The organism is Paenibacillus tyrphae (assembly GCF_000722545.1).
Taxonomy (GTDB): Bacteria; Bacillota; Bacilli; order Paenibacillales; family NBRC-103111; genus Paenibacillus_G; species Paenibacillus_G tyrfis.
Map to the genome: position 1 here is coordinate 173,015 of NZ_JNVM01000002.1, position 57,671 is coordinate 230,685.

General features: G+C 54.6%; 37 protein-coding genes and 3 pseudogenes (2 of these 40 running past the window's edge). 7 read left to right on the top strand and 33 right to left on the bottom strand.

The features are described from left to right. From ET33_RS01360 to ET33_RS01430, 16 genes and pseudogenes are all read right to left on the bottom strand, one after another. Positions 1 to 510, bottom strand: partial view of a 2-hydroxyacyl-CoA dehydratase subunit D gene (locus ET33_RS01360; protein WP_036675451.1) — the start only. 603 nt of this gene lie to the left of the window's left edge; the window shows 510 of its 1,113 coding nt (coding positions 1-510); the start codon lies at positions 508 to 510; its stop codon lies beyond the left edge, outside the window. A gap of 13 nt (positions 511 to 523) precedes the next feature. Further along, positions 524 to 1,420 carry a thioesterase domain-containing protein gene (locus tag ET33_RS01365; protein WP_036675454.1) on the bottom strand — a complete coding sequence of 299 codons (897 nt, stop codon included), beginning with the start codon at positions 1,418 to 1,420 and terminating at the stop codon, positions 524 to 526. A 90-nt stretch (positions 1,421 to 1,510) separates the two neighbouring features. Next, on the bottom strand, positions 1,511 to 6,340 hold the full coding sequence (locus ET33_RS36130) for a non-ribosomal peptide synthetase (protein WP_051775022.1): 4,830 nt from the start codon (positions 6,338 to 6,340) through the stop codon (positions 1,511 to 1,513). Positions 6,341 to 6,369: 29 nt separating this feature from the next. Then, a complete protein-coding gene (locus ET33_RS36135) occupies positions 6,370 to 9,588 on the bottom strand; it encodes a non-ribosomal peptide synthetase (RefSeq protein ID WP_051775023.1) in 3,219 nt (1,072 codons plus the stop codon). A 27-nt stretch (positions 9,589 to 9,615) separates the two neighbouring features. Beyond that, the gene (locus ET33_RS01375) at positions 9,616 to 10,776 is read right to left on the bottom strand and encodes an acyl-CoA dehydrogenase family protein (protein WP_051775024.1); all 1,161 of its coding nucleotides are present in this window, start codon (positions 10,774 to 10,776) and stop codon (positions 9,616 to 9,618) included. A gap of 4 nt (positions 10,777 to 10,780) precedes the next feature. After that, positions 10,781 to 12,556: an asparagine synthase (glutamine-hydrolyzing) gene (gene asnB / locus ET33_RS01380; RefSeq protein ID WP_036675456.1), complete on the bottom strand. Its 1,776-nt coding sequence runs from the start codon at positions 12,554 to 12,556 to the stop codon at positions 10,781 to 10,783. Positions 12,557 to 12,596: 40 nt separating this feature from the next. After that, the gene (locus ET33_RS01385) at positions 12,597 to 14,423 is read right to left on the bottom strand and encodes a KamA family radical SAM protein (RefSeq protein ID WP_051775025.1); all 1,827 of its coding nucleotides are present in this window, start codon (positions 14,421 to 14,423) and stop codon (positions 12,597 to 12,599) included. 36 nt (positions 14,424 to 14,459) lie between these two features. After that, positions 14,460 to 15,461: an adenine nucleotide alpha hydrolase family protein gene (locus ET33_RS01390; protein ID WP_036675459.1), complete on the bottom strand. Its 1,002-nt coding sequence runs from the start codon at positions 15,459 to 15,461 to the stop codon at positions 14,460 to 14,462. A 21-nt stretch (positions 15,462 to 15,482) separates the two neighbouring features. Beyond that, entirely contained in the window at positions 15,483 to 17,012 is a 1,530-nt protein-coding gene (locus ET33_RS01395; RefSeq protein ID WP_051775026.1) for a class I adenylate-forming enzyme family protein, read from the bottom strand. 10 nt (positions 17,013 to 17,022) lie between these two features. Then, positions 17,023 to 17,256 (bottom strand): phosphopantetheine-binding protein, encoded by a 234-nt coding sequence (locus ET33_RS01400; protein WP_010494739.1) that lies wholly within the window; start codon positions 17,254 to 17,256, stop codon positions 17,023 to 17,025. 51 nt (positions 17,257 to 17,307) lie between these two features. Then, entirely contained in the window at positions 17,308 to 18,582 is a 1,275-nt protein-coding gene (locus tag ET33_RS01405) for an electron transfer flavoprotein subunit alpha (protein WP_036675461.1), read from the bottom strand. After that, complete coding sequence (locus tag ET33_RS01410; RefSeq protein ID WP_051775027.1) at positions 18,579 to 19,397, bottom strand: electron transfer flavoprotein subunit beta/FixA family protein; 819 nt, start codon at positions 19,395 to 19,397, stop codon at positions 18,579 to 18,581. Before ET33_RS01410 ends, ET33_RS01405 begins: the two co-directional genes overlap by 4 nt. Positions 19,398 to 19,740: 343 nt before the next feature. Then, positions 19,741 to 19,986: pseudogene (locus ET33_RS37150) on the bottom strand (hypothetical protein); the annotation flags it as partial. A 123-nt stretch (positions 19,987 to 20,109) separates the two neighbouring features. Then, complete coding sequence (locus tag ET33_RS01420) at positions 20,110 to 22,176, bottom strand: serine hydrolase domain-containing protein (RefSeq protein ID WP_036675469.1); 2,067 nt, start codon at positions 22,174 to 22,176, stop codon at positions 20,110 to 20,112. Positions 22,177 to 22,411: 235 nt separating this feature from the next. Continuing rightward, positions 22,412 to 22,633: pseudogene (locus ET33_RS01425) on the bottom strand (serine hydrolase); the annotation flags it as partial. A gap of 28 nt (positions 22,634 to 22,661) precedes the next feature. Next, positions 22,662 to 23,033, bottom strand: coding sequence for a winged helix-turn-helix transcriptional regulator (locus ET33_RS01430; RefSeq protein WP_036675474.1), 372 nt, complete (start codon positions 23,031 to 23,033; stop codon positions 22,662 to 22,664). Between the two features lie 213 nt (positions 23,034 to 23,246). Between ET33_RS01430 and ET33_RS01435 the strand changes: the two genes are divergently transcribed. Then, positions 23,247 to 23,615 carry a DoxX family protein gene (locus tag ET33_RS01435; protein ID WP_036675477.1) on the top strand — a complete coding sequence of 123 codons (369 nt, stop codon included), beginning with the start codon at positions 23,247 to 23,249 and terminating at the stop codon, positions 23,613 to 23,615. Between the two features lie 426 nt (positions 23,616 to 24,041). Here ET33_RS01435 and ET33_RS01440 read toward each other — a convergent pair whose 3' ends face one another. After that, a complete protein-coding gene (locus ET33_RS01440; protein WP_036675480.1) occupies positions 24,042 to 24,503 on the bottom strand; it encodes a winged helix-turn-helix transcriptional regulator in 462 nt (153 codons plus the stop codon). 123 nt (positions 24,504 to 24,626) lie between these two features. On the opposite strand from ET33_RS01440, the gene ET33_RS01445 reads away from it, so the two are divergent. Then, complete coding sequence (locus tag ET33_RS01445; protein WP_036675483.1) at positions 24,627 to 25,298, top strand: DUF899 domain-containing protein; 672 nt, start codon at positions 24,627 to 24,629, stop codon at positions 25,296 to 25,298. Here the strand turns inward: ET33_RS01445 and ET33_RS40555 are convergent. The 3 genes from ET33_RS40555 to ET33_RS01450 form a co-directional block, all read right to left on the bottom strand. Then, positions 25,195 to 25,689: an IS5 family transposase gene (locus tag ET33_RS40555; protein WP_081890156.1), complete on the bottom strand. Its 495-nt coding sequence runs from the start codon at positions 25,687 to 25,689 to the stop codon at positions 25,195 to 25,197. The two genes, ET33_RS01445 and ET33_RS40555, sit on opposite strands and share 104 nt — an antisense overlap. Further along, a complete protein-coding gene (locus tag ET33_RS38300) occupies positions 25,665 to 25,802 on the bottom strand; it encodes a transporter (RefSeq protein ID WP_152570572.1) in 138 nt (45 codons plus the stop codon). The genes ET33_RS40555 and ET33_RS38300 overlap by 25 nt, the downstream gene beginning before the upstream one ends. Before the next feature lie 181 nt (positions 25,803 to 25,983). Further along, positions 25,984 to 26,352, bottom strand: a complete 369-nt coding sequence (locus ET33_RS01450) for a hypothetical protein (RefSeq protein WP_036675485.1) — start codon at positions 26,350 to 26,352, stop codon at positions 25,984 to 25,986. A 233-nt stretch (positions 26,353 to 26,585) separates the two neighbouring features. On the opposite strand from ET33_RS01450, the pseudogene ET33_RS39580 reads away from it, so the two are divergent. Next, positions 26,586 to 26,687, top strand: a pseudogene (locus ET33_RS39580) (IS5/IS1182 family transposase); the annotation flags it as partial. Positions 26,688 to 27,257: 570 nt separating this feature from the next. Here the strand turns inward: ET33_RS39580 and ET33_RS01460 are convergent. The 6 genes from ET33_RS01460 to ET33_RS01485 form a co-directional block, all read right to left on the bottom strand. Continuing rightward, complete coding sequence (locus ET33_RS01460) at positions 27,258 to 30,287, bottom strand: carbohydrate-binding protein (protein ID WP_051775028.1); 3,030 nt, start codon at positions 30,285 to 30,287, stop codon at positions 27,258 to 27,260. A gap of 345 nt (positions 30,288 to 30,632) precedes the next feature. Then, positions 30,633 to 32,039, bottom strand: a complete 1,407-nt coding sequence (locus ET33_RS01465) for an ABC transporter substrate-binding protein (RefSeq protein ID WP_036675490.1) — start codon at positions 32,037 to 32,039, stop codon at positions 30,633 to 30,635. Between the two features lie 124 nt (positions 32,040 to 32,163). Further along, entirely contained in the window at positions 32,164 to 33,036 is an 873-nt protein-coding gene (locus tag ET33_RS01470; RefSeq protein ID WP_036675492.1) for a carbohydrate ABC transporter permease, read from the bottom strand. A 2-nt stretch (positions 33,037 to 33,038) separates the two neighbouring features. Further along, positions 33,039 to 33,905, bottom strand: coding sequence for a carbohydrate ABC transporter permease (locus ET33_RS01475; protein WP_051775029.1), 867 nt, complete (start codon positions 33,903 to 33,905; stop codon positions 33,039 to 33,041). Positions 33,906 to 34,001: 96 nt separating this feature from the next. Beyond that, on the bottom strand, positions 34,002 to 35,327 hold the full coding sequence (locus ET33_RS01480) for a response regulator transcription factor (protein ID WP_036675495.1): 1,326 nt from the start codon (positions 35,325 to 35,327) through the stop codon (positions 34,002 to 34,004). Between the two features lie 19 nt (positions 35,328 to 35,346). After that, positions 35,347 to 37,116, bottom strand: coding sequence for a sensor histidine kinase (locus ET33_RS01485; protein ID WP_407668069.1), 1,770 nt, complete (start codon positions 37,114 to 37,116; stop codon positions 35,347 to 35,349). A gap of 416 nt (positions 37,117 to 37,532) precedes the next feature. On the opposite strand from ET33_RS01485, the gene ET33_RS01490 reads away from it, so the two are divergent. Continuing rightward, a complete protein-coding gene (locus ET33_RS01490; RefSeq protein ID WP_036675497.1) occupies positions 37,533 to 38,786 on the top strand; it encodes an MDR family MFS transporter in 1,254 nt (417 codons plus the stop codon). Positions 38,787 to 38,872: 86 nt separating this feature from the next. Here the strand turns inward: ET33_RS01490 and ET33_RS01495 are convergent, their stop codons facing one another. The 4 genes from ET33_RS01495 to ET33_RS01510 all read right to left on the bottom strand — a co-directional run bounded on the left by ET33_RS01495 (position 38,873) and on the right by ET33_RS01510 (position 41,509). Continuing rightward, positions 38,873 to 39,355, bottom strand: coding sequence for a DMT family transporter (locus tag ET33_RS01495; protein ID WP_036675499.1), 483 nt, complete (start codon positions 39,353 to 39,355; stop codon positions 38,873 to 38,875). Then, complete coding sequence (locus tag ET33_RS01500; RefSeq protein WP_036675502.1) at positions 39,352 to 40,080, bottom strand: Crp/Fnr family transcriptional regulator; 729 nt, start codon at positions 40,078 to 40,080, stop codon at positions 39,352 to 39,354. The genes ET33_RS01495 and ET33_RS01500 overlap by 4 nt, the downstream gene beginning before the upstream one ends. A 30-nt stretch (positions 40,081 to 40,110) precedes the next feature. Next, the gene (locus ET33_RS01505; RefSeq protein ID WP_010494709.1) at positions 40,111 to 40,536 is read right to left on the bottom strand and encodes a DMT family transporter; all 426 of its coding nucleotides are present in this window, start codon (positions 40,534 to 40,536) and stop codon (positions 40,111 to 40,113) included. A gap of 391 nt (positions 40,537 to 40,927) precedes the next feature. Then, complete coding sequence (locus tag ET33_RS01510) at positions 40,928 to 41,509, bottom strand: hypothetical protein (protein WP_036675504.1); 582 nt, start codon at positions 41,507 to 41,509, stop codon at positions 40,928 to 40,930. Positions 41,510 to 41,954: 445 nt separating this feature from the next. Between ET33_RS01510 and ET33_RS01515 the strand changes: the two genes are divergently transcribed. The 3 genes from ET33_RS01515 to ET33_RS01525 all read left to right on the top strand — a co-directional run bounded on the left by ET33_RS01515 (position 41,955) and on the right by ET33_RS01525 (position 43,979). Beyond that, positions 41,955 to 42,659 carry a MerR family transcriptional regulator gene (locus ET33_RS01515; RefSeq protein ID WP_036675506.1) on the top strand — a complete coding sequence of 235 codons (705 nt, stop codon included), beginning with the start codon at positions 41,955 to 41,957 and terminating at the stop codon, positions 42,657 to 42,659. Positions 42,660 to 42,782: 123 nt separating this feature from the next. Next, on the top strand, positions 42,783 to 43,640 hold the full coding sequence (locus ET33_RS01520) for a phosphotransferase enzyme family protein (RefSeq protein ID WP_036675509.1): 858 nt from the start codon (positions 42,783 to 42,785) through the stop codon (positions 43,638 to 43,640). A 30-nt stretch (positions 43,641 to 43,670) separates the two neighbouring features. Further along, the gene (locus tag ET33_RS01525; protein ID WP_036675511.1) at positions 43,671 to 43,979 is read left to right on the top strand and encodes a hypothetical protein; all 309 of its coding nucleotides are present in this window, start codon (positions 43,671 to 43,673) and stop codon (positions 43,977 to 43,979) included. A gap of 58 nt (positions 43,980 to 44,037) precedes the next feature. On the opposite strand, the gene ET33_RS01530 is transcribed toward ET33_RS01525, so the two are convergent. The 3 genes from ET33_RS01530 to ET33_RS01540 all read right to left on the bottom strand — a co-directional run. Further along, entirely contained in the window at positions 44,038 to 44,508 is a 471-nt protein-coding gene (locus ET33_RS01530; RefSeq protein ID WP_036675514.1) for a DinB family protein, read from the bottom strand. Further along, positions 44,492 to 45,058, bottom strand: coding sequence for a GNAT family N-acetyltransferase (locus ET33_RS01535; protein WP_036675516.1), 567 nt, complete (start codon positions 45,056 to 45,058; stop codon positions 44,492 to 44,494). Before ET33_RS01535 ends, ET33_RS01530 begins: the two co-directional genes overlap by 17 nt. Positions 45,059 to 45,186: 128 nt before the next feature. Continuing rightward, a protein-coding gene (locus ET33_RS01540) for a non-ribosomal peptide synthetase (RefSeq protein WP_036675518.1) crosses the window boundary here: on the bottom strand, positions 45,187 to 57,671 show its 3' portion. 8,944 nt of this gene lie beyond the right edge of the window; 12,485 of the gene's 21,429 nt are visible here — the last part of the coding sequence; the start codon falls outside the window, past its right edge; the stop codon is at positions 45,187 to 45,189.

The window sequence follows — 57,671 nt, forward strand, 5'->3', positions numbered from 1 at the left end:
CAGTAAGCGGCGCGTTTCGTTAAACAAGCGGATCGCCTCCAGCAGCGATTCCTCCGTAATGCGGCAGCCGAAATGCTGCTCCAGCGATTCGATCATGCGGCGGATCTGCATCCGGAAATAGTCCCTGGAGACCGAATTGAGGGCTTTGGGAAGCTCCAGGAAGAAGCTGTATTTCGGTTGAATCTGGTGGCTCCACGTCTCGTACAGCCGTTTCCTCCAATCGCATTCGTCGACGAACACGATCCCGTCCGTAAATTCGTAGACGCCGTTCATGCCTTCTCCCAGGCAATTGAGCAGATAGGAGCAGTAGTTGTTGCCCAGCAGCGCACCCGCCTCCGACGTGTTGCTGGCGGTATTCCCCATAATCCGGAAAGGGATGAAGCCCGCCGCATATAAAATCTCTTCCGGCGTATAGATCGACGTCCATCCGATCTTGGGCTTATCCACAGCTTTCAAGGCGTCCAACCGGCTAACATTCAGTTCGACAATCCGTTCCACCATTTCTTTCATAAGCGCTCTCCTCTTAACCAGATTTCTTTGTGGCGCCGACACCTTTCAGGATGCGGTTGAATTGCCGGGCAAACACCGGCGCATGCTCTGCATCAAACAGCGTGTAATGGCTCCCCTCCGCCGGAATATACACCGGATGCGCGCAATACCGTCCCCATATGTCCATCCCCTCCAGCGGCGACTCGATCGCCTGAAACACATGGACCGGCGAATCGATGCTCCCCCTCGGAACGTAGGCTACCCGCGCCCGGTGCAGCGTGCGGACGATATTCACCGCGCAAAATAGCTGATTCAGCGACAGCCCGCTTCCATCCGGGAAAATGTCGGCCCATTCCTCGCGGACATAGCGAAGAAAGGAAGGCCGATCGAAGTCCGGGGGCTGAAGCGTATCCGCGACGGCGGTCCAGAACGCTTGAGCGCTCCGGCTCCGGCTCCAGCGCTTGAGCGGCTCCTCGTTGCGCAGAAACGGACGGATGTAGTCCGTCTCGGACTCGGCCGAGAACGGCTGCGCGTCTTGCGGCGGATAATAGCCCGGAGGCGGCGCATCTACCAGGACGCAGCAGCCGACCTCCTCCCCATGGGCTTCCAGAATGCGGGCCATCTCGGCCGCAATCGTTCCTCCGATCGACCAACCCGCGATGCAATAGGGCCCCTCGGGCTGGATATGCTTCATTTGTTCGATATAGCTAATGGCCAACTCTTCAATCGAAATATTTTGCGGCGCATACCCGACCCGTTCATCTAGTGTAATTCCGTACACAGAGAACGTACGTTCGACAAACTCCGCCACCTTGAAGTACCCTTCGATCCGGCCCGTTCCGTCATGTACGAAAAACATGGGGCTCGCGCCGGGCGGCTGTCCCCGCTTCAACAAAACGGCCGCTTTTTTGTAGTGGTATTGAATATTCACGGTCTTCCTCTCCTTTCCCGAAAGACTCCTCCTGCGCTCTCCCCGTATGGTAATGCCTCCTTCACACAACTCTCCAAACCAACGGTCGGTTCAGAGCGCTGCTTGCTTCTGCAAGCTTTCCACTTTCCTGGCCCATTCGGAAATGACAGGCGTCTCCCTGATTTCCATGATCGAGGGGACGACGCCGAAAGCAGCCTCCATCTCCGCGACCAAGCGGATGAGCGCCAGCGAATTGCCGCCGCACAGGAAGAAATCGTCGCCCGGCCCGATACCCTCCGTATTCAATAGGTTCTCCACGATTCCTATCAGCTGCGCTTCAATCCTTGCGACGGAGGCGGAAGAGGCCAGATGAGACCATGGATCACGAGGCGATAGGAGACGTCCCCCCTGATTGCACAGTTCCCCTAGTGAAGGCACCGATCCCGGTTCGGAGCCGAGGATGAAGTCCGCGAGCCTCTTATCCGTTCCTTCCGCCGCCACTTGGTGCAGTATCGCCAAGAAATCCTGCAGCAGCCGTTCCGCCGTCTCCTTGCGGTACAAGTCCGTGTTGTATTCCAGCTCCAGCCGCAAGCCTCCATCCCGTTCAATTGCGAACAGCGTGAGATCGAACTTGGCGACCGGGTAATCGATCGGGTACTCGCGAACCTTGAGCTGCTTGAGCTCCGCTTCAAGCGGTTCGAAGTGCTGCAGCACGAACATCGTATCGAATATCGGATTTCGGCCGGCATCACGGACGTAACCGATTCGCTCCGGCAAGTCTTCGAAAGGATAATCCTGATTATCATACGCCTCGAGCGCACGGCGCTTCACTTGATCCGTAAATTCCCGGAACGTCATCTTCCCGGAAGGCTTGTTGCGCATCGCCAGCGTATTGACAAACATGCCGATAAGGTTCTGGGTATCCGCATGGTTTCTTCCGGCGATGGGCGTGCCTACCACAAGATCCTCCTGCCCGGTGCGCCGGAACAGCAGCACATTGTACGCCGCCAGCAAAATCATATACAAGGTTGCGCCCATTTCGGCCTCGATCCGCTTCAAGCCCGCCAGCACCTCGGGTGGCGCCTGGCAGGAGACATGGGTTCCGGCAAACGTCTGGATGGCCGGTCTCGGATAATCGGTCGCAAGCCGCAGCGCGGGAAGCTCGCCTGCCAACACGTCCGCCCAATAGTCGCCCTGCTTGCGGACCTGCTCCGAAGCCAAGAAATCATGCTGCCACACGGCGTAGTCTTTGTATTGAATACGGAGCGGGCTCAAAAACTCGCCTTGGTACAGGGTAATAATCTCCCGGAACAAAATGTCGAGCGAGACGCCGTCCGAAATAATGTGGTGCATATCCAGCAGCAGCAGGTGACGGTCTTCCAGCTGCTGCAGCAGCAGACCCCGGATCAAAGGCGCCCGGCTTAACTCGAAGGGCCGGATAAAGTTCCGAATGATCCGACCCGCTTCCTCCTCTGTCTCCACGGTCAGGCATTCCAGGTCGAGCTTCGCCTCCTCGTCAATGCGCTGCATCAATTCCCTGTTGACGATCGTGAAGCGCGTTCTGAAGGACTCGTGCCTGCGGTTCAGCTGGCGAAACACATATCCCAGCCGTTCCCGGTCCAACCGGCCCTCCAAGCTAAGCACGAGCGGAATGTTGTACCCCGTTCCCCCGTGCGTCAGCATGCTGACGATATACATTCTTTTCTGGGCCGTGGAGACGGGATAGCTCTCCTGCTTCTCTGCTAGAGCGATGGAGGAATAAAAGCCTTCGGCTTTTGCGGACAATCTCAGAGCCAGCTCCCGGATCGTCGGACCCCCGAAAAAATCCGTGAGCGATAGGTCCGCATTAAATTGCATGTTGAGCTGGGATACGATCATCGTCGCCTTCAAGGAATGTCCGCCCAATTCGAAGAACGAATCGTCGATCCCCACTTCCGTTAGACCGAGCGTCTGCATCCATAGGGCGGCCAGCTCCCGCTCCAGCTCGGTTTCGGGCGGTCGCCGGAATTTGGCTTCATACGCCGTTCCGCTTGGCTCGGGGAGCGCCTTCTTGTCGATTTTGCCCGTTTCCTTGAGCGGCATCCTGTCGATCCGCACGAACACGGCAGGGATCATGTACTCTGGCAGCGCCTTGGCGAGATAGGCTCGCCATTCGGAGGCCGGGATGTTCCGGTCTGCAACGAAATAGGCGCATAACGCTTTCTCCCCGGGGAGCTTCTCCCTTACCGTCACGACGACTTCTTTCGCGTGCGGGTGCTCCGCCAGCTTCGCCTCAATCTCCCCGAGCTCGATGCGGAAGCCCCGCAGCTTGATCTGGTTATCCATCCGGCCCATGAATTCGATATTGCCGTCGGGAAGCCACCGGGCAAGATCTCCCGTCCTGTACATCTTTGACCCTGGCTCGAACGGATTGTCCACGAACTTCTGCGCCGTCAACTCCGGCTGGTTCAAGTATCCGCGGGCGACGCCGTCTCCCCCGACGCACAATTCGCCGGGCACGCCGACAGGCAGCAGTTCCCCGTAAGCGTCGACAATGTACGCTGTGGAGTGCCGGATCGGCTTGCCGATCGGAACGTTCGTTTTATACGGCCCGGTGATTGGAAAATAAGTGGAAAACGTCGTATTTTCCGTCGGTCCGTACATGTTCTGAATGCGAAGGCCCGGGACGGCCGCCACCACCTTGTTGACATGCCTGACGGACAAGGCGTCACCTCCGATCAGCAGGGCCTTCAGTGGAGCGAACAGCTCCGGCTTCATGTCCGACAACTGGTTGAACAGCGGTGCAGTCAACCAGAGATGGCTTATGCCATGCTTCGTTATAAAGCGGCCGAGATGGTCCGCATTGAGCAGCACGTTATCGCTTGTCACATACAGCTTGATTCCGTTCAAGAGCGCCCCCCATATTTCGAACGTCGTCGCGTCAAACGCCGGGGCTCCCGTCTGCAAAATCGTATCGCTGTCCTCGAAACGGACATAATCGGTATTTTGGACAAGCCTTACGACGTTCCGGTGCTCCACCATGACACCTTTCGGCCGTCCAGTCGAGCCGGACGTGTACATCACGTAGGCTAGACTGCGCGCATGGGTATCGCTTTTCAAATGATCGGGGCTATGTAGGGATCGTTCTTCCTCCCCGATTTCAATGGCGGTGATCTCCGCTTCCAGCTTGCTTGCGTCCAGCTTCCCTTGTTGAACGAGCAGGACCTTGGCTCCGCTATCCTGCAACATATACTTGATCCGGTCCTCGGGATAACCGGGATCGATGGGCATATACGCGCCGCCCGCTTTCAATACCGCGAGCATCCCGACCACCATTTCGAGAGACCGTTCGGCCGCAATGCCGACGATCTGCTCCGAACCGCTTCCCTTGCTGCGGATCATTCCGGCGAGCTTATTCGCCCGCTCGTTCAGCTCCCGGTAGTTCAGCTCCTTGCCTTCATGCCATAGCGCGACCCGTTCCGGCGTCTTCCACGCCTGCGCCTCGAACAGCTCGTGGATGCATGCCTCGCGCGGATACTCCGCCCCCGTGCGGTTCCAGTCCCCAAGCAGCCGGTTCCGCTCCGTCGGGTCAAGCATCCGCAGCTCCTTCACCCGGGCGTCGGGCCGTTCAATCGCCGCTTGAAGCAAGTTCACGTAGAAGCCGATGAACCGCCGGATCGTTTCTTGGCGGAACAAGTCCGTATTGTACTCCACCCGGATTTCCATCTCTTCATCCTCTTGATGGATATCGAACAGCAGATCGACTTGGGTTGCATCCATATCCGGCTCGATCCAGGTTTCCTTCGCCCCGGCGAACGCCGCTTCTTCCTTCCCGGCGACGACCATATTGAACATGGCCCGAAACAGCGGATTCCGGCTGCTGCTGCGCTCCGGATTCAGCTTTTGAATAAGCCGTTCAAACGGGTAATCCTGCATATCGTAAGCTTCGTCCACTTGCTCGTGCACCCGGCGGAGCAGCTCGTCGAAGGCGGTCTCCCCGTCTACCTCCATCCGGATAGCGACGGTGTTTACGAAAAAGCCGACCGCTTGCTGCAGCTCCGGGCTGTAATGCCTTCCCGCAAATACCGTGCCCACGACCACATCGCGCTGGCGCGAGCATTTGTGCAGCAGCACATAGTATGCGCAAAGCAGCGCGGAAAACGGGATCACCCGCTTCTGCATGCAAAGCGTCCGCAGCCCTTGAACCACTTCCCGGGGGATCGGCTGAATTTCAAGCGCCCCTGCGAAGCTGAGCCCGGGTCGGGCAGGAAAGTCCGTCGGCAGCTCAAGCACAGGCAGCTCTCCCTGGAACTGCTTCTGCCAATACGCTTCCTGCTCCCGGGTATGCGCCTCCTCGAACGTTTCCCGCTGCCACAGCACATAGTCCGCATACCGGACTCCCGACGCAGGCAGCTCCTCGCCGTTCGGTACACCCGCATGCGCGTTATAGAACCATTTGAAGTCGTACCAGATGCGCTGGAAGGTCGTGGCATCGGAGATGATATGATGCAGCTTCAGGATCAGCATCCCCTCCGCCTCACCCATACGTATCCAAATGATCTGAAACAGCGGTCCCCTGCGCAGGTCGACCGGCTTCAGGCTTGCTTCGGACAGCAGACGCCGGGCCTTCGCTTCCCGCTCCTCCTCCGGCTCCGCCGACAAGTCGACGCAGCGGTAAATGCGGTCCATCGTTTCGTCGAACGATTGAACGGGCGCACCGCCCGCATAGCTTACTTTCGTCCGCAGCGCGGGATGCCGCTCGATCAAATCGCCGGCCGCCCACAATAAGGCGTCCGAATCGACGGGACCCGTCAGCCGTTTGCAGGAAATCAAATTCCAGACGGCGCTATCCGGCAGCAGCTCGGACAAGTACAGCACTCGTTCCTGCTGGAACGAAAGCGGATAATGCGGTCTTGCCCTTTGGCAGGGGATGTCCGGATATTTTCGTATGCGTTTGCCCATAGCAACCAACCTTTCGGGCTTCCCTGTCGTTAAGCTTGCGGTACGGCCTTGGGAAGCATAGGCTCGATGATTTTGGCAATGTCCTTAATCACCGGCAAATCGATAAAATCCATCAAGGTCAAGCTAATCTGGAACGCGCTCTCGATTTCGGTAACGAACCGGATCGTTAATAAGGAATTGCCGCCCAACCGGAAGAAATTGTCGTTCACGCCGATGCCTTGCATGTTCAGAATGTTTTCCGTAATGTCGATCAGCTTTCTCTCGATTTCCGTCACAGGTGCCTCTTCCGCCGGTTGGGATGACAAGGCGGCTTCCGGCGACGGCAGCGCTTTGCGGTCCACTTTACCGCTCGTGCTCAAAGGCAGCTTTTCCAGTCTCATGAAGCGGGTCGGAACCATATAGGCAGGCAGCCAACGACCGAGATGCCCGGTCCACTCCTCATCCGGCTTCTCCTCGTCGGTCACGACATAAGCGACGAGACTTTCGAGGCCGGACGAATCTTCTCTCACCGCAACGGCAGCGCTCCGTACCGACGGATGCTGCAGCAGCGTCTTCTCGATTTCCTCCAGCTCGATCCGGAAGCCCCGCAGCTTGACCTGCTGGTCGATCCGCCCCCGGAAGACGATAGTTCCATCCTCCTGCCAGCGGGCCAAATCCCCTGTCCGGTACAGCTTCTCGCCCGGGCAGAACGGATGGTCTATGAATTTGTGCGCAGTCAGCTCCGGCTGGTTCAAATAGCCTCTCGCCAGCCCTTTCCCGGCAAGACAAAGCTCGCCGTCCACCCCGACCGGCTGCAGGTTCATATGCTCGTCGACAATGTACGACCGCATGTTGCCGATCGGCTTCCCGATGGGCACCCGGTGCAGCTCTTCGCCGTCCGTGAAAGCGAAGCCTGTTGCATAGATGGTCGCTTCCGTCGGACCGTACAGATTGACCAGGCTCGCCCGCAGCCCCAAGGAATAAAATTTCTGGACCGTATGCACTCCCAGCGCTTCACCGGCCGCAAACACATAGTTCAGGCTTTGCAGCGCAGGGGCAGCTTCCTTGCTCTCGACCACATCCATAAACGATTGCAGCATGGACGGCGCGAAATTCATATGCGTCACTTGATGACGCCTAATCGTCTCGATGATTCTCGCCGGTTCCTTCTCGGCTCCCGACTCCAGAATGACGAGCTTGCCGCCCGTAAAGAAGCAGCCGAACAATTCGCTCATGGACACGTCGAAGGTAAACGACGTTTTGAGCAGATACGCGTCTTCTTGCTCCAAAGGAAACGATCTCTGCAAATGGGCCAGCGTATTGACGAGCGAGCCGTGCTCCACCATGACCCCTTTGGGCTTGCCGGTCGAGCCCGACGTATACAGGATATACGCCAGATCGCTCGGGGCGCTCACACGGCTGAGATTCGAGCTGTCCCCTTCGGCCTTCTCGTCGATCGCGAGCGTCGGAACGGGCAGGCCTTCCGCCGTTTCGCCTTCGTCGGACGGAACAAGCAGGACACGGGCTCCGCTGTCCTCCAGCATGAACCGCTTGCGCTCCTCCGGGAACCCGGGATCGATGGGAAGATACGCTCCCCCGGCTTTGAGCACCGCGAGGATGCCGATCACCATGGCAAACGACCGCTCCGCCATGACCCCGACAACGCTTTCGGCAGCGACTCCGTGGTCCCGCAGCGTGCGAGCCAGCCGGTTCGCTTGGGCGTTCAGCTCCCCGTAGGTCATCGTCAGCTCTCCGAAAGCCAGCGCGATGCGTTCCGGGGTCCTCTCCGCCTGCGCTTCGAACAGCTCGTGAACGCAGACATCGCGGGGATAGTCCGCCTCGGTCCGGGTCCACTCGCTCAGCAGCTTCTTGCGCTCCTGCGGGTCCAGCATATCCAGCTCTTTCACTTGAACCTCGGGATGCTCCACCAGTTTCCTCAGCAGGTTCACGTATAACTCCATCAAGTGCCGGACCGTTTCCCGGCGGAACAGGTCCGTATTATATTCCAACCGCATTTCCATCGCGTTATCCTGCTGATGGATGTTTAGCAGCAGGTCCACCTGGGTCGCATCCAGCACCGGCTCCTCCCAAGCCTCCTCCGCACCGGCGAACGTTTCTTTTTCCTTGGCGGAGCTGACGAGGTTGAACATAGCGCGATACAACGGATTGCGCACGCTTCGCCGCTCCGGGTTCAGCTTCTGGATCAGCCGTTCGAACGGATAATCCTGCATGTAGTACGCTTCGTCGACTTTGTCGTGCACGCGCTTCAACAGCTCGTCAAAGGCCGCTTCCCCGTCCACCTCCATCCGAATCGCCACGGTGTTGACGAAGAAGCCGGCGGCCTGGGCCAGACTGGAGCTGTATTGCCTTCCCGAAAATACCGTCCCGACGACGACGTCCTGCTGGCGGGAGCACTTCTGCAACAGCACGTAATAAGCGCACAGCAACGCCGAGAAAGGGATCACCTTATACCGTACGCAGAGCGACCGCAGCTTTTTCACCAGATCGCTTGGCAGCGCCCGGATTTCAAGCGCTCCCCGGAAGCTGAGCTGCGCCGGCTCTTGGAAATCCGCCGGCAGGTCGAGCACCGGCAGCTCTCCTTGAAACTGCTTGAGCCAATAAGCCTCCTGCTCCTGCGTATGCGCCTCGTCGAAATTCGCCCGCTGCCAGTGCACGTAATCCGCGTAATCGACCGCGAGCGGCTTGAGCTCTTCTCCGCCGGTCACGCCCATGCGCGCGTTGTAGAATGCTTTTAAATCGCGCCAAAGGAGCTGGAACGTCGTCTCGTCGGAAATAATATGGTGCAGCTTCAAAATGATGAGGCATTCGGCTGCCCCCGCGCCTCCCATCGGCACGATGATCACTTGGAACAGCGGGTCGCCACTCACGTCAATCGGCTCCCGGCACACTTCCGCCAGCTTCCGCAACGCCGCTTCATCCTGCAGCTCCGCCTCCTCCGACGAACCGTCGATCCGTTGGAAAATCGCTTCCAGCGTCTGATCGAACGTTTGAACCGGAGTGCCGTTTTCATAGCTCACTTTCGTCCGCAGCGCCATATGACGGCCGATCAAGTCGCCAACCGCTTGGCACAAGGCCTCCGAATCGATGTCCCCCGTCACGCGCTTGCAGGAAATTTTGTTCCACAGCGTGCTGTCCGGCAGCAGCTCGGAGAGGTACAGCACCCGCTCCTGCTGGAAGGAAAGCGGATAGCTCGGCTGCTCGCTTTGACGCGATATCGCCGGGTACTTGCGTTTTGCCCGTTTCGTCATGAGATTCATCCTTTCGTCCTGGTTTCCTTAAGAGCTTCGGCTTCCTCGCTTGATGAGTTCGTCCGCAATGATCAACCGCTGAATTTCCGATGTTCCGTCTCCGATCTCCGTCAGCTTCGCATCCCGGAAAAATCGCTCTAGCGGGAGGTCTCTGGAGTAGCCGTACCCGCCAAACAGTTGGATCGCATCCTTCGTCACTTGGGTCGCTACCTCCGAGGCGAACAGTTTAGCCTCCGACGCCTCCTTCGCATATTTCTCTCCGTTGTCCTTCATCCGGGCCGCCTTTTGCAACAATAGATCGGCGGCATTGATATTCATCTCCATATCGGCCAACATATTTTTCACCGTCTGAAAATGGTAAAGATATTGATCGAACTGCTTTCTTTGCTTGACGTAGCTGATACAGTACTGCTTGGCTTCCTCAGCGATGCCGACGGCAATCGCCGCCATCCCCAGCCTGGCGCTGACGAGCGTCTGGTGCAGGATGTCCAGACCGAAATTTTTACGCCCGATGAGGCAGGTCTTCGGAACCTTGACGCCGTCCAGAATCAGCTCGCCCGTATCGGAGCTTCGCATCCCGAGCTTCCGCTCTTTTTTGCCGGACGTGGACAGGCCTTCCATCCCTTTTTCCAGCAAAAATACGCTGATGCCGAGCAGCTTCTTTTCCGGCGCCGTCTTGGCGGGCACGATGTAGTAATCCGCATAGTTGCCATTCGTCACAAAAACTTTCGTGCCGTCGAGAACATAATGATCGTCCACTTCAACCGCCTTCGTCAGCATCGACGACATATCCGATCCGCTTCCGGGCTCCGTGAGCGCGAAGGCGCCGATTTTTTCCCCGGAGAGCATGGGCTGCAAATAGCGCGCTTTCTGCTCTTTTGTGCCGAAGGCACTGACCGGGTTGCAGGTTAAGCTGGTGTGCGCGACGACGGTCATGGCGGTGGAGGCGCATGCCTTGGCCAGCTCCTTCACGAAGCCGGTATACGTCGCATAGTCCAGCTCCAAGCCTCCGTATTCTTTCGGATACGGAATGCCCAGCAGACCGAGGCGTCCCAGCTCCCGGACATTGTCCAGCGGAAATTGCTCGCGCTCATCCGTTTCGCTGGCGATGGGCCGAACCTTCCGCTTAATGAAGGTCTCGGCCGTGTCGAAAACCGCCTTCCGCACTTCCCCGTATTCCAGTTCCATATCCTCACACTCCAAACGTTTTGTGCCAGCATTCCAGCGCGATCAAAGCGTGCGACGTTCTGAAAATCGCCAGATTGTCCATGTGCTCATACCCGTTCTTTTTGTTGAAAAAATCGTTCGCCGCCCGTTTGTCGAAGTAAGCGGAAATTTTGGAATTGCCCGATTGAATCAGCTCGTTGGCGATGTTTCTCTGGACGACAACCGATTTCGGATCGACCGGGAACGGGAACGGCCGCTTCTTCCGCTCGACGATCTCCTTCGGCAGCAGCTCTCTGGCGATTTCTTTCAGGATGATTTTTTCCTTGCCGTCCTTGAGCTTGTAGGCCGAAGGAATATTCGCCACATAGTCGACGATACGATAATCGAGAAACGGAACTCTCGACTCGATGCCCCAAGCCATGCTCGTTTTATCCTGCCTTTCCAGCATTTCCAGCAAATAGAGCTTGATGAACAAGTACAGTACTTTGTTCAGCTCGTCGCCCGTCTCGAACCGGGAGGTCATGTCGCGCAAGGCTGTGGACACGTTTTCCCTGAACCGGGTTTGTCGGGCGACATCGGGATTCAGCAGGCCGGACACCTCTTGGAGATACGGCGCCCAAGGAAATTCCGTGAGCTCGCTTGCCGGCTTGTGGTTCAAGAAGAAGAAATATCCGCCGAACAGCTCATCCGACCCTTCGCCCGACAGGACGACCGTGACGTCGCTTTTTAACCTCTGATACAGCAGGTACACGGAAGGGGTCGTCAGATCGACCGGCTTTTCCACGTGCCAGGTCGTCTTTTCCAGCATGTCGTGGTAGTCCTCCGGCCGGAAAATAAACTCCTTATGATCGGTTTGCAAGGCGTCCGCCATCAGCCGGGCATAGATCGTATCCGAGTTGGCCCCTGCAACCTCGCTGTTCTTGCCGTATTCCATCGAAAATGTTTTTAGCCGGTGGGTCGCATGCCCAGCAGCAATGGCGGTAATTAAGCTGGAGTCCAGCCCTCCGCTGAGCAGGGAGCCGAACGGCACGTCGCTCATCAGCCGCATGCGTACCGACTCTTGAAGAAGCGCGAGCGTTTGCTCCTTGTAATCGCCGAACGACTGAGGCTCTTCCGCCGACTGCCGCAAAGCGATATCCCAGTACGGAATAAGCCGCTTCGTCTTGTTGCGGAACAGCAGCGTATGGCCCGGCGGAACGGACTGAATGTGCTTGAACATCGTGTGCCCGTTCAAGAGCGCCGTGCAGAATAAATATTCGGGAATGGCCGCCGGTTCCGCCTCCGCCCGGATATCCGGGTGCTGCAGGATCGCTTTGACCTCCGACGCGAACAGCAGCGCTTTGTCGGACAAGCTGTAGTAAAGCGGCTTTACCCCCAGCCGGTCACGGGCCAGAAAGAGCGTCTCCGTCTTCTCGTCCCAGATCGCAAAAGCAAACATGCCGTTGAACCTGCGCACGCAGTCCGGCCCGTACTCCTCATAGCTGTGTACGATGACCTCGGTGTCGCAATCCGTCACGAAGCGGTGTCCTTTGTTCTCCAGGTCGCGCTTCAGCTCGCGGAAATTGTAAATTTCGCCGTTGTAGGTGACCCAGACGGTATGATCCTCGTTCGTCATCGGCTGCTTGCCGTTCTGGAGATCGATGACCGACAGCCGCCGGTGCCCGAGCCCGATGAACGTATCGACGAACACGCCCTCGCCGTCCGGACCGCGATGCGCCAGCGCCTCGTTCATCCGGTTCAGCACCGCTTCCGAAACGGGCGATTCCTTCCCATAGTGGTACGCTCCGCAAATGCCGCACATTGGGGTTCCCTCCTTTCGGTTCCGTGTGGCGGATCAGAAGTCAGAAATAATACCAGATCGTCTTGTAATCGTCCGGATTTTCCCCCAAGGCTTCCAATCGGCGCAGAAAATCGTAAATCGGCGTATCCTTGTACACATACGTATTGACCGGGGCCATATATTTTTCCCAAGGATAAAATTCGTAAATCCGGCTCCCGTCGTTCAAAATCATAATGATCTCATGATCCTGCCAAGCGTTCAGCTCGTTCTTCCCGAGCGTAGGCACGTTAAACACCGGTTTGTCGGTCCGCACCAGCCCCGGCATTAAGCGCGCCTCCTCCTTCTGCTCCTGAAGCAGCCGGGCTACGGGCACCTTGAAGTCCGCCGTCTCCTCTTTCCCCTTCAGATTGAACAAATAGTAGGGCGAAATGCCGATCCCCTTCAGCGATTCCCGCAAAAAGCAGGTCTCGAACTTCCGGCAATTTTGCATGGTGAACACCTGCTGGTTATACACGTCGATGCCGAGCGACTTGATGTTCCGCATCGCGTCCGCCATTTCTTGCGAAATTTCATACGGATGCTGCACATGGGTGACAAGCGTAATCGTCTGCTCCGGAGGCCGGTGATACGTCCGCAAAATCGCCAGCAGCTCTTCGTCGAAGCGCATAGGCGCCGTGACGAGCGTCCGCGTGCCGATGCGGATGCGCTTGATGTGCTTCATTTCCGCGAACGTCTGCAAAATAGACGCGATCTTGTCGTTGCTGACGGCCAGCGGGTCCCCGCCCGTAATCAGCACCTCGCTAATGCCCGGGTTCGCCCGGAACCACTCGTACGCTTCCGCCAAATTATGAATCCCCGGATCGGCTTTACCGCAGGAATCCTCCGCCAGTTCCCAGTTTCTTTGGCAGTAGATGCAGATTTGCGGGCACCATAAGTAAGGCTTGACGATCGCGATCTGCGAATATCTTCGGGTCACAAAGTCGGTAGGCGAGGTGTCCATTTCGTGCATAAAATCCAGCTCTTCCTTCGGAAGCAGCCTGGCTTCCAGCATTTTGTCCAGATAGATCCGGTTCGGAATGACCTGTGCCCGCAGACTCCTGTCGTGCCGATGCCCATCCGCCTTGGGGTCGGGGTCCATCAAAGACAAGTAAAACGGTGTGATCTCGCAAGGAATCCCCTGCGCCATCGCCGCATCGATGCACGCCTTCTCTTCGGCGGACAGCTCGATGATCTCGCCGATTTTGTCGGCATCGCGGAAACGGTGCTTGAACTGCCAGCGGTAATTCGTCCAGTCCTGCTCCGTCGCTCCCAGCGCCTGTAAAATCCGCTGCCGATGCTCCTGTCTGCGCCGGACGACCTCGTCGTCCAGCCCGGTTCTATAACCGTTCTTGTGGATAAAACCGGCATACTGGTCTGCCTTCACGTTGAGCAGCTCGGACCGGACGACCGCCGCCTCGCGCCCTTCCAGTTGCATGAAAGCAGGAACCTCGCGCTTGCAAATGCCCGATTTCGAATAAATCCCCGAAAGACCGATCACCCCCTTGAACAAATGCTTCATTTCCACAAGAAACGCATCCGTCACCTCGGGCCATTCCTGCCGCCGCCAATGCTCGGCAGCCAGCTTCCATAAGGTGTCCAGGCAGCTGTGCTTCGTCTTGTGCTCGTTGCTTTCCGAAATAATGCTTTTGAAAACCGTGATGCAGTCGCGGGTATTTTTCTTCTCCAGCGGATGCAGCAGGCAGTCGGCGCGCCGCACTTTGTCCTCGCATTCATTCAAGTAGCCGAACATCCGGCTGCGGGCGTCGGATAACGTCTCGCTGTCGACGAGCAATCGCAAAATATCCGGATTGGCGTCCAGCAGCTCGGAAATTTTCTCATGAGTAGCCATAAGCAGCCTCCGCCCCATAACGTGAATTGGCCACACTCAACTCAGCAATTGCTCCTCCACCTGCTCGGCGAGCCGCAGCGCTTTTTCCTCCGGGTCCTCGACGCGCTTCAACGCCTCTTCCCGGGTAATGATGCCCTGCCGCACCAGCAAGCTCATTTCAAAATCGTATGGATGAAAACGATGAACCTGCTTGTGCTTGACGATCCCCAGCGAATTCAACCGGCAATTCGTCGAATTCGGATCGACGTCCTCCGGCTTGGTCCACCCAAGCTCCCGGATCGTACGGTAAATTTCGTCCTCCTGGTACCCGATGATCGGGAAGGCGTTGATCGTATAAGGAAACGGATTCGTTCTGTACTCGTCCTTATCCAGCATGAGATACGTATACACGTCGTCCCCCACGCGCTCCGCAAGCGGCTTGAACAAATTTTTGCGCAGCTCGTATGGAATTTTGTTGTCCTGAAATAGTATTTCGTTCTCGGATTGGATCAATTGCCCCGGACTGTTGCCCAGCATGACCATCGGAATTCCTTTTTCGATAGCAACCCGCAAACACATGTTCGTGACGATGCGGATGCATGAAATGCAGATACCGCTGCCGAACTGCGTCAGATGGGTCGGGTAAACCTCGGGCGCCGAGCTCTGCAAAAAAATTTGCTTCATCAAGTCGTATCGTGGCCGAACAATCGTATGATCCACATTCAGGCGGTTCAGCACCTTGCGCATGTTTATAAACGAAGCTTCCGACATGAAGCCGTTGTCGAGCGTCACAGCCAGCATACGAAGCCCGTACTTTTCCTTGAGCGTATGAATCAGGAACGTACTGTCCTTGCCCCCGCTGTAGGCAACCAGCGCATCGTACTTCCGGTTCTGCGCTTTGCATTCGCGGATGATTTCATCCAGCTTCGCCTGAAGCTTGGAGAGCGACGGAACGAAATTCTTCCCGTTCTGCTTACGGCAGAAGGAGCAGACGCCTTCGGAATCGAACGCGATTCCGGGGTAGGTTTCGGGCATCACGCATAAGGTGCACCGTTTCACGGTTGGGTTCCCCTTTCTGAATTAACTTAATTCGGACCGGTTGATTTTGAGATTGGCGGTCTTGGGCAGCGGCTCGCGAAATTGGACGGTGTCGGGAATCATGTAATAGGGCAGAACCGATTTGCAGTAGCGGATGACCTCCTTCTCCGTCAGCGCGTGCCCCTCTTCCGTGACGACCAGCGCCTTCAAGCTGCCGCCTTTGTCTGGATCGTGCCTGCCGATCACCGCAGCCTCGATCACGCCGGGCATTTGGCACAAGCGCTCCTCTACTTCCTCGGGACTGAACCGGAAGCCTTGCGATTTCAGCATTTTGTCTTTCCGTCCGACAAAATACAGGTAGCCTTCCTCGTCCAGCTTTCCGAGGTCGCCGGTATGCAGCGCTCCGCCCCGGAACACTTCGTTCGTCTTCGCCGGATCGTTCCAGTAGCCCGGAGACACGAACGCGCCTCGGTGCACGATTTCGCCGGTCTCGCCCGGACCGCACAAGCGGCCGTCCTCGTCTTCGACGGTAATGTCCACGCCGGGCAAAGGCTTGCCCACCGACGGGATTTTGTGTTCAAACTCTTCGGGAAGCAGGCACGTGGAACGAAAAGCCTCCGTCATGCCGTACATCATATAAAATTTCGTCTGCCTCAGCAGATCCTTTAATTTCATTAGCTCGTCATGGGGAAAAGGTTCGCCGATAATCGAGATGTATCTGAGGTGAGGGTATTGGTGCTTCGCCAATGGAGAGTGTTTTTGGAGGAGCATCCTCCAAAGCGACGGTACGCCGTGGAAGCCGGTAATCTGCTCGCGAAGCATCGTTTCCACGATATCATGAGGGAAAAGGGATTCTTGCAAAACCAAGGTTCCGCCTACATACAGCATGGTGAACAATTGACTGAGCGCGCCGTCGAACGAAAATGGGGTCACGCTGATCAGCCGGTCGTTGCGCCGGTTTTCCAAAACCTGGGCGGAGGTGATCGTCGCCTCACTAAAAATCCGATGCGTTACCACAATGCCCTTCGGCTTTCCGGTGGAGCCGGAGGTGTATAGGATCGCCGCCGGATCGTCTGCATGCACGGCCGCCTGAAGGCTGCCCGCGAAATCCGCACACTGTAAAATGTCTTCCATCGCATAATCATGTTCATATTCCGACCGGTCTCTGCGCTGCACCTGCGCCTGGGATAATCTTACAATCAGCTCGATGCTGCTTTCTTCCAGACCGGCTTGGTTCAGAACGCCGATTCTGCTGTCATGAACGAACAGCGCCCGCATCCCGCAATCCATGACGATATGACGCAGCTGCTCGCTTTTGACATGCGGATTGATATGGACGAAGATCGCCCCCATCTTCATTGCCGCCAGGATGACGATGATTTCTTCGAGGCATTTGGCTGAAAAAATGCCCAGTCGGTCGCCTTTGCGAATGCCTTGAGAGAGCAGAAATCGCGCGAGCCGGGTCGAAGCCTCGTCGGCTTCTCGAAAGGTCAACCGCCTGTGCTTCTCGATAAACGCTTCCTTCTGCGGATCGTCTGCCGCAGCCTTGGACAACATGTCGGGAATCAGCATACGGCTACCTTCATGCCCTTAACCGTTCGACCAGCGACACGACACCGTTCATCGTTCCGAGGCTCTCCATGTTCACGTCATCCTCGGAAATGCTCACACGAAACGTTTCTTCTAGAAAAGAAATCAGATCCAGCACATCCAGCGAGGTCAGCAAGCCTGCTTCGAACAGATTCAGCGAAGGATCGGTTACAGGCTCATGGGTCAGTTCGCGAATATAATCGGAAATTTGTTCTCGTACCGTCATCGGTCTGCGCCTCCCGCAATTTTCCATAAAGTTGCAATCCGTTTTACTTGGTCAACTCATTTGCTGCTTCTCCGCTTTCAGCGTCTCCATAAATGCCGGGATCACTTCCAACAGATCGCCTACGATCCCATAAGTAGCGAGATCGAAAATCGGCGCATTCGGATCGGAATTAATCGCAACGATCGTTTCCGCCTCCTCCATCCCTACCGTATGCTGGAGCGCCCCGGAAATCCCGCAGGCAAAATAGACGCGGGGCTTGACAATGCTTCCGGTTTGGCCGATCTGATGGGAAGGATGAATCCAGCCCAGATCCACGGCAGCCCGGGTAGCTCCCACGCTGGCCCCTATCGCTCCGGCAAATTCGTAGATGAGCGGCAGGTTCTCCGCCTTCTTGATCCCCCGCCCCACCGCAACGATCGTATCGGCCTGCAGCAGATTGGCGGGGTCCGCCCGCCCCTTCACGATTTCCAAAATTTCAAGCACCGTCTTGGACACGCGAATCTGCGAGCTCATATCCCTTACGGTGCCGCTGGGCGCGCTTACTTTCGAGGCCGGCCGGAATACGTGCTCCTTGATCGTCGCCATTTGCGGTCTTTGATGCGGAATGACGATTTTCGCGACGATGCTTCCGCCGTAAGCGGGCCTCGTGACAACCAGGTTGCCCGTGTCCTGATCGAGCGACAGGCTGATGCAGTCGGCGCACAATCCGGTATTCAGCCGTGCGGCGACTCTCGGGAAGATCGAACGGCCGCGCCGGGTGCCGCTTCCGAGCACGATGGCCGGCTTCAGCTCGGCCAGCAGCTCGCTCATGCAGCGGGCTTCCGCGTCCTCCGCATAGGGCTGAAGATTCGGGCTGTCGACCAGCCATACCTCATCGACGCCGAGCTCCAGCAGCTCGCCGGTTAAATGGCCGATCTCGCTGCCGAGGAGTACAGCCGATACGGGCAGCCCCGTTCCTTCAGTCAATTGCCTCGCAGCCCCGATCACCTCCGCCACCGAAGGAACAAGCGCTCCGTCGGTATGCTCCGCATAGACGCAAATGCCGCTAAACGTCGACGTTTCGTTCCCCTTAACGATACTCTTAACGTCCGGTTCGTCCGGTATGGACCAGTCGACCATGGAATCTCCGGGCATAACGTCATCCGGCAAGGAATCATCGACGATCGCATCCGCCGGGCATACCGGCACGCAAGAGCCGCATACAACGCACCGGTTGTGGTCGACAAACGCCTGAGCGTCCACCAAGCTCAAAGCTTCAAATGGACAAAGCTGCACACAGGTTCCGCATCCGATGCAATTCGATTGGAGAATGCGAATTTGGCTCATGTGAAAACTCCTGTTCCTTTGTCGTCGCAGGCCCCGATTTTGGACAAAATGCGGGCTGCGCATTGCCGGTTGTCCGCATAGCGGACGATTTCCCCGTTAACCGCCCTCTCCTTTCCGGCCGGGTGGTATACGCCGACGACCCGAGTAGGCGATCCGCTTAGACCGGCCCGGCCCGGCTTAATCCCCAGATCATCCGGGCCCCAAACCGTGATTTGCGCGGTCTTTGCCTTCATGAGGCCCACAACCGATGGAATCCGCGGTTGGTTGATATGCTTGCGGATGCACAGCAGCGCCGGCAAAGGCAGCTTGATCGTGACATCGCGGTCCTCCAGCTCCCGTTTGACCACCATTTCCCGGTCGTCATGCGCGGAGCAGATTTCGCTTACGTTCGCCACATGAACGATGCCGAGCTGCTCTGCCAAGCTCGGGCCGACTTGGCCAGTCTCCCCATCAAGCGATTGCTCGCCGGTCAACACGAGTTGGAAGCCGCCCAATTTGCGAATCCCTGCCGCCAGCGTATACGAAGTGGCCAACGTATCCGCCCCGGCAAAATCACGGCCCGAGAGCAATACGATCCGGTCGACGCCCAAGGCGGCGAAGTCGCGAAGCTGCTCCCGGCATTTTTCCGGTCCCATCGACAGGCATGTCACGGTCCCTCCGTACCGGTCCTTCAATTTCAGCGCTTCTTCCACAGCATAGTAATCGTTCGCGTTGTTGACCAACTGGCTCGCTTCCCGGCTTGCACCGTCCGTTTCTTTGCTTTCGTCCGCCATCTCCTGCAGCATCACTTGTTTGACGCAGACTGCAATGTTCACCGAAAGCCTCCTTCCCGAATACTAAATATCAGGGCCCGTAATTCATATTATTATCTACTTTGGGTAATTTTGGTAGTGATCATTTTCACAATCTTTGTTAACATTCTGCAAACGAAAACGAAATCGCCTGACCGTTCAAGGCGACAAATTTTAGATTGACCCTTAAGAAAAGGGAAAGCGGCAGTTCAGAACACGAAAATAAAGTTCTTGACTACCGCTGCTTTATTCAACTAACGTTACCCGTTAGAGCTTAACCTGATGATCAGATTTCAGCTCAAACTTAAATTCTTCAGCACTATTTGGAAGCAAAACGTTTTGCGAACGTCACGCATAAAACATCGCCAATAAGCGGGAACCCCACTACTACACAAAGTGCCGCTAAGAATAGCGGAAGGATTTCGTTTCGAACAGAACGTTGTTGTCTAAAGATAAACAGCAATCCTCCTGCCAACACTCCAGCAATTGCAGCGCGACATACCGTGAGGAACAAAGGATCGAAATCCATCACAGCTAAACGTGTTGCTGGTAGGGAACCACTGAAAAATAGCTGATTAGCCCAATATGGGACGATTTCGCCAGAATCGATCATGGCCTGCACCCGGTCTATGGATGCTGCATCCTCAGATGTACGGCGGTCTATCATGCCCGTTGGATTCAGTATAGGGTCGAACCTGCCGGCCATGACATGGTTCATATCCACCTTGAATTGAATTTACTTCAATGTGATTCCAAATTCCGCGTTCGGCGCGCCAGCAAATACAACCGTTCCGTTCTTCGGCAGCTGTACTTTGTTGTTGCCGCTCACAAAGCTAAAGTTGATGCGCACTCCTGTTTCATCGTATACTGCGAATGCACTATTCGCGGGCAGCGTCACGGTCAACGTTTTCCCTGCCGCCGCTTGCGGGATCGTAAACCATTTCGCATGCCCATTCGCTTGCAGCGTAACTTTGGACGATTGGCCTGCAGGGAGCGGTTTTACATTTGACTCGTTCACGAATAGCATTCCGGCCTCTTCTATGTATTCATGGCCGCCCTCTGTATAGAAGCGGGCTTCACTTGTATCGCGGCCTGCCAACACGGGGATCTGGATCTGATGCGCCGCTGTGTTCGGACCTGTTATTTTTTTCCCCTCCCAATAGCCAGGAAAATCTTCCTCACGAGTAATCTGATTTGTAGGCATTTGCACGAAATACATCATAGAGTTGAAATTTTCGTTCACAAGATAAAACTTGGCGCCTTCCCGTTTCTTCCAAGCAGAAGCGGTTTCCTTGGACAGCTTGTTATCTTCTAACTTCTCAGCTGCATACTCAGACACCGCATCTTGCCCCAATCCTGGCTCCGTGCGATATGTACTCCTCTTCAAATAGGTGCGTCCATTTTTCTCGGTTACGAAGCTGAGCTTGGAGGTACCCTCCTTGTTGACAAAACTCCCATCCGCGGTATACACATATTTCGCTTCTGGCTCGGGTGCTAAGAACAGTTCCCCATCCTTTGTAATATTAATTTTGAATTGGCTACGGCTATCGCCGTAATATCCTGCTTGCTTCATCACCTCTTGCGGCATCTTGGACTTAACAGGTTTACCAAATGATTTGCCTGGCTTGACGGCCTTGATGACGCCCTTTTCTTTAAGTGCCGCCAGCAGCAATTCATTAGCTAGCATTTGATTTGTGCTGGAGCGGCCGCCGGATGACAACACAGCCGCTGCCATCTTCTGTTCAGGAAGCACGACTAGCGCAGCATGCTGCAATAACGAGTCGCCGGTTTTAGCCAAGCCTTTGATCCCATATTCACTGAATGGATACAACTTCACACTATCCCATCCGAGGCCATAATTGAACTTACTATCTGCATCTCCCGGCCATATTCCCTTTTTGTACTCCTCCTGCTCCATCGCTTTGACTGCCTTGGCTGAGAGAATCCCTTCGGTCTCTCCCATAAATAATTGGGAGAATCGCACCACGTCTTCGGCTGTAGAAGAAATACCTCCCGTGCCAATCCCATTCGACCACTCATTCGGAAGCTGTCCTGTATATGTTGGAAAATAAAGCCCTGCCCGCTTAACGTCTTTCCCTGGGTCTTGCGACGTCTTCGTATGATTTAACTGCAACGGCTTTGTAAAATGGTGATGTAGAAAGGCGGTAAAGCTCATGCCACTCACTCTTTCCACCAGAATCTCAGCCAGCCAAAAGCCGTCGTTGCAATATACTGAGAACGCACCCGGGTCAGCCTTTAAGCTTTGGTGAGACAATTGCTGCAACAAGGTATCATGGGTATAGGAATTATTATCCCCAAATAAAAATGCATTGCTATTAATGGAACCTTGCAGGCCGGAGGAATGGTTCAATAGCATCCGTGGTGTGATCCGTTTGTAGCGTTCATCCTTCATCTTAAAATCAGGGATATATTGGGTGATAGGCGTATCTAACTCGATCTTACCTTCATCCACTAGCTTCATCACTGCAGCCGCCGTATACACTTTGCTAACCGATGCAATGCCGTATACAGTATCTTTGGTCAACGGCTCTTTTCCTTGCATGTCGTTTTTACCGGTCTGACCCGACAAAATAATGTTCCCATTATCAATCAGTGCATACTGCACGCTGTTTGCCCCATGGGACTTCGTCAGGAGTTCCGCTTTCTCCGCAGCAATCTTCTCCAATCCTGGTTGACTTGCTGCTACTGAAGTCTTATGGGTGGGAGCCGCCATCGACCCTGTTGGTTGAATCATGGGGAGTGCCAATGTAACGGCTAGCACCGATGCGAGTTTATTTTTCATGTTATGACTTCCTCTCTCTAACTAGGTGTATGTTCAACAAATCCTAGTTTAGTTTTTTTATGGTCCGGAAGAAATTGTCTCTAGGCTAGTTTTTAGTCTGGACTAACGTCCAGGGCAATCGGTGTAAAAAAAACCAGTAGGACACCTCTTATGTGCCCTACTGGTTCTTATTCATATCCACCTTGAATTGCATTTACTTCAACGTGATTCCAAATTCCGCATTCGGCGCGCCCGCATTCGGGCCTGTAATTTGTCTGCCCTCCCAATAGCCTGACAGACCGTTCTCGCGAGTAATTTTCCTTGTCTGCTGCGTGAGATATTCGAATGTTACTGAACTAAATTTCTCGTTCACGAGATAAAACGTAACACCTTCTCGCTTTGCCCAAGCCGCAGCGGTTTCCTTCGATAGCACGTTGTCTGCTAGCTTCTCGGCTAGATAGTGAGAAACCGCAACTTGCTGAGCTATCGTTCCACGTTAGCCTAATCTATTTTTCCATTGCATCATTTCTGTGCGATTCCACTGAATGATTCGTACCGTATAACTCATTTAAATGCTCGATATGAGCTACTCCCCAATCATTTAACGCCTGCAAAATGGGTTCCATCCCTTTACCGTATTCTGTGATGGAGTATTCCACCTTGGGGGGAATTTGGCGATAGATCTCACGGTGAACAATATCGTGATACTCCAATTCCCGTAATTGTTGGGTCAACATTTTTTTGGTTATATCCGGTATCGCTTTTTGAAGTTCGCTAAATCTCATGGTTCCGTTTGAAAAAAGGCGAAGCAGAATCACTGGCTTCCATTTCCCGACAAGGATCTCCAACGCCGTCTCGAATTTACAAAAGGTAGACATGAATATACCCTCCCCTTCTATGCTGGCCTTAGGTTTCTTTTTGTATACTACGTTTATTTTAAGTAACTACTTCCTAAAGCGATTTCTATAGATTATTATGCACCTAGAGCTCAATAGACACAAGAGGAGGTGATTGAAGAAAAAACAGTATGGATTATCGTTAGTTAGTTTGGGATATCAATAGATGAAAGTGATAAGGAGTTGGCGTAATTCATGAACGTCGTTTTATGGATCGTACAAGGGATATTAGCATTAGGATTTATTTATTCCGGTTGGTTGAAGGCGTTTCAGTATGAAGTAGCAAAAGCGTCCTGGACATGGGTGAGCGATGTTCCAAAAGATCTCGTTTTTTTTATTGGTTTAGCGGAATTGTTTGGAGCAATAGGTTTAATTTTGCCTCAAGCCACAAAAATCGTCCCTGTTTTGACGCCGACTGCCGCGGCCGGACTTGCTGCAATCGTTCTTTTCGGTGCCGTATTCCATATGATGCGCGGCGAATATAGGGAAATTGTCGTGAACATCGTTTTCTTAGCATTTGCCCTATTTGTTGCGATTGGTCGTTTAAAGTGGATGCAGTCGTAATTCGATAAACGCGGACTTATTGGTCTTAAATCAACCGCAGTTTACACCCTTCTATCGATACCGGCTCTCCGTCAACTAACTTCCTTTTTTCGTAGACTGATAAAGCGTCAGGTCTTATCATATAAGTAGTAGAATGACTCGAAAATCGAAAGCAGCGGCAGCCTTGGACCGGAAAATTACGTCCTAGTTTGCCGCTGCTTTATTAAGCTAACTCGTTAGTGCAATGACTAAGCATCACACTGTGATACGCTTCAGCGTGCTGTCTGTAACGGCAAGTTTTAAGGCTATCCTTTGCAGAAGGACACTTTCTTTGTGAACATGCTTGTTTATTTTGGAAATCTGACAAATACAATAACGGAGGAAAGGATTGCTCCAAGCTGAAGGGGTAATTGTTTTAAAGAAATGTAGATGGGAAACGAAGCTTACTTAAGTTAAAGTTAATTTACTGACAACGCTATTTGGACCTGAAAAAATGGAACCGCCGGCTTGAACAGTATCGCGAATTAGACTGATCATCGATTCTCGATCGGCATACACTGCGGCAATCCAACTCTGTGGCGCGTCGGTCTCTGGGTCGTACTGTGCGCCCCAGTTGGCCAACTCAAGCAAGACAGGAATTAAATCTAGGCCTTTCTCAGTAAGTAAATAAACCTCTTTTCGCTTATCTGTGTCATGGGGCTTTTTAACGAGTAAGCCTTTCCGCTCTAAATGAACAAGGCGGCTGGCAAGTATGTTTGAAGAAATGCCTTCTTCAGATTCTAAAAACTCCCCATATGTTTTCTTGCCGAAATATACGATGTCACGGACGATCAGCAATGACCAGCTATCACCAAAAGTCTCCAAAGAAAAATTAATAGGGCAATGTGATTTGTTATCTGAACGTTTCATAAGACCAATATATCATACTTGCATTATAAAAGCGAATTGACTTGCATTATAAAAGTGAAATATGTATACTGTTGCCATATCGAGTGTTTTCAATATTTACAATAATGTTGAAGGAGGAACGAAATGACAACGAATAACAGAGCACTTCCGCAAGTCGTTTCAGAAGACGAGTGGCAGATTGCTCGCGAAAAACTGCTCATTAAAGAGAAGGAACTCACCCGTGCGTTAGACGCACTGGCCGCGGAGCGTCGGAGGCTACCGATGGTCCGGATCGGTAACGATTACGTCTTCGAGGGCCCTAACGGCACAGCAAGCCTGCTTGATCTTTTCGACGGACGCCGCCAGCTCATCGTCTACCACTTCATGATGGAACCAGGCTCCGACCACCGTTGCCGCGGCTGCTCATCCTTCGTTGACAACATTGGCCATCTTGCCCATCTGAATGCCCGTGATACCACCTTAATTCTAGTCTCCCCCGCACCACTATCACAGATCGAACCTTACAAGAAACGCATGGGCTGGACTGTGCCCTGGTTTTCTTCGAACGGCGATAATTTCAACGTCGACTGCGGTGCGGGCAAGGGATTCGGCCTAAGCGTCTTTCTCCGTGATGACGACAGCGTCTTTCGCACCTATTATACGACGGCACGCGGCGTCGATAGGATCAGAGCCGACTTCAATTTCCTTGACCTTACACCCTTCGGCCGCCAGGAAGACTGGGAGGATTCGCCTGAGGGGTGGCCGCAAACCCCGCCATATACTTGGTGGCGCCTACACGACGAATACGAAGTATGACATAAGATGTACTTCTGGCCATAAAGGTACAGGCAAGCTTATCATAGCGAGTAGCAATTCGGCGGTAATGCTTCAGGCGGTTGAACAATAGCTCCACCAAGTGCCGTTCTTTGTACAGCCACCAATCACAGGAACGCTGGACCTTGCGATGCCTGCGGCTTGGAATGACCGCAATAGCTTTCTGATTTTCGATCAGTTCTAGAATCTTATTCATATCGTAGCCTCGGTCGGCAATGACCGTACGGCCTGTGAGTTCAAGGTTTTGGAGCAGTGCGTAACCGGACACGGAGTCATGCTGTTGACCTGCGGTAAGCTCGAAGCGAAGCGGATACCCTAAAGCATCCACCACTACATGAATTTTGGAGGTTAACCCTCCGCGCGACCGTCCGATGGCTCGGAAATGCTGCCCCCTTTTGCCCCGGCTCCATGCTGGTGTACCCGAACAATCGTGGCATCCAGCATGATCTGCTGCAGGTCAGGAGAGCTCGAAACGGCTTTAAGCACGCGCTCCCACACACCTATTTTGGGCTATTGTTCCAGATTGAAGACAGACCCTAGTTTATCAAAGATTTTCCTCTACAGCCAAAAGACAAAAAGCTATGAGTGTAGAACTTAGGCAACCGCTTCTCTTGTTAAAACTAAAAACTAAGCCGCAGGGGCATCCCTGCGGCTTTGTTCAGTCTAATTAAAACCAGCTGATATTAATGGAATATTGCACTTTATTTTCATGATCAATAAGCTCAACAGCCTGCCAAGTTCTATCGATAGCGGTAACTTTCGTTCTTTTGTTTTTGTAATCAGGTTCAAACTTTAACACGGGAAGGCCCGAGAAGGCATAGTTGGTAGTTGGCAGATAAAACGATTCGTCGAGCACGAGGTTCTTTGTGACTTGTTTATAACCAGGAAGAGGCAGCAAACCGGCATGAGATACAGTTTCTGTTGAACTCGACGGAGTTGTAGAAATGTGTAGGTCAGCTTGTGCACTTGCAGCCTGCGCGCCAATCAAGGTAGACAACAGCAAAACCGATGAAGCTACAAACTTGCCTTTATTCACAATAAATCCACTCCTCTAATGGTTTTAATCCTGCTTTTTCGGTAGCCAATAATGAATACTCCCTTGATTTCATTACCTACTTGCGGGATTACGTTTATATTATATCATTATGGTTTATATTTCAATGTTTTTCAAAATTTTACAATAATTATATTTTTATTTTACTTATGACTACAACAACCGAAAACCGGTGATTAATCGGTTTTCGGCTGTTTCGTCATCTTTTATCCGTCCGCCTGAAGCATTACCGCCGAATTGCTGCTCGCTATGATAAGCTTACCTGTACCTTTATGGCCTTTTTATCGCTGGCCTCTATTTTGCTTTGGCTTCATTAGGTTTGAAGACAGGACCTAGTCCATAAAAGTGGTGGGTCTCCCGCGCACGCTCGTACACACTGGCGGACTCTTTACCTATTGGGCATCTACAATAGGCGACATGACGAGGCTCGGGAGCAAGCTTCCGCCAGCGGATCAACGTGTACAGTGATGGAAAAGTAAAAGGCGTATTTGTGAGCGAGTCCGACGTCGCAGTCGTAACAGTCCGCGCACTGAACGATCCGAAGATGGAGGACAAGGCGATATGACCGCCATTTGTGCCGTTCTCGGGACACAGAAATTCCAAGAAACGAACCTTTCCTTCAGAGTCGCTGAAATCAAACCCAAGCAGAACAAGAACGTTTTCACGCCTCTTGCGCGTCGAACCCCAAGAAACTTGCCGTTACTTTCGATACGGTTAACCGTATTATCCTACCAAATAGCGACATTACTGGTGTCGTAGTTGGACTGGAAAGCCAAGTCACATCAAGGACTGGATGAAGGAACTTTATTTTCCCCCGTCAGACTGCACCGTTTGCCAGCGAAAAAACAGACCTCCGCCTACATACGGCAAAGGTCTTGTTTTCAGGTTTACGGGTTGACCGTAACCTTAAAGGTGGAAGTCGTATTTTTGATGTTGGTTGTGCCGGGCCCCATATTGAGGAACTTCAGATTGTTGAACACGGCGGAGCCTACCGCCGGTCCTCCTTCGATTTCGTTGGCCCAGATGCCGAAGCCCGACTTGGCGTCGTACGCATCCCCGCTCTTGCGGACGCCCGAAATCGTCACGTTCGAAAAGACCGTGTCCGTGACGGGATTTTCAGGGGAAGAACCGTTGTACTTCGTCTGGAACATGATCCCGTGATAGGTCGGATCGACGATATCCATATCGCGTATGCGGATGCCCCGGAACTCTTTCGAGGCCGAGAATAACCAGATCGCCGGGAACGTTTGATTTCCCCAGAAGTGCCCGCCTGTGCGGACCAGCGATATGTTTTCGATGGTCGTTTGCGGCGAAGCGCCGAAGCCCCGGAACGGGTAGCCAAAATCGAGGGAGCTGAGCGTCACGCCAGAATAAACGAGCGTGTCCGCGATATAGATATTCCGGAACGTATTGCCGGTGCCTCCGTATACCGCCAGACCTGCTGCGCGCCAGGTGAGCAGCGAGGTTAAATTTTCGAATACGTTGCCCGCATTGTCATCCGGCGCTCCTGCATCGATGGCGTTAAATAAAGCGAAGCTGTCGTCCCCTGTACCGCGGGCCTCGACGTTGCTGACGAGATTGTTCGTGCTACCGTTCGTAAAATTGATGCCATCCGCGAATACGTTGCGGATTCGGGAGTTTTTGATCACCGTATGGTCGACATTTTGCCCCCAGAACATGCAAACCTGGTGCTCTACCCAAACGTTGTCGATCGTCATGTCGGCGACGTTCGTGAAGCCGAATACTTTCCCCGGTCCGTCGATCCGCGCAACATAGTTGCCGAAATACGCAAAGTTCGCAAAGGTAGAGCCGTTGGAGCCGGTGCCTGCATAAAAGCCGATATCGGTGCTCGTCTGATTCGCAGGAGCCACGAACCTCGTATACCATGGACCGGCGCCGATAACCTTTATCGGTTTGCCGTAGACCTGGAATTTGGACCCCGTTTCGTAGGTTCCCGCAGGGAGATATACGCCGACGAGCTTGCCAGTCGGGTCCATACGCACCCGATCCAGCGCATCTTGGACGGCTTGGTGCGACGTGTTGGCCGGCGTGACGTATTTGGCCGGGTCGGGATTGGTAATGGGCGATACTTGCTCCAAGCTGATAAAATCAATCGCGTATGTCGTTGTGTTGGCGGGGTCTTTTTGCAGCTTGATGGTGCTGCCTTTGGGAATCGTTTGATCGAACATGATATTCGCTTCGTCGTAAATATGCCTTGGATCGCCCGCGCCCGGGGAATTGTCCGGCGAGGTTTCGCTGCCGTAAAGCCACATATACTTGGAAGTCAGGTCGATCGATTTGGCATAGTTGCCATTGACATAAATATTGAGCGTGGAATTGATTCCGCCGCCGCCGGGAGCGTCGGGAATGGAAAAGCGCATCACCAGCGTATTCGTGTCGGCTTTCGTCGTGAACTGCACGAAGCTGCCCGTCGTATTCAAGGTCACCGCCTTCCGTCCGGAAGCCTCGCCGGCCAAATCGCCGACATTGCGGTTAGGACCTACGATGGCCGCCCCGCCGCCGATCACGCCGTCCTCCGCTTCATAAATATCGTAAGGCATGTTTGCGCCTCTTGTCGGAATCGGAGTCGTCGGATTGGAGAACTTAAACCAATTCAGATTGAACAGGTTGGAGCCGCCCGTAAACTTGAGATACAGGTCGTGCATTCCGCTGATGGAATTGATTCCGCATGTTTTCGTGATCCATGTCTGCCAACCGCCCGTGCCCGGCAAGACGCACGTACCGGCAAGCGTGCCTGTGAGGCCGTCCAGCCGGACCTCGATCGTTCCTCCCCCGGTATTGCTCGCCGCTCTGGCTTCGAAAATCGATGCTCCGCTTCCAAAGTCGATATTTTTATAGACGACGTAATCCCCTTCATCGATATGACTAAGATTCAGTCCGCCTTCACTGGAGCTTTCGGTCTCCACGCCGGATTGACTGTCGTAGCTTTCAGCCTCGATGGTGGTAAAAGCGGACCTTGGCTCCGAGCCAGTTCCTTCGGCGATCTGAAGCTGATCCAGGTTCACGTTGCCCGAATCGCCGGGATCATACTTGTACGTTATCGTATTGCTGCCGGCGTTTAAATTCACGTTCTCCGACTTGGTTGACCAGGTATCCCAGTTCGCCAAGGAAGGCAGAGCCGTTTGCTTGATTTTCGTTCCATTGACGTACAGGCTGAGCGTGCGGTCTCCTCCCATGGCGTTGGCATATCTCAAAATGGCGTTGTATTTGCCTGCAGAGCTTACGCTTACCGTAAACTGTGCTGCGGCTCCCTGGCTCCAGTAGCCGTCGACAAATCCCGTCCCCGTATAGCCGGCGTGATCGGTGTTGACTTTGGCTCCACCCGATAATTGGGCCGACTCCGCTTCATAGGTGCCCGGCGGTGGCGGTGTCGTTTGGCCGTATACTTCCAGCTCGGATAGTTGCGCCGCCGGCCAGCCGGTATTGGCGGTAAAATTCAGCTTCACGTATCTTATTCCGGCATTTGCGAAGGAGATCGTTACGGTGTTTCCGCCGGCGGGATCGAATGAATAAGCGGAAGAAGCGGCCAACGTGCTATAGTTGACATCGTCCGTACTGCCCGTGACGGATAAGGTTTGGGAGCGCTGCTCCCAAGCAGGCGGCAGACGGAGAACGACTTGATTGATCGTGCTGACGGCGCCGAGATCGACACGCAGCCACTGCGGAAAAGCGTTGTTCGCGCTTTCCCAATAGCTCGACGGATTGCCGTCGTTCGCGTTCGCCGCACGATAGACATCGACGGAGCTGCTCGCGGTAATCGGTTTGCCTGCCGCCAAATTCGTTGCAGCCTGAGCCTTCTCGGGAACCCATCCGACTTGGGTAAGCACCAAACAAAAAACGAGTATCCACATCGGAACATTCGTTCTTCTTCCCTTAAAGCGAAACGGCATATTCATAAGCCTGCCTCCTTGTTCAATAATCCAGAACCAGCTTGCGCGTATTTCGCATCCTCTGCTTCAATGCTCCTTATCGCCTCCCCACAATGGATTTATGCGAAGTTTGGCTTATCGCCCATGCCTCCCCTCCCCTTGAGTACACAGCACGTCAGGCCGTACAAGATGTAAGGAAGATGCGGCTGTGCTGATTACCATTCTAATATTTCGCGCCTTCGTTTCAAGGTTGTATGTTATGAAGATCAGGTGCAATATTACGAACCTCGCGCGCACGGTAGCCGCAGGCTAAAGCAAAAAGGCTGACCGGATATCAATCCCGGTCAACCTCTTCCTATCGAACAACAACTACTATTCCACCTTGATCGAGTTGTAATATTTCTCCTGAACCAGCTTCGCCGCCGCATCCAGCACCGATTTCGGATCGGCGTCTTTGCGCGAAAAGACATCCTGCACGACACTTGTCATGGTCGCGTAGTAATCCTGCGTATTGAACTGCGCTTCCGGTTTCCCGTCGAGGTACTTCGTGATGTCGGGCGAGTACGGATAGACGTTATCGTATTTGTCGTAGACGGCTTTCATCTTTTTGCCGTAAGCGGAGTCGGAAGTGAAATACTCAATCACCGGAGGCACAAAATATTTGTCGTCCTTTTTCCGCTGCTGGATGCTCGCTTCGATGGAAGCCAGCCCTTTGTTCGAGAAATAGTCGAACGTTGCATAACGGAATGCCGCCTCTTGCTCCTCTTGCGTCGCTTTCGGATTGATGACGAGATAGTCGCCGCCGAGCACGCCGGTATGCTTGCCGCCCTTGTCCGCTGACGGCATCGGGTAAAAGAGCACGTCGGCAGGTTTCATGCCGCCCTGATTGAGCGCCTGATCGATCGGACCGTCCGGTCCCGCGATCACCATGGCCGTCCGGCTCTGGGCAAAAGCACCGACAGCGTCGCCCCACCCGAGCGCCCAATCCTTCGGAATCGCTTTCGCCTCCCAGGCCAGGCTTCGGTAAAATTGCAGCGCTTTCACTCCCGCCTCGGAATGAAAGAGCGCCGTGACTTTACCGCCCTCTACCTTCTGAATGTCTCCCCCCGCTTCAAACAAGAAGTTGGTCCAGTTCCATCCGGCTTCATTCCCTTTCCCCATCGGAGCAATGCCGGAGATGCCCTTGGCAGAATCGGCTGCCGCCTCGGCCGTGTTGAGCATATCGTCCCACGTCCAATCGAGTGGCGGTACCGCGATCTTTTTATCCTCCAGCATCTTTTTGTTGACGATGGTGCCGGTCACATAGCCTTGCTGGGCGATCCCGTAAATTTTGCCGCCGATGACGAATTGCTGCTGCAAAATCGGGTTCATCTGATCTTTGAACTCGTAAGCGTTGAACAGGCTCGTAATGTCGGCCGCCCATCCTTTTTCCGCCAAAAACTTCCCTTCCGTAGCAAACGTGTTGAACAGGGTCGGCGCTTCGTTGGCGCCCATCTTGATGCCGATTTGGTTCGGATCGTACTGCCAGTCGCTTTTTACGATTTCCACGTTCGGATACTTCTCCGTGAACCGGCGGATTTTATCGTCCTCCAGCGCTCGCCTTTCCACCAGATCGGGCGTCGGATAGTAGACGCTGATGGTAATTTTTTTCTTGCCGGACGAAGCTGCATTGTTCCCGTCGACGGCGGCGGGGCTGGCGTCCGGGCTGCATGCGGTCAACAAGGAGCCTAGCATAAAGAGTGACATCGTCGATGCGAGTAGTACGTTGCGCTCGCGCATTGGAATTCCCCTTTCCAACTGTTGAATGTAGATCTAATCTCCATCTTAATCGGACCTTTTCTCCGAAACGAGGCGTATTCCTATCCGGATTATGCGCAGGTTTACGATAAAGCCGCTCCGCTCGCTACCCTTTTACGCCACCCAACTGCACGCCGCGCAGAATAAACTTTTGGAAAAGGAGAAACACGACGACCGGCGGAAGCATCACCATGAACAAGATCGCGAACCGCAGGTTTAAATTCATTCTGCGGGCTTGCAGGACATACTTGTAGATGGCCGTAGCCAGAGGATAACCATTGTCGCTGTGCATCACGATCGACGGCCAGAACCAATCGTTCCATACCGCCGAAAAAATAAAGATCGATAACGTCGCAAAAATCGGCACGGACAAAGGAAAGGCAATCCGGAAGAAGCAGGTTCCGTCGGACGCGCCGTCCATTCTCGCCGCTTCGAAGATTTCCGGGTGCAGGCCGCCGAAAAAATTTTTCAGCAGCAGCAAGTAAAAAGCGTTGGCCGCCGCAGGCAGCCAGAACGCCGCAAATTGGTTCAGCAGCCCGAGCTCCTTCAAATTCATAAAATTCGGAATGATATAGGTCGTCGGCGGGATAAAGAGCGTAATCCAGAAAAAGGCGCCGATCTGCTTCCGGTAAGGCACGTTCAAGTGCGTCAAGCTGAACGCCGCCAACCCCAGCACAGCGACCGTGACGATTAAGTTGCCTGCGAAAATAATAAACGTATTGCGAAGGAACAGCAGCAGATGGATATAATTCCACCCTAGTCCGAAATTTTCGAAATGCCACTCCGAAGGGAAGAACCGGGGCGGAAACGAGTTCATCTCCGTATTGGGCCGGACCCCGTTAAAAAACGTAATGAGAATCGGGTAGATCATGGTGCAAGCCATGACGAGGATCGCCGCGACCATGATCGCATAGCCGATCCGGGTGGAGCTGTGCCGCAAATCGTAGCTCGTAAGAATGCCGCGTTCGTGCTTGCTCATGCTCAAGCCCCCTCCCTGCCGGTAAGCTTGGATTGAAGCAGAGCCAATCCGCCCAGCACGAAAAACATCAGCACGCCCAAAGCGGACGCTGCGCCGTAATCCTGGCTCGTAAACGCATACTTGACGATAAGCAGAACATAAGTGAGCGTCGCTTTGTTGGGACCGCCGTCGAGCATGGCATACTGGGATTGATAGCCCTGCGAGGTCGAGATGATTTGCAGAATCAATAAAAGCAGAATCAGGCTTTTGATCGAAGGAAGCGTAATGTAGCGTATCCGCTGCCAGACGCCGGCGCCGTCGATTTCCGCCGCCTCGTACCAATCCCGAGGGATGCTGAGCAAGCCGGCCAAATAAATCAGCAGCGCGCCGCCGAATTGCTGCCAGGTTTCCATAAAGACCAGCGAGGCCATGGACCAGCTCGGGTCGGTCATAAACGAAACGGGCTCGAAGCCCAGCTTGCTCAGCACCGCATTGATCGGGCCGACCGGGTCGAAAATCCATCGCCACAGCCCATACAAGACGACCACGGGAAGCACGTTCGGCAAGTAAGCGGCGATGCGGGCGAACCCTTGGAACCTCCTCAGCTCGGAGATGGCAATCGCAAAGACGATCGGTACCCAGAAGCCGATGACAAGGCCGAGAAACATATAATACAACGTATTTGTCGCCGCTTGCCCGATGTCGGGATCGCGAAGCACTTTGACATAATTGTCGAAGCCGACAAAGGCGGTGCCTTTCATAAAATCAACGTGGTACAGGCTGTAAACGAAGCCCTTGACAATCGGCGTCCATAAAAACAACCCGAAAATAACGGCAGCCGGCAAAATAAACAGATAACCCCATAGATGTCTTTTCACGACTTGATACACAGCGGATTTCCCTCATTTCTCACAGGTCTTGACTCCAATTGTAAAAATGTGAAGGGAAATTGAACATGTGCAATCCTATCGGGATCATTGGCGATTTTACTTTTTCATTTCGCTCGGACTGACGCCGTAATATTTTTTAAATATTTTGCTGAAATGCTCCGGCGATTCATACCCTACTTTATCGGCGATTTCGTAGCGTCGCATATCCGTGCTTGTAATGAGCCTCCGGCTTTCTTCCATTCGCAATTTCACGACATAATCCCAAAGGTTGTAGCCGGTTTTTTTCTTGAACAAATAGCTCAAGTAATTCGGACTCACATGACTTTGCTGAGCGACCTCCTGAAGCGTGAGCCCTTTTTGACCAAAGTGCCGATGGATATATTGCTTGGCCGTATCCACAATTTGATTGTGATGTACGACCAGCTCCTCCTCGCTCGCCTCATGGGAAGCCGGATTCCAGCTAAAATCGCCGTAGTAAAACACGTAATGATCCTGATGCTCCCGGTGAAAGCGGATGGCTTTCCGCGCCTGCTCGTTCAAAGCGCCTAGAAACTCGATTCCTTTCATAATCTGACTTATGCCTACCACGCATGGCAGCGACAAATACTTTCGCACATTCGCATGCAGCGATCTGCCAATCATGTCGAGTTGGTTGATTTTGTTGATGCTCTTATCTCCATAGGCTTCGTCGTCCCATTGCAGAATGATCGAAATCTCATGATCGGGCGAATAAAAGGCCACGGAATTCCACTGCCCGTCAAGCAGCTCGCACGCCACGTTCAATATGGCATACTGCATTAAGTCGAGATCCTTTTCGAGGAACCGGGTCCCTGCCGGGGAGGGTTGGACATCCAGCTTGATTTTAAGCATGGCAAAATAAGGCCCTTTCAAGGAGGCTGCCTGCACAAGCTGCTCAGTTGAATCGCCGGCTGGATCGGGTTCGGCCAACAGCCGGTTCAGCGCCTCCGTTTTCGCCTGGTCGGGCTCCTCCATCCGAAACCGGTCGCTCAGCTCGGCGATAAATTCATCGCGGGCGGCAGCCGCCGCTTTGTCCATTTTAAGCAATACATTGCGCACGGTATCCAGAAAATGGCTGCTGTTCAGCGGCTTGATCAAGTAATCCTTCGCTCCCAATCTCATCGCCAATTGCGCATACCGAAACGTCTCGTAAGCGGACACGACGATCGATTGCACCGACGGCTTGGCCATTTTCGCTTGATGCATCAATTCGATCCCGCTCATTTCCCCCATCTGGATGTCTGTGATCAGCAGGTCAACTTCTTCCATGCGGATATAATCCATCGCTTCATAGCCGCTGTGCGCAATAAAGAGCTGATTGATATTCAATCCCGAAGAGGCCAAAAGCTGGCTTAAGCCTTGACAAATCAGCGGTTCGTCATCCACAAGCAAAATATTGTACATTCCAGGCCACCTCGCCAATTTATTGTTCGGCCGAAACGGCTTCGCGCTTGGGCAAAGTGATCGTGGCGACCGTTCCGTGCGGTTGATTTCTCGTATAGTCGAGCCCGTAAGCAGCGCCGAAATGCAGCCGGACCCGCTGATGAATGTTGCGTATGCCGTACCCCATGGACGGGCCCGGATGCTCTTCGTGCAGCGATCGGTGGATCGCGGCAAGATCTGCCTCCCGGAAGCCGTTATCTTCCACGCGGACCGTCACCTTGTCGTCCTGCAATTCGGCGGTTATGACGATTTCCCCGTCTTCCCCCATATTTTTCACGCCGTGGATAATAGCGTTTTCAATTAACGGCTGGAGCGTGATCTTCGGGATCAGCAGAGAACGCACGTCCTCCATGATCTTCCATTCCACGCGAAACTTATGCTCGTATCTCCGCTGCTGAAGGCTGATATAGGCGGCGGCATGCTCCATCTCTTCGCCGATCGTAATCAGCTCTCTGCCCCTGCTTAACCCGATTCTCATCAGCTTGGATAATTCTTTGATCATCTCGGCGGATTCGCCCTTGCCTTCCAGCGTGCTTTTCCAATAAATGCTTTCCAGCGTGTTATACAGCAAGTGAGGGTTAATTTGCTGGTACAAAATTTGCAGCTGCGCTTCCTTCTGCTTGATTTCGTGCTGATACTTGTCGTTCACGAGATGATTCAGCCGGTCGGCCATGTCGTAGACGGAGGAAATCAGCACGCCGAGCTCGTCGTTTCTCCTGCGCCCAGCCGTTTTCCGCACCGGCTTGCCTGGAACGTAGCTCCTTATAACATGAACCAGCTTCTGCATCGGATTCATTAGCGATCGCCAGAAATACATCACGACGACAAACGCCAGCATCGAATAGACGACGGAAATGAGCTGAATGACCCGTTTCAGCTCGTTTTGCTGCTGAAGCAAGGAGTGGATGGGGATGCGGTAAACCAGCTTTTGCTGGAGCAAATAGCTGTAGTTGACGACGTAAATATAATCCGAGTGCACGGTGTCCAGAATGCCTTCCATGGCAGTCATGTCCTTGGCAGCGGGCGGAAACGGTAGCGTGCTTCCCGCGCCTTTCGTCGTTGAGGCAAGAATTCGGTCGGACCAGTCGGTTAAATAAATTTCTCCGTCCGGCAAATGGACGCTGCGAAAATCGTTTTCGATCATTCGTTCAAGCTTGGTCACCACCAAAACGCCGATCACGCCGTTTCCATGCGAGATATTGTTCACGGCACGGACGTAACTCAGCGTTCCTTGGTCGGACGACGAATCGAAATGATCGATAATTTTGAGCTCGCCCTTGCCTTGCTTTTGAAGCGCTTCCCGAAACCATTCCGGCTGATTCCGATCCGAAACGAAAAAAACGCCTGCTTGCGCGGCCTGTCTGACTTTCGGAGCAAACGAATAATCGTCGTTGGGATCAATGACGTATAAGGAAAAAGCTACGGCTCCGCCGCCGTCTCCCCCGATCGAGTAGCTTTTGAGCAGCTTGTCCAGTGCTTCGTATTTGCCGACCCGCGTCACAACCGAGTCCGTACCGTCCGGAAGCATCTGCTGCGTGAGCGGATTTTGGATAATCGTCATGGTGATTCGATTAATCGAATCCATGTCCCGGTTGAGCAGACTTAGATTCTGCTTGTTTAATTCCAGATAGGCGTTCGTCACGTTCCGCTTCAAAATTTGCTCAGCCTTCATATTTCCGTACCATTGCAGCATAAAAACAGGACTGACCATGAGCAAAAACAGCAAAATCAGCTGGTAATTCACGCTCATTTTGGTCAAAGGATTTGCCGGAATGCTCCGCACGAGCCGGATCACCTCGCTCCATACATGACATAAACAAAAGCAGCGACAGCCCGGAACATAAAAACAAAGTTCCAGACTCCCGCCGTCATTCACGTTCTCCCTTCATGCACGCTCATGTCGAATAAGGATAATTTTAACATATTGTTCCCCTAATGCAACTGCATCAAAAAAGACGCTCCCGATGGAAGCGTCTTTCACATTTCAGAACAAATGTTCGATTTTTGAAGCAGTTAAAATAAAGCTTGGCGTATTCGATTTTCATTATTATTAGTATAAACCATTCACAATTATAAGTCTATACTTTTTCTGGATATCGTTCTATAGTTTGTATACCCGGCCGGGAAACCTAACAAGTTTCGTTGTGGAAAGGATAAGGTTTTGAAGTGCAAATCCGTTTATGGAACCCCAATTTGAAAGTCCGGTTAATCGGCGAAGGGCTGTTTAACCTGCTGTTTTGGATGTACTATCCGTTTATCACCGTCTATTTTGGCGCGGCGTTAGGCAGCCATATCGCCGGCATTTTGATGTCCATCCCTCCTATATTCAGCATCATCGGAAGTCTGCTCGGAGGAACTTTAGCCGACCGGTTAGGACGGCGTCCCGTGATGCTGCTGGGCGCTTCGCTTCAGACGGTAATGTTTGCCTTTTTTGCTATGTCATCGTCCCATTGGATGGATTATATCGCGTTTATCGGCATTGGGCTGGGCGGAGCCATCTACAGGCCTGCAAGCTCCGCTATGGTGGCCGATCTGGTGCCTGCGCAAAACCGGCGCCACATCTTCGCAACGTTCGTGACAGCCAATAACATTGGCGCAGTGCTCGGACCCGCGCTTGGTGCCATCTTCTTCTTCCATTACCGGCAAGAGCTGTTATGGACCTGCGCCTTGGTCCTTCTGCTGTATTTCATCGCAATGTATATCATCGTTCATGAAACGCTGCCGCAGTCGGCGAAAAGCAGTTCGGAAAGCTCCATTCCGATTACCCGCGTATTCACGGAGCAGTTGAAGGGATATGGCATTATTTTTCGGGATAAAGTGTTCCTGGTTTATATTTTAGCAGGCATCTTTGCCCTGGTCCCCATTATGCAATTGGATTTGTACTTGGCGGTATACGTGATCAACGAGGTACCTGCTCAGGCTCTTTTCGCTTGGAACGACGGCTCCCTTGTGCTGTCCAGTACGGAGATTTTTGGATGGGTGCTGGGGTTAAACGGTCTGATGTTTGTCCTGTTTGTGCTTCCTGTGACAAAATGGTTCCGCCACTGGAAAGAGCGCAATGTGTTCATTCTATCGTCGCTGTTGTCCGGAGTAGGCACCTTCTCTCTCGGACTGGGCACCAATATATGGTTTTTGTTTTTCATTACGATCATCTTCACCTTTGGTGAAATTGTACGCTCTCCGGTCACCCAGAGCTTTATTAGCCGCTATGCCCCGGAGCATGCCAGAGGACAGTACATGGGAGCCGATAACTTGCAGTTCACGATCGCGAGATTTTTGGCGCCGATGACGGTTTTCCTGTCCAGTTGGGTGCCGCCTATGGGAATATTCAGTATTATTTTGGTGGTTGCGTGCATCAGTATCGCGCTGTACATTCAGTTATTTCGAATGCATGTAGAGCAGCCGGAAGCGGCGGATTGATACAGCGGGCCATGCAATCCCAAAAAAACAGACCTTCGCCCTCAGGCAAAGGTCTGTTTCCGGCAAGGCACCGCGAGAGCTTCTTGTCAAGAATGGCCCGCAGGCATCTTGGACGGTTCCTGCGGCGCCCCGCGTTTACCGCCCAATTTAAACACAACGATGCCGCCGACAATAACCAGCACTCCGATCAGCTTGCTGAACGTAAAAGGGACCTTGTCCAGACCGAGCCATCCCATCGAGTCCCACAATAAAGCAAACCCGAGCTGCGCCGCCATAACGATCGAGACGGCAAACGTAGGACCAAGCAGCCTTATCCCTTGCACCAGACAGGTGACCACCCCTACGCCGATCAAGCCGCTAAACCAGTACCAGGTCTGCATCGGATGCGGGGCAAATAAATGCGTTCCCTCCACGATCAGACCGAGTGTCAGCGAAGCCAGAAAGCCCAGTCCCAACACCAGTGTCGTCGTAGCCCAAGAGCTCGCGCGCTCGTTCACCTTGCTGTTAAAAATATTTTGCAGCCCGACCAGCGAGCCTGCGATAAGCGACAAGGACAGCCCTACCATCATAATCGCGTTCCCCCTTTTCCCCGATTGTGCTCGTAAATATTATGACCGGCCAGCGCGCTTAATCCATTCCTGTCTTTCACCACGATAACCCCTTTGTCACGCTCAACGAGATCTTTGATGCAGAACTGCCGGATGACCCGGTTCAAATGTCTGTAGCTTGTTCCGATGAAATTCGCCGCGTCCGACAGACTGACCGTGCTTTGCTGCCCTTCCAATCGAGAGTCGGATTCGTCGGAGGTGACGGACAATAGATAGCTGGCCAAACGCACTTCCACCGGATGCATCAGATTGAAGCTGAGCGAATTGGACTTGATGTAAAACTTCTGCGTAATGATTTCCAGCAAAAACTGCAGCAGCGGCGCATGATCTTTTCCGTATTTGTGCAGCCAGCGGTAATGGATGCCGATCGTCCAGACGGACGATACGGCTTCGACCGTATTGAGAATGGGCGTCCCGCGTACGTATTCGACGTCCCCGATCACCTCAAGCGGCGTCTTGAAAGAAAGAACGAGCGTTTTGCCTTCCGACGAGGTGGTATAGATCTTGATCTTCCCGTTCACAAGCACATACAGATACTCCGGCGCTTGGCCCTGGGTGCAGATGAGATCCCCCTGCTCGAAGCTGTACAGCGACAAATGCGGCAGCAACGGCTCGTGAAATACGGATTCGAGCTGAAATGCCCGTAAATAACGATTCAATTGCTCACGATCTTGAATTTCCTTCATGCTCCGGCCTCCAGCCTCAACTTGCAGCGATCAAAATTTTAGGATGACCACACCGGCGATCATCATCGCGATCCCGATGAACTGCGGCAGCCCCATCTTCTGCTTCGCCACGCCGAACCATCCGTTGCAGTCAATGATGAAAGTCAGACCAAGCTGCGCAATCAGCAAAACGGCGATCGTCAAGGTAACGCCGATCTGATGTATCGCCGTGACGTTGCTGAAAATAACGACCGCCCCGAAAGCGCCGCCAGTCAAGTATAGCGGCTTTACTTGCTTGAATCCCTGCAAACTCCCGTCGCGCATAAAGATCAGGATCAGCAGCGCCGCAATGAATCCGGTGAACTGGGTAAGCGTCGCCGCTTGCCATGTGCCGATGTCTTGACTAATCCGGGAGTTGGCTACTCCTTGCAGGGTAATAAAGCCCCCGCCCAAAAACGCGAATAAACTCCCTCGCATGTCTTCCCTCTCCCCAACTATACATTTTTCCATTATTAAATGATAGATCGAAGGATTGGGAAAGGACATATGTCCTGAATTGGCAAGTTGGACAAACGCAAAAGAGACCTTCGAGGACTTGAAGGTCTTTTGCGTTTGTTGAGAAACCCGCTTCGCGTAGAAAATTCTCTGCATACGCCGGTGGGGTATATCCCTCCAGCCGCTCTTGAAACCCGTGAACTTGATTACAATTAGCGGTATTTTCACGGATTTCAAAGGCGGACGTAAACTCTTACGGGATATACCCCACCTCTATTTGTCTGAGTTTTTCTACTCCTAGGGTTTCTCAACACTCTGATCTTCAAGGGCTTGAAGGTCTTAGCGTTATATTAAAAAAATATTGATTCCGGCGTCACATCTTGCCCTCTTCATCGCCCCAATTGATAATTCTAAGCAGAACCTGATCCTGGTCATGAAACCCGTAACCTACGAAAAACGGAGAGGCCATTTTTAGAACGGAAAAATGGTTCTCACGGATCAGCCGGTCAATCACTTTCCAGAAAACAATGGACAGATTGCCTTCCAAGTAATCTTGGTCTTCCGAATATCCTTTCGGATACGCGTCGCTGTCTGCAAATTCCTGCCAGCCCGCAAAGTCGACTTGCGTGTAGCCCTGGTATTTAAAATCGCCCGTATTATTGGTAAATGGCAGCAAATTGGCGCTGGTCATGTATGAATTGGCCATTTGCCAATTCATGCCTTTCTCGATGGATTGAGCAGTAAAGTTAAGCGCCCTCTCGGCAGAACGTTTCGCCTCCATTACAGAATTCTCTGTTGTATCAAAGCATAGGAGCACGTAACCATAGTACGGCTCGGAATCAAAGGCGAAGTAACAGATTTCTTCGTTTGCATGCTCGGCCGAAAACTGCTTTATGGCGGAAACACTCTCCAGGTATAGCCTTTCCTCTGCTTCTTTCCAGTTCGGTTCGTTCATTCGGTATCCGACTCCTTTATGTTGTACTGGCACAGTTTGTCGCGTCCTGCTGCGCTTGTCGCCTTAATTATAGAACGAACGTTCCTGATTTTTCAAATTTTAACAACGCGGTTAACTTAACGTTAAACCATTACCGGATTTCCGGCAAGGTAACTTCGGCCCGATACAGCACGTCATCCCACTGCACCTGGTTGATGATTTCCTGCAATTAAGATTCGCGGTTGACGGCGAAATTCCTGTACCTATTTGGAATAGAAAAATCCCAGCCTCCCAAGAAAAGCTCGTTCATATTGCGAAGGTAGGATCTCTGTATCCTTGCAGACAGGGATATGTAAGACATACAATTTGTTTAAACTTGAATCTTTTAATTCAAGGTTTACTTAAACGAGACGCTTTTGGTATAGTAGAAATCTACTTTCGCTTCGTTCTTGAAGGAGGACCGGAGATGCGGTACTATAAGCCGATCGAGATTGCCAGAGAACTGCACATTAGCACGAGCGCTTTGCGGCATTACGAGTCTTGGGGCGTCGTTCCGGCCCCCGACCGCGCTCCGAACGGGTACCGCCTTTATACCAGTGTGCATTTGGCTTACTTTCGCTGCCTGCGCGCGATGTTCCCTGCCTTTGGCGTCGGGCTCACCTGCCAAGTGCTTCGCCTCGTTCAAAGCGGAGATGTAGACACCGCCTTCTGGCTCGTCAACAAAGAACAAGCGAGCCTACATCACGAAAAGACCGCTGCCGACCAGACGCTGGAGCTTTTGCGAGATCCGGAGCTCCCGCTCGCTGCGAACAAAAAGCCGAAAACCCACATGAGCATAGGCGAAGTCGCCGCTTTCACCGGAGTACAAGATTCGGCGATCCGGCATTGGGAAAAGGAAGGACTCATCTCGCCGGAACGCGATCCCGAGAATGGCTACCGGATTTTTACGCCGATGCATGTACGGCAAATATTACTCATCCGCACGCTGCGCAGGACCGTCTATTTCTTGGAAAATATGAAGGAAATCGTTCAGGCCGTGGAGCATCATAGCATCGAACAAGCGAAAAAGGTCACGGAAAATGCGCTGGTAAGCATCCATCTGCGCAATCGCCAGCAATTCTATGGCGTACATCAATTGGTCGAGCTTTGTGAAGAGCTCGGGCTGCAATAGGATGCTACCAATCGACGAGCTGCCGAATGGTTCCCCGAACCGGTACCCGTTCGAATCGGCAGTCTTAGGATTAATCGGGAGATCCCCGGAACATCGCGTTTAGGATGAGAAAGGAGGTTAGATGTGGAACGCCTAGACGAGGTTATTTGGGTCGAGAAAACGAGCTTCGTTGACGAATTGCTGGGCCAAGAACTAACCGTTAGCTCCATTCCGGCCGGACTGGAAGCCGACGTGATGAAATTTTGTTCCCGTACGGACTGCGCTGTGCTTAAAATATGGAACAAAACTTCGAATCCGGATGTGCATTTTCAACATGGCCTGCTGGCCGCACTTCGGCACAGAGGTATTTCCGTCTCAACGTCTCATGGATGGGGATACACCCCTTCCCGGCATAAAGTATTGTTAACGAGCTACGACGGCTGCCCGCCTTCAACAATCACGACCCAACACGCAAAAGATTTCGCCGACTTGCTGCTGGGACTGCATCAATTATCGGTCCGGGAGCTGGAGCCGGCACTCCTTAAAACATACGACTTCATTCCTTATTTCTATCCGGGAATTGAAGAGCATCAAGACATCCGGGCCGAGCTGCTTCCGTTGGTTAAAATCTCCGAGCTGAAACAAAACAAGCTGATTCACGGCGACTTTAACTTGGGCAACATCCTGGACAACCAAGGAAAGTACACCATCATCGACTGGACGAATGCGCAACTAGGGGACGCCAGGTACGATTTGGCTTGGTCGAGCTTTTTAATCCATATCTACAACGGAGAAATGCTGGCCTCTGCATTCCGTAATGCCTATTTATCGGGCAGCGAATTCGATACGGAAAAAATCCGGAGGTTTGAAGCGATTGCTTGTCTCCGGTGGCTGCTGCTCCTTAGAACCGCCGATGTTCCCAGAACCGAGACTACGATCCAACGAGTCAACGACATCATCATCGGAAATAAATATTTGAATACGACGCTTGTGTTAGTATAAATAACAATTGAACGAAACAGGAGGATTTCCATGAGCAAACGTTATCGGATTACAAGAGAATTTAAAGAAAATGGAACTTCGGGGCAAGGCATCTCTTTGGAAGAGTGCAAACGGTATTTTTCGGCCAAACCCGACTTTGCCTATTCCTCGGTGTTTACGGTGACAGGGGCTACCACCATGTCCATCGAGGGGGATTTTTTCATGTGGAGCTGCGGCGATAGCAAGATCCCCTTCCGTCATTATCAGGGGGATATTTACGTATCCGGCTCCAATGAAGCGGTGATCCCCAAAATGATGGAGATTGCAGGCGAATTGGACGCGGATGTGCTGGAAGGATAATCTGGCGAAAACAATAGCATGAGGCCATGCCCAGCGGTTGGGATGGCCTCCAAAAAGCTTATACCCGGCTCTGCCGGTACGCCTCCTTCACCCCCTCGATCTGCGCAAGGTGTATACGAACATGCTTGACGCGGTATTCCAACATTTGACGAAAGGTGAGCCTCGCCCCGTCTTCATACACCCCCACCCGCTCGCTTTGATCGGCTGTCAGATGGACCAGCACAGGCTGCATATGGGCACGCAGCATTTGAAACAGCAGCAGATGCTGCTCGCGGTCCTGCTTCTCATACCCGAGGTTTTTCACCCATACGTCCTGTTCCCACGACATGAGAAGCGGCTCGTCCTGCGCCAACACTTTTTTCAGCCTCTGTGTCGAGACCAGCTCGGAATCTGCAAGATGAATGAGAATTTCATGAATGCTCCATTTGTCCGGCGCCGGCTTGAAACGAAGCTCCTTTTCCATCAATCCTTTGACGGCTTCCCGCAGCAGCTCATATCCGCGGCCGTATTCCTCAATCAACGCTTCCACTTTTTGAATCCTCCCCATTTAAGGAATTACTCTCGCCAAGGTCCAAGCGCCAGTCGTTGCATCGCATGGTGCTCCCCGGCGGGTATTCGAAGCTGCATTCAGCGACGAACTGGAAGCCCAGCTTCCGACAGATCGCGTTGGATGCAGGGTTATCGACGGACGGGAACGCGTGCATGTACTTGTGCTTGCGCTCGGCCCTGGCGCTGGCTATAGCGGCCGCGGCTGCCATGGTCGCTATGCCTTTGCCTTGGTATGCCGGCAGAACGCCCCATCCGGTCTCGTACACGATCTCTCCTTGCCAGCTTCGCTCCCAGTACCCGATATTGCCGACCGCTTCGAGACTTGGCAGCAGAACGATGCCGAACATGCGGCCGGTCCCCTTCCGCGCGATCTCAACATACCGCTTGTGGCGTGCGAGAAGCTGTTCCTCCGTCTCCGGGCCTCCGAGGTGCTCCAGCATCTCCGGTATATTCAAGCGATACAGCAGATCAAGATCCGCTTCCGCCCAAGGCTCAATCCGTACTTGCAAGGCATTCGTTTCATCGAGCATGTCTCTCACTCCTAATCGTAGGGTTCACCCATATTGTACCAGATGATCCGGTTTCATTCGACAACTATCGCGGAATAAAAAATCGCCCTCTTGTTTTGCCAAAAAGGCTGAAACAAGAGGGCTTTCCGTTAGCGTACGGAGTCCGCTCCAAGAGTTGCGCCCCGAACGATGTCCTGCAAGACGAGCCGGATCGCATGGACATTATGCTCAATATTGGCCGGTTCAAAAATGTCAAGGTGACCGCCAATCAATGCGTACTCCACGACCTCTTCCGTCGTCGTCTCGTTCCAATCCTCGGCTCTGGCAGCTTCTATTTCCGTAATGAAAGCGTGCAGGTTGGCTCGAACCACTCCGTCGTTGATCAATTGACCGCTGTATGTGCCATATGCCAAAATTTTGCTTCTGGCCTTTTCCCAGTCGTCCCGATTGGCCAAAAAGGACGCATTCCGTTCGGAGACGATTTCGAGCATGGCATCGACTCCCCGTTCCAGTTCTTCGCCGGAAAGTTTCTTCGTCCCATCCCGTCTATCAGCATCAAGCAACAAAATATCCGTTACCGCATATCCCCTGCGCTCCATCGTCTTTGCGACCTGATAGGCTAAACTGCCGCCCAGCGAGTAGCCTAACAGCACATAAGGCGCTTCGCGCTGAACGCTCACAATCGCATCGACGTACCGGTTTAACAGCTCCTCCTCATGGCGCCACCCTTCGATGAAATCGAACGCGTAGACGACATACTGATCTTCCAGCATCCTGGCCATTTCGCTATACACAAGCCCGTAGCCTGCCGAAGGAGGGAAGCAGAAAACGTTCATTCGTCCCCGCTCGTTCAGTTTCATCGGGCCGTCGCCGTCATCCTGGGCAAGCCCGGAAGAGAGCAGCGCCGCCATTTCTTCAATCGTCTGCGCGCCAATGACGGCACGCAGAGACAGCTCTGCCTCCATGACGGCGTTGACCTTTTCGGTCAGCTGCATCGCTTGGATCGAATGGCCACCAAACTCGAAGAAACGGTCTTTCACTCCGATGCGCGGGACTCCAAGGACCTCTTGCCACAGCTCCGCCAGCTTCGCTTCAACCGGCGTTCGCGGTGCCACGTACTCTGCCAATGCAAATGCATTCGCGGCGCCTTCCATGGAAAGCGAATGCACGGTCGCTCCTTGCGGCAGTTCCGCTGCCGTACCGACCAAGCCCGCCAGCCAATGCTCCTGTTCGGCGGGGGACAGCAGCTGAATCTCCTGCACCCGGACGTCCGGATTCGCCGCGAGTTGTTCCACGATCCGCATCCAGTGCCCTTGCAGGCGTTCCATCGCTTCATGTTCATATACTTGGGCGTTGTAATCGAATCGGATGCGCATGTCGTCTCCCACCTGCATGATGACTGTCAGATCATAGCTCGTCCGTCCCTCGTTCTGGAACCCTGCCATTTCCAGCCCTGCCCCCTTTGCCGCCGCTTCGGCCGCGACCAAAGGCTGGCTATCGGTTTCGAACACGAGAAGGTGGTTAATCAGCTCCCGTTTTGGATCGCTAAGCGCTTGGATTTCGTACAGCGGATGCATGGCATACTTTTCGGATGCGGCCTCCTGCTCCTGAACGCTCCGCAAGACGTCTGCCACCGTCGCCCCGGCCTCGCTGCGGATACGGACCGGAATCGTATTGCCGCATACTCCGATCATCGTTTGCATGCCCGGAACATGCGCCGGTCTGACGGGCACGACGGTTCCAAACACAACGTCGTCCGTGCCGTTATAGGCTTGCAGCAGCAGTCCCCACGACGTTTGGAGCAGCGTATTTACCGTCACCCGATACCGCTTCGCCGTATCTCGCAGTTTCCGGGTCAGCCGTTTTCCTAAGCTGCTTATCAGCCGTTCGGCCGTATACCCTGCCTCCTGCTGCTCCTGAGCCCGGACCCGCGGCAGCACGGCCTGATGGCGGTAGCCAGCCAAATAATGGCTCCAGTAAGCGGATGCCGCTGCAAGGTCCTGCCCCTCCAGCCACTCAATATACCGCCTGTATGGCGTGACCGCGCCCAGCTCCGGCCGGGCTTGCTTCCGGTAGGCGGAGTACGCCGCGAACACCTCTTCGATGATCCGCCCCATATCCCGGCCATCTATCACGATCTGATCGAAGCTCCACAAGAAACGGTACGTTTCGTTGCCGGTTCGCAGAATCGACACGCGCAATAACGGTTCTTCGCTCAACTCGAAGCCGCGGGCCTTGTCTGCCTTCGTGAGCGCATGGATATGAGCCTCTTGCTCGCTTTCCTTCCGCTCCCTCACGTCTTCATAAACAAAGCCGGCCGGGTTGTTACGGAACACCACCTGCAAAGGCAGACCGTTCCATCCGCTATAGAAGTTCGTCCGCAGCGCGTCATGCCGCTGCATGATGGCGTCCAAGCTTTGTTTGAACGCTCGGATGTTCAAACTCCCTCGTACGGTGAACACTGTTTGCCCCAAGTACGCCTCCGACTCCGGGTCCAACAGCCGGTGGTACAGTATCCCTTGCTGCATGGGCGTTAACGGGTACACGCTCTCGATCTCCCCGATCCGCCGCAGCCGTTCCGTCGCGGTAAGTCCTTTGAAAACGACGTCGCTTGGCGTCAACTCCGGCCTTTCTTTCGCCGCACAGTGCGCAATGATGTCCTGAAGGCTGGTATGAAGCAGCCCGGCCAGCCGCTCCATCGTTTCCCGCCGGTTCTGCTTGCCGCTGTAGCTGACGGTAAACGTCAGTTCTCCGCCTGCGATACCGCCGCTAATATCCAGCGCATGGGACCTTTCGGTTTGCCCGCTGATCTCCGAGCCACATGCAAAAGGCGATACTTGCAGCGCATTATGGGTTAAATCTTGATCGAACTGGCCCAAATAGTTAAAGCTGATTTCCGGCTTTGCCGCATCGCGGGCGTCCTCGGACGCTTCGGACAAATATTTCAGTATACCGTAGCCGATTCCTTTGTTCGGGATTTGTCGCAAGCTGTCTTTCACCCGTTTGATCCGGTAAGCGAGCGTATCGGAATCGCCCAAACCGCCACCTGCTCCCATCTCCAGCGCAACGGGATACTCGCTCGTAAACCAGCCGACGGTGCGCGTGATATCGATATCCGGCAGGATGGATTCTCTTCCATGTCCTTCCAGACTGACCCATACCCGCTCGATTCCCGTCCAGCGGTACACGGCCATCCCCAGCGCGGCCAGCAGCAGGTCGTTGATGTCCGTGTTATAGGCCCGGTGCGCCCGCTTCAGCAGCAGCTCCGTTTCCTCCCGCGTCCACTGCACCGTCACCGTTTCGCTATCCCGCATCAGCCCGTAGGCTTGTTCCTGCCCGGCTTGCGCAAAATCTCGCGGGAGCGGCTTGCACTCGAGCTGATCGAGCTGCTGCCAGTACGGCCGCTCCGCCTCTATCGCCGGACTGTTCGCATAGCCCGCCAGCTTCTCGGCCCACGTCCGAAACGCATCCGTCTTGTCCGGCAGCCGGATCGCCTGTCCGCTCACAGCCTGCTCATAGCCGGAAGCCAAATCTTCCAGTAAAATGCGCCACGATACTCCGTCGACAACCAAATGGTGAATGACGATCAACAAATGGTCCCCGTCCGCGCAGCGGAACAGCCCCAGCTTCATAAGCGGTCCCGTATCGAGTTCGATGCCGCTCTGGATTTCATTCGCGATTGCTTCGATCGCTTGCGCGACGTTGTCGGCTGCCTTCCGGAAGTCCATGACTTCCAAAGCGTACAGCTCGCCCTCGTCGATGCCGCGAGTCCATGCCGTATAGCCGTCTTCCGTCCGTCGGAATACCGTGCGCAGCGCGTCGTGATGCTCCGCCAGTTTCCGCACCGTCTTCCGAAGCGCCGCTTCGTCGTAGCCTTGCTCCCGGTACAACATGATCGCTTGATTATAGTGGTGCGGCGCAGCATCGTTTTGCCCGAAGAACCATGCTTGAATCGGCGTCAGCCGCGCCGAACCCTTCGCTTCTCCCTGGTCCGCGGTCCGGGTAATCGGCCTAACGTGCACGCTGAGCTCCGCAATCGAAGGATGAGCGAACAAATGTCTCATTTCCACCTTGTACCCGGCTTGATGCAGCTTCGCCGACACTTGAATCGCCTTGATCGAATCGCCTCCCAGCGCAAAGAAGCGGTCATTCACCCCGACCTTCTCGATTCCAAGCACCGCCTGCCAGACGGAAGCCAACGCTTGCTCCACGGCCGTGCGCGGAGCGACATAGTCCGTGCCCGCAGCCATGCTTTCCTTCGGAGCAGGAAGCGCTTTGCGGTCCACCTTCCCGTTTGGCGTCAGCGGCAGCTGCGGAAGCTGTACGAAGAACGATGGAATCATGTAATCCGGCAGCGTTTGCGACAGCGACTTCCTTAGTTCGCCTATCGCCAGCTCGCGGTCCGACACCACATACGCGCACAACTGCTTTTGTCCGGCTTCGTCTTCCCGTGCAATGACAACCGCTTCCTGCACGAATTCCGTTTTTAGCAGCTGCGCTTCCACCTCGCCCAGCTCGATCCGGTAACCGCGGATTTTCACCTGATCGTCGAGCCGCCCCAAATATTCGATGTTTCCATCCGGCAGCCATCTCGCCGCATCGCCCGTCCGGTACATCCGCCCGCCCGGCTCGAATGGGTCATCTACAAATTTCTCTGCGGTCAGCTCCGGACGGTTCAGGTACCCCCGCGCCACCCCGCGTCCGCCGATATACAGCTCGCCCGGCACGCCGGCCGGCTGCAGCGCCATGGCTGCGCTTAAAATATACATTCTCACGCCCGGGTATGGCTTGCCGATCGGCAAACTCCGGTATTCATGCGGATATAGATGCGATCCGACGTCCCCCGTCTGCTGAACATAATAACTTGAATCGACGCACGCTTCCGTTACCCCGTAGCTGTTTACGATCCGTATCGATGCACCGAACCGGTCGTTTAATTGCTGAAAATCGCCTACCGGACATTGATCCGAGCCGACAATGAGCGTTTTCAGGAAGCCGATATCCCGCCCGTGCTCATACACGTCATTCATCAGCGGAATGACAAGCGCCGGGGTCGCATCGAACATCGTGACGCGGTGCTGACGCAGTAGCCCGTAAATCGCCTCCGGGTCGTGCCGGGCGTAGCCTGGGCATACGATGAGCTGGCCGCCATTCAGCAGCGACCGCACGATATCGGCCGTAAACACGTCGAATGAGAAGCTCGCCCACTGCAATAGCCGTACCGGTTCCTCCCGCAGCCGATACTCCTCCCTCCACGCTTCGGACAAAGCGATTACCTGCCGGTGCTCGATCATCACGCCCTTCGGTTTCCCCGTCGTTCCCGACGTATAGATGACGTAGGCCAGATGATGCGGCTGCGCTGCGGGTACCAGGTTTGTTCCGTCGGCATCATAGGCTTCGGCAGCATCCAGGAACAACACTTTCTCCGCCGCATCCGCCGCACGTTCCTGCAAGCGGTGATGCGTCAGCAGCAACAGCTGTGCTCCCGAATCGTCCAGCATGTAGCGAACCCGCTCTTCGGGATAGTCCGGATCGATCGGCACGTAAGCGGCTCCCGCCTTCAAAATCCCGAACATTCCGACGACCATCGCAAGCGAGCGCTCGGCCATGATGCCGACGGTTTGGTCTGGCCGCACCCCTTTGGCCCGCAAGGTACGCGCAAGCCGATTCGCCTGCTCGTTCAGTTCGCGGTAAGTGAGCCGCTCGTCCTCGCAAATGACCGCCACTTGATCCGGCGTCCGCTCCGCCTCCTCCTCCAGCAACTGATGAATTGTCTTCTCCTGCCAATCGCAAGATGCGGCACCGACTCCGCTATCGGCGGATGCGCCCGTTAGCAGCGCCTTTTCCTCCGGCGTGACGATCTCGAAAGACGACAGCTTCGCCTCAGGAGCCGCCAGAATACCGTCGATGAGCTGCATGAAGTGACCGGCCATTCTCCTGATCGTATGCACGCTGTACAGCGAGCTGGCGTATTCGATGCTGCCCGTAAGCGCCCCCGTCTCTTCTTCCGCTATTTGGAAACTAAGATCGAACTTCGCCGTCTTCGACTCCATTTCATATGGCTTGAGTTCCAACCCACGTACGGTGCGTTGTTCCACCACCTCATGCTGCATGTCAAACATCGTGTCGAACAGCGCATGACGGCTCAAATCCCGCGTAACGCCTACTTTCTCGACCAGCGCTTCAAACGGGTAGTCCTGATGCTCGAACGCTTGGAGCGACATGCCCTTGACCCCCTGCAAGTAATCCAGGAACGTCTTCTCCCCGACCGGATAGCTGCGGAGCGCCAGCGTCCCGACAAACATGCCGATCAGTCCGTCCACATCCGCATGCGTCCGGCCCGCCACCGGGGTGCCGACCACGATATCTTCCTGCCCCGTGTATTTGTACAGCAGCGCCGTGTAAGCCGCCAGCGTCACCATATACAGTGTCGTGCCGGTTGCGCTCGCAAGCTGCCGCAGCGCGTCGCTTCGTTGCGAACCAAGCGCGAAGGGAACAAGCCCTCCCTCAAAGCGCTGCACGGCCGGACGCGCGTAATCCGTCGGCATATCCAGCACAGGGAGTTCGCCCTGGAACACATTCAGCCAGTACGCTTCCTGACTGCTCATCCGCTGCCCGGTCAGTTCCGCCTGCTGCCACGCCGCGAAATCCTTGTAATGGATGCGCAGCGGCGGCAGCGTCTCCCCGCCGTATAACCGGCCGAACTCGTTTATTAAAATGCCCATCGACAAGCCATCCGAGACGATATGATGCATATCGAACAGCAGCAGATGACGCTCCGGCTCCGCACCCGGCTTGTCCTGATCCAACCGGATCAAGCCCACCCGCAATAACGGCGGCTGCCGCAAATCGAACGGCCGGACGAAGCGGCGGATGCGCTCCAGCGTATCCGTTTCCCCGCCGTTGCTCTCGGCGTAGTCTACGGCAAACGCCACTTCGGATTCGGGATACACCCGCTGGAACGGTTCGCCGTCCACCAGCTCAAAGCCGGTCCGCAGCGTCTCGTGACGCCGGATGAGCCCGCGGAACGCCTCCTCGAACCATTCCCGGTCCAGCGAGCCTTCCAGCAGCATGACCCCCGGCATGTTGTAGCTCGTTTCCCCGCCTTCGAACTGCTGCAAGACGTACAGCCGCTTTTGTGCTGAAGATACGGGGTAATACGACTGCACGGGCGCAACCGGTATGACTGTAAATGTCTGCTGCTGGAGCCCCTCGATGACAGCCGCGAGCTGTTCAATGGTCGGGGTGCCGAACACGTCCTGCAGCGGCACATTTACATGCAATTCTTTTTGGATATGGGCCGCCAGCCTCATCGCTCGGAGTGAATGACCGCCGAGCTCGAAGAAGTTATCCCTGATCCCGACGCTCGGCACCCCAAGCACCTCTTGCCACAGCTCCGCCAGCTTCGATTCCACCGGCGTCCGCGGAGCAGCGTACTCTGCGCCTGTAGGCACGATACCCTCCGGCGCAGGCAGCGCTTGGCGGTCGATTTTGCCGTTCGGCGTCAGCGGCATCTCCTCAAGCTGAACTAGGAAGGACGGCACCATATAGCCCGGAAGCTCCCGCGCCAGCTCGCTGCGCAGTGCGCCAGACGTCTGCTCCCCATCAGCAGTAAAATAGGCGCACAAATACGTTTGCCCGGTTTCGTCCGTTCGTGCCAGAACGATCGCCTCTTGTACCGCTGCCACCTTCAGCAGCTGCGCTTCAATCTCGCCGAGCTCGATGCGATAGCCGCGGATTTTGACCTGATGATCGATCCGGCCCAAATATTCGATGCTGCCGTCCGGCAGCCAGCGGGCCAAATCGCCCGTCCGGTACATCCGCCGTTCAGGGGCGAACGGAACCGGCATGAATTTGTCCGCCGTCAGGTCGGGGCGGTTCAGATAGCCTCTGGCCAGACCGATACCGGCGACACAAAGCTCCCCGGCCACGCCGATCGGAACAAGCCCGTTATGCGCACTCAGAATAAAGACTTGATGATTTGGAATCGGCCGGCCGATAGGTACCGTCTTTTCTATCCGCGAATGGTCCGTATAAGACCACGCGGTCGAACAAATGGAATCCTCGGTTGGGCCGTAGTTGTTAAAATAGCGAACGTGGTCCTTCCACTGCTGAACAAGCTCACCGGAGGATGCGGAACCCGCCGTAATGAGCGTCCTCAATTCGGGCATATGCTCGGGATTCAAGTATACGGCATAGGTCGGAGGCAAAGTCGCCACCGTTATCCCGTGATCACGGACATATTGTTCAAACAGACGGTAATCCGCTATGACGGAAGCATCGGGCACATACAGCGCTGCCCCGGTCAGTAGGCCCATGGTCATTTCCCAGCACGACGCGTCGAAGGAGAAGCTCGCAAACTGTACAATGCGATCCTTTGTCGTAATGTGAAGGGATTGTTCAAAAAACAGTTTGTTATTGCACACGCCTTGATGCTCAACCATCACGCCTTTCGGCTTGCCGGTCGTACCTGACGTATAGATGACATAAGCCAGCTGATGCGGACCGACAGCCACTCCGGGACGAGACGCGTCGCCGCTATAGCTGCGTTCGTCATCCAGCAGGAGCAGTTCGCCGCCGAACGCCGTGCGCTCCCGCAAATGCGATTGCGTCAGCAGCAGCCGTGCTCCGGAGTCGCCGAGCATGTAGCGGATGCGTTCCTCCGGGTATTCGGGATCGACCGGGACATATGCGCCGCCCGCTTTCATGACACCAAGTACGGCCGTAACCATGTCCAGCGACCGCTCGGTCATAATGGCGACCAGCTGCTCGGCGGCCACCCCTTTGGCCAAAAGCGTGCGCGCCAGCCGGTTCGCCCGCTCGTCCAGCTCCCGGTACGTAAGCTGCCGGTCTTCAAACACAACCGCAATCTGGTCCGGCGTCAGCGCCGCCTGCCGCTCGAACAGTCCGTGGATCGTCATGTCCGCAGGGTATGGCAGCGCCGTTTCGTTGAACGTCTCCAAAATTTGCGCCAGCTCATGGACGGTAAGGATGTTCAAGGATGACAGCTTCGCTTCGGGAGTCTGAATGATTTCTTCGATCAGTTGAATAAAATGCCGCGCCATGCGCGAGATCGTTTCCCGTTGGAACAAACGGTCGCCATATTCGATGCTGAACGCAATGCCGCCCGCTTCCTCGGCCGCGGTAAAGGTCAAGTCAAACTTCACGATAGGATGCTCGCTCTCGTGCGGACTTACACACAACGATGTAAACCCGGGTACGACCGTCTCCGTATTTTGCAAAACGAACATCGTATCGAACACGGGATTGCGGCTCATGTCCCGCTTCATGTTCAGTTTCTCCACCAGCGTTTCGAACGGATAGTCCTGATTCTCGTACGCTCGCAGCGCCAGCTCTTTCACTTCCTGCAAGTAGTCTAGGAACGTCTTCTCTCCCGCCGGATAGCTTCGCAGCGCCAACGTTCCTGCAAACATCCCGATCATCGGCTGCAGATCGGCATGCGGTCTGCCTGCGATCGGCGTTCCGACGATCATATCTTCCTGCCCGCTGTATTTGGACAGCAGCGTCGTATAGGCGGCAAGCAGCACCATAAACAAGGTTGCTCCCGCCTGCGAGCCGAGCCGCTTCAACCCGTCCGCCTGCCGCGAATCGATCGCGAAGGACAGCGTACCGCCGGAAAAGCTGCGGACGGGCGGTCTCGCATAATCGGTCGGCAACTCGAGAATCGGAAGCTCCCCACCCAATCGCTCCAGCCAATACGCTTCCTGCGTGCTCATCCGTTCACTGTCGCTGTCCACCTGCTGCCATACCGCATAATCCTTGTATTGAATGCGCAGCGCCGTCAATTCGTTGCCCTCATACAGCTGCGCCAGCTCTTCCAGCAGAATGTTCATCGACACGCCGTCGGAAATCAAATGGTGCATATCAAACAGCAGCCGGTGGCGCTGTGGCGCTTCTTCCACCAAAGCCGCCCGCAGGAGCGGCGCTTTCCCCAGATCAAACGGCCGGATAAAGCCAGTTATCGCCGCTTCGGCCTCCCCTTCCCCACTTACCTGGATACGTTCCAGCGTAAAATCCGCCGTCTCCGCAATGCGCTGAACCGGCTCGCCGTCCGCTGCCAGCTCAAAGGAGGTGCGCAGCGTGGCATGGCGACGGAGCAGCCCGCGAAACGCCGCTTCAAGCCGCGCCGCAACCAGCTCGCCTTCCATCAGCAGTTCGCCCGGCATGTTGTAGCTGGTCGCTGCTCCTTCCAGTTGGCTCAAAATGTATAACCGTTTTTGCGCCGAGGAAAGCGGATATGCGTCCTGCTGCCCGGCGACGGGAATGTCGCCATAAGGGCTAGGCTGCAATTGCTCAATCGCCTGCGCCATCAGCTCAAGCGTCGGATGCTGAAACATTTGCCGCAGCGACAGCGATACGTTCAGCGACTGGTGAATTTTCGCGCCCAGCGTGGTCGCCCGCAGCGAGTGGCCGCCGAGATCGAAAAAGTTGTCCTTGACGCCAACGGCGGCGGACAGGCCGAGCACTTCTTTCCACAGCTCCGACAGCTTCGCCTCTACCGGTGTGCGCGGAGCGACGTATTCCGCGTCCGTAACAAGTCCGACCTCCGGCGCCGGCAGCGCTTTGCGGTCGACTTTGCCGTTAGGCGATAGCGGAAGCTCCGCCATGACAACGATAGCCGTCGGCACCATGTAGTCCGGCAGCTTGCGGCGCAGCTCGCTGCGCCATAGCCCCGGGAGCTCGCTGTCGGACGCCGCCCCCTCCCTCGCCTCCTCTTCCGGCACGGCATAAGCGACGAGCCGGACGTCCCCGGGCAGGTCCTCCCGGGTCATCACGAACGCGTCTTTGACGCCTGCGCATTCCCGCAGCGCCGCTTCAATTTCGCCCGGCTCGATCCGGTAGCCCCGCAGCTTGACCTGATGGTCGATCCGGCCCAAATATTCGATCGTTCCGTCCGGCAAATAACGTGCCAGATCTCCTGTTCGGTACAGGACCGGCGCCAGCTCGTCCCCGTACGGATTCGCCACGAATTTGTCCGCCGTCAGCTCTGCGTCGCCGACATAACCTCCGCCGACCTGCACCCCCGCGATGCACAGCTCGCCAGGCAGCCCCATCGGCTGCAAGCCCAGTTCCCGGTTCAAAATATATACGCGTGTGCCAGCCACCGGGTGGCCGATCGGCACCGGCTTGCCGACCAGAGACGGCATATTCGTCAAACGACCGTACACTGTCACATCCGTACACTCCGTCGGGCCGTATGTATTGACTACCTCGGCCCGGCATGCTTCCGACGCCGTCCATGCCGTGAGGCGGTCGGCCGCAATCGGTTCCCCGCCGAGGAAGACGTGCCGCAGTGTCGCGAGCGGACCATATCTCGCTGACGCGGTGATGTCCAGCAGTGGATAAAACGCGCTCGGCGTCCCGTTCAACAGCGTAATCCCATGCCGCTCGATCAGCGACACCACTTCGCCGGCATCATACGGACCAGACGGCAATAGCACTAATTGGCCTCCGGTCACGAGCGGGGCAAAAATGTTCTTTTGCGTAAGGTCGAAGCTGGGCGACGAGATCATCAGCACCCGGTCCTCTTCCATCATGGCAAATTCGCAGGTGTACCACTGCAGCAGATTTTCGAAGCCAGACCGGTAGACGCTCGCTCCTTTCGGCGTCCCAGTGGAACCGGAAGTAAAGATTACATACATCAAATGCCCGGACCCCGCCTTGCTGTCCGGGTTATGTTCAGGCTCCGCTTCCAGTCCCGCCGTCCCGTCATCAAGGCAGACGACCGCCAAATCAGGCCGTACCGCGAGCCCTTCCGCCCACGCGAGCTTTGTTACAAACGCCTTCACTCCCGCGCGCTCCGTCATATAGCCAAGCCGCTCCGACGGCAGCGCCGGGTCCAGCGGCACATAAGCGCCGCCGGCTTTCAGCACGGCGAGCAGCCCCGCTACCAGCTCCGGACTGCGGTCCAAGCAGACGCCGACCGGCGTATCCGGCCCGACGCCGAGCGCTTGCAGCCGATGCGCCAGCCGGTTGGCTTGGCAATTCAGCTCCCCGTACGAAATCGTCCGCCCGCCGAACACAAGTGCCGTCCGTTCCGGCGTCCGGGCGGCCTGCTGCTCGAACCGTTCGCAGATCGTTCCAACCGCCGGGTACGATAGCGCCGTCTCGCCGGAAACGCGCTGAAGCTGCCGCTTTTCCGCATCCGTCAGCATATCGATATCGGAGAGCCGCAGCTCTTGCCCGTTGATGACCCCCTCCAGCACACGGACGTAATGCTCCGCCATCCGCCGGATCGTTTCCGGCTTGAACAGCTTCGTCGCATATTCCCAGGTGCAGGAAAGTCCTGCCTTATCCGCCGTCACGCTTAAGGAAAAGTCAAATTTCGACACGCCCGGGTTGAGCTCTTCCGATTCGAACGTCAGACCGCTCGCTTCGAGCGTGTGTACCGCTTCGTTTTGCAGCATAAACATCGTGTCGAAAATCGGGTTGCGGCTCAAATCCCGCACGAGTTCGAGCTTCTCCGTCAGCTCGTCAAACGGATAGTCCTGATGCTCGAAGGCGAGCAGCGACTGACGCTTGACGTCCTGCAAAAATTCGCCGAACACTAGTTCTCGTTTCGGTCGATTCCGCATGGCGAGCGTCCCGACGAACATCCCGATCACGGCTTCCG

What these genes read in the sequence shown, in the direction of transcription:
- ET33_RS01385 (WP_051775025.1), bottom strand. Translation starts at nt 14,423, where the DNA reads ATGGCTACTCATGAGAAAATTTCCGAGCTGCTGGACGCCAATCCGGAT.
- ET33_RS36130 (WP_051775022.1), bottom strand. Translation starts at nt 6,340, where the DNA reads ATGGGCAAACGCATACGAAAATATCCGGACATCCCCTGCCAAAGGGCA.
- ET33_RS01445 (WP_036675483.1), top strand. Translation starts at nt 24,627, where the DNA reads ATGACAACGAATAACAGAGCACTTCCGCAAGTCGTTTCAGAAGACGAG.
- ET33_RS01480 (WP_036675495.1), bottom strand. Translation starts at nt 35,327, where the DNA reads ATGTACAATATTTTGCTTGTGGATGACGAACCGCTGATTTGTCAAGGC.
- ET33_RS01395 (WP_051775026.1), bottom strand. Translation starts at nt 17,012, where the DNA reads ATGCTGATTCCCGACATGTTGTCCAAGGCTGCGGCAGACGATCCGCAG.
- ET33_RS01470 (WP_036675492.1), bottom strand. Translation starts at nt 33,036, where the DNA reads ATGAGCAAGCACGAACGCGGCATTCTTACGAGCTACGATTTGCGGCAC.
- ET33_RS01405 (WP_036675461.1), bottom strand. Translation starts at nt 18,582, where the DNA reads ATGAGCCAAATTCGCATTCTCCAATCGAATTGCATCGGATGCGGAACC.
- ET33_RS01510 (WP_036675504.1), bottom strand. Translation starts at nt 41,509, where the DNA reads ATGAACGAACCGAACTGGAAAGAAGCAGAGGAAAGGCTATACCTGGAG.
- ET33_RS36135 (WP_051775023.1), bottom strand. Translation starts at nt 9,588, where the DNA reads ATGACGAAACGGGCAAAACGCAAGTACCCGGCGATATCGCGTCAAAGC.
- ET33_RS01440 (WP_036675480.1), bottom strand. Translation starts at nt 24,503, where the DNA reads ATGAAACGTTCAGATAACAAATCACATTGCCCTATTAATTTTTCTTTG.
- asnB (WP_036675456.1), bottom strand. Translation starts at nt 12,556, where the DNA reads ATGTGCGGCATTTGCGGAGCGTACCACTATGGGAAGGAATCGCCCGTT.
- ET33_RS01430 (WP_036675474.1), bottom strand. Translation starts at nt 23,033, where the DNA reads ATGTCTACCTTTTGTAAATTCGAGACGGCGTTGGAGATCCTTGTCGGG.
- ET33_RS01505 (WP_010494709.1), bottom strand. Translation starts at nt 40,536, where the DNA reads ATGCGAGGGAGTTTATTCGCGTTTTTGGGCGGGGGCTTTATTACCCTG.
- ET33_RS01485 (WP_407668069.1), bottom strand. Translation starts at nt 37,116, where the DNA reads ATGAGCGTGAATTACCAGCTGATTTTGCTGTTTTTGCTCATGGTCAGT.
- ET33_RS01420 (WP_036675469.1), bottom strand. Translation starts at nt 22,176, where the DNA reads ATGAAAAATAAACTCGCATCGGTGCTAGCCGTTACATTGGCACTCCCC.
- ET33_RS01435 (WP_036675477.1), top strand. Translation starts at nt 23,247, where the DNA reads ATGAACGTCGTTTTATGGATCGTACAAGGGATATTAGCATTAGGATTT.
- ET33_RS01400 (WP_010494739.1), bottom strand. Translation starts at nt 17,256, where the DNA reads ATGACGGTACGAGAACAAATTTCCGATTATATTCGCGAACTGACCCAT.
- ET33_RS01500 (WP_036675502.1), bottom strand. Translation starts at nt 40,080, where the DNA reads ATGAAGGAAATTCAAGATCGTGAGCAATTGAATCGTTATTTACGGGCA.
- ET33_RS01525 (WP_036675511.1), top strand. Translation starts at nt 43,671, where the DNA reads ATGAGCAAACGTTATCGGATTACAAGAGAATTTAAAGAAAATGGAACT.
- ET33_RS01515 (WP_036675506.1), top strand. Translation starts at nt 41,955, where the DNA reads ATGCGGTACTATAAGCCGATCGAGATTGCCAGAGAACTGCACATTAGC.
- ET33_RS01535 (WP_036675516.1), bottom strand. Translation starts at nt 45,058, where the DNA reads ATGCTCGATGAAACGAATGCCTTGCAAGTACGGATTGAGCCTTGGGCG.
- ET33_RS01460 (WP_051775028.1), bottom strand. Translation starts at nt 30,287, where the DNA reads ATGAATATGCCGTTTCGCTTTAAGGGAAGAAGAACGAATGTTCCGATG.
- ET33_RS01495 (WP_036675499.1), bottom strand. Translation starts at nt 39,355, where the DNA reads ATGATGGTAGGGCTGTCCTTGTCGCTTATCGCAGGCTCGCTGGTCGGG.
- ET33_RS01465 (WP_036675490.1), bottom strand. Translation starts at nt 32,039, where the DNA reads ATGCGCGAGCGCAACGTACTACTCGCATCGACGATGTCACTCTTTATG.
- ET33_RS01375 (WP_051775024.1), bottom strand. Translation starts at nt 10,776, where the DNA reads ATGGAACTGGAATACGGGGAAGTGCGGAAGGCGGTTTTCGACACGGCC.